Below are 57,452 nucleotides of genomic sequence, written 5' to 3'. Positions count from 1 at the left end.
GCGGACGCACATACCTGAAGCGATTAAATAGGTTTGGTCATCAAGCCGACCGATTTAACCCCTGCACTATGCAACAGGTTCAGCGCTTTAATAATTTCATCGTAAGGGACGTCTTTCGCACCGCCGATCAGGAATACCGTTTTCTCATTGGCTTCAAGACGACGCTTCGCTTCGGCAATCACCTGCTCCGGCGGCAGCTGGGACAGCGTCTCCTGCCCCACTTTCACGCTGTACTGCCCTACCCCGGAGACTTCCACAATCACCGGCGGATCGTCATTGCTTTTCACCGCTTGCGATTCCGTGGCGTCCGGCAGATCGACTTCCACGCTCTGCGTAATGATGGGCGCCGTTGCCATAAAGATCAGCAGCAGTACCAGCAGGACATCCAGCAGCGGAACGATGTTGATCTCGGACTTCAGTTCGCGACGTCCGCGTCCACGTGCTCTGGCCATGGCTTACCCCTTATTGCTTTCGCTGGTGGTAAAGGCCTGACGGTGCAGAATAGCGGTGAACTCTTCCATAAAGTTGTCGTAGTTCAGTTCAAGCTTGTTCACGCGCTGGTTCAGGCGGTTGTACGCCATGACCGCCGGGATCGCGGCGAACAGACCGATCGCGGTGGCGATCAGCGCTTCGGCGATACCTGGCGCCACCATCTGCAGGGTGGCCTGCTTCACCGCGCCAAGGGCGATAAAGGCATGCATAATCCCCCAGACAGTACCGAACAGACCGATATACGGGCTGATGGAGCCTACGGTGCCGAGGAACGGGATATGGGTTTCCAGCGTTTCCAGCTCGCGGTTCATCGAAATACGCATCGCGCGCGATGCCCCTTCGACAATCGCTTCCGGCGCATGGCTGTTGGCCCGATGCAGGCGCGCAAATTCTTTGAAACCGCTGTAGAAGATTTGTTCCGAACCGGTCAGGTTATCGCGACGCCCCTGGCTCTCCTGGTACAAACGGGACAGCTCGATCCCGGACCAGAATTTGTCCTCGAACGCTTCAGCTTCACGCGCGGCCGAGTTAAGGATACGCGTTCTCTGAATAATGATAGCCCAGGAAGCGATAGAAAAACCAATCAAAATCAACATGATAAGTTTAACCAGAAGGCTCGCCTTCAGGAACAAATCAAGGATATTCATGTCAGTCACTGCTTAAACTCCGCGACAATAGACTTGGGAAGCGCACGTGGCTTCATTAAGAGTGGATCAACGCACACAATGAGAACCTCAGCTTCGTTTAACACTGTATTCTCGGCGTTGACGATTCGCTGCGTGAAAACCAAAGAGGTGCCGCGCATCGAGGTAATTTCCGTCTGGACTTCGAGCATGTCGTCGAGTCTGGCGGGGGCAAAATACTCCAGCGTCATTTTGCGAACCACGAAGGCAACGCGTTCAGCCAACAGCACCTGTTGACTAAAGTGATGGTGGCGCAGCATCTCTGTGCGTGCTCTTTCATAAAAAGCGACGTAACTGGCGTGGTAAACCACACCACCGGCGTCGGTATCTTCGTAGTAGACCCGAACCGGCCATCGAAACAGCGTTGTATTCACTTTACATCCCGGTAATGCAAAAAAAGGTTAGAGCTTTCAAACTTCGCTACTATACGCGCGGGAAAGGTGGTTTGGAATGGGGGAAAGTAAACGGGGCGTAAATTTTTATGGGCTTATGCAAGCCCATACCATTAACAGAGATCTCTTATTCAAAAGAAGAAAAAGAAGAGACCCAAAGCGAGCACGATATCAGCGATAAGCGGACAAAAAATCCCCTGCCAGTGAACGGCACGCGGACGGAAGCCCACGCCGTGAATAACGCCGCTGCAAACCGCCCACATCAGCAAGAAACCATGCCAGATTTCCAGCTCGCTGGTCTTCGCCGCAAAGCGCGACGGATCCCAGAAGATGCAGCCGGCCAGCAGCAGCGCCATCAATAAGGAAAGCGCCCTTAACGGGCGCTTGTCCATTATCGCATACATATACTTTATCATTCACGTCGCCTCTTTGTTGGCTACGTCTGCTTACCCCAGTCACTTACTGGTGTAAGCTCCTGGGGATTCACAGACTTGCCGCCTCGATGCAATCCGAATGATTTCGTATATCGCATCACGATAATACTCATCAGTGTTCTTCTTTACCTGCTTTGGTGGCTTCCACGTGCTCAAGCGCCAGCGCGGTAATCACCCCAAAGGCACAGGCAAGAAGCGTTCCCAAAATCCATGCGAAGTACCACATATATAGCTCCTTACCTTAGTACAGCGAGTGGGTGTTCTTTTCGATGTCTTCGCGCGTAATGCGGCCGAACATCTTCCAGTAACACCAGCTGGTGTAGGCCAGAATGATCGGCACGAAGACAATCGCCACGTAGGTCATCAGGTTCAGCGTCCGCTGACTGGAGGTCGCGTCCCACATCGTCAGGCTGGCGTTCAGCATGGTGCTGGACGGCATGATGAACGGGAACATCGCAATACCGGCGGTCAGAATGATGCAGGCCAGGGTCAGCGAGGAGAACAGGAATGCCCACGCGCCTTTATCCGCTTTAGTCGAGACGACGGTCAGCAGCGGCAGCACCACGCCCAGGGCAGGAACGGCCCACAGCGCTGGCATGTTATTAAAGTTCACCATCCATGCACCGGCCTCACGCACGACTTCTTTAGTCAGCGGGTTAGACGGGCCGCTATGATCCATTACTGATTTCACCACATAGCCGTCGATGCCGTAGTAGACCCACACACCGGCCAGCGCGAAGCAGACCAGCGTCACCAGCGCCGCCACCGTGGAAACGGTGCGGGTACGCAGGTGCAGTTCGCCTACGGTACGCATCTGCAGGTAGGTGGCACCCTGAGTCAGGATCATCGCCACGCTGACGATACCGGCCAGCAGACCAAACGGGTTCAGCAGCTGGAAGAAGTTTCCGGTATAGAACAGACGCAGGTATTCATCGACGTGGAACGGCACGCCCTGCAACAGGTTGCCGAAGGCCACACCAATCACCAGCGGCGGCACGAAGCTACCGATGAAGATGCCCCAGTCCCACATGTTGCGCCAGCGGGTGTCCTCGATCTTGGAACGGTAGTCAAAACCGACCGGACGGAAGAACAGCGAAGCCAGCACCAGAATCATCGCCACATAGAAGCCAGAGAACGCTGCGGCGTAAACCATCGGCCAGGCCGCGAACAGCGCGCCGCCGGCGGTGATCAGCCACACCTGGTTACCGTCCCAGTGCGGAGCGATGGCGTTGATCATAATCCGACGCTCGGTGTCGTTACGGCCGAGGAAACGGGTGAGCATGCCCACCCCCATGTCGAACCCGTCGGCGACAGCGAAGCCAATCAGCAGAATGCCAATCAGCAGCCACCAGATAAAACGCAATACTTCATAATCGATCATTTGACGACTCCTGTCTTAGCGTGCCGACTGAATAGCCGCAGAGGACTGTTCAAAGTGATAGCGGCCGGTTTTCAGGCTGCTAGGTCCTTTGCGGGCAAACTTGAACATCAGGAACAGTTCAGCCACCAGGAACAGCGTGTACAGACCGCAGATCAGCAACATTGAGAAGATCAGATCGCCTGCGGTCAACGACGAGTTGGCCACCGCGGTCGGCAGGACCTCACCAATCGCCCACGGCTGACGGCCATACTCGGCAACAAACCAGCCTGACTCCACGGCAATCCACGGCAGCGGCAGGCCAAAGAACGCGGCGCGCAGCAGCCATTTTTTCTCGCCAATGCGGTTACGAATCACGCTCCAGAAGGAGGCGCCGATAATCAACAGCATCAGGATGCCGCACGCCACCATGATACGGAAGGCGAAGTACAGCGGGGCGACGCTTGGAATAGAGTCTTTGGTCGCTTTGGCGATCTGCTCTTCCGTGGCGTCAGCGACGTTCGGGGTATAGCGCTTCAGCAACAGGCCATAGCCGAGGTCTTTCTTCACGCTATTGAACTGGTCACGCACGGCCTGGTCGGTCGAACCGGCGCGCAGCTGCTCCAGTAGCGCGTACGCTTTCATCCCGTTACGGATACGCTCTTCGTGCTGAACCATCAGATCTTTCAGGCCGATAACCGGCTTATCCACCGAGCGGGTGGCGATGATGCCCAGCGCGTAAGGGATCTGGATCGCGAAGTGGTTGGTCTGCGCATTCTGATCGGGAATACCAAACAGAGTAAAGGCAGCCGGCGCCGGCTGGGTTTCCCACTCAGCTTCGATAGCCGCCAGTTTGGTTTTCTGCACGTCACCCATTTCGTAACCGGATTCGTCACCCAGCACAATAACGGAGAGGATCGCCGCCATACCGAAGCTGGCTGCGATGGCAAAGGAGCGCTTAGCAAAGGCAAAGTCGCGGCCTTTCAGCATATACCAGGAGCTGATAGCCAGGATGAACATCGCGCCGGTGACATAGCCCGACGCCACGGTGTGAACGAATTTCACCTGAGCAACCGGGTTGAGCACCAGTTCGGAGAAGCTGACCATCTCCATACGCATGGTTTCAAAGTTGAAGTCCGATGCGATAGGGTTCTGCATCCAGCCGTTAGCGACGAGGATCCACAGCGCGGAGAGGTTGGAGCCCAGTGCGACCAGCCAGGTGACGGCCATGTGCTGAACTTTACCCAGACGATCCCAACCGAAGAAGAACAGACCTACAAAGGTGGATTCGAGGAAGAAGGCCATCAGACCTTCAATGGCCAGCGGCGCACCGAAGATATCGCCCACATAGTGTGAGTAATACGACCAGTTAGTCCCGAACTGGAACTCCATGGTCAGACCGGTCGCCACACCCAGCGCGAAGTTGATACCAAACAACTTGCCCCAGAATTTGGTCATATCTTTATAAATCTGTTTGCCGGAAAGGACGTAAACCGTTTCCATGATGGCCAGCAGGAACGCCATACCGAGCGTTAGCGGCACAAAAAGGAAGTGGTACATCGCGGTCAAGGCAAACTGTAAGCGCGACAGTTCGACTATATCTAACATCATGACTCCTTGCTCATCGCATGAAGACTCCGAAAATGAACCGAGAAGCTCTGGCTCATACGCATGCCCCAATACAAAAGTTATTTGTTGGCCCGTCCGCAGCGCGTTTCACCTGAAAGTGAAGCCACGCCACGTCAAGGTTACAAATACGTTAACGAAAACCCAATTGATTCCCCAATATATTACGCCGCAATAACCTTACAATAAATATGTTTTTATTGTTCCAGTTTTACATTTTTCGACGGTGATCAATATATAGCGAAGATAGCCTGTTTAGGCCAATTTGACTTGCGACAATTTAACGTTTTTTGAAGAATTTTTCCAAGCATTAAGCATTGATATAAATCAATTTTTACTCTACGTGTTAATTATGTAGCTCAATAAAGAATATTGGTGAACTTAATGTTAATATTGTGTTTAAAGTATGGCTTGCTTGGTTACTGAAAAGAGAGATATGAGAATCATAGGTAATATTATTTAACGCCGCGGGGAAAATGAAAAAAAATGCGCCGATCCTAATAATGCTAGACTGCTCACAGTATTTTTCCTGTTTTCTTATGCCCTTCTCTTCTGTTTTTTCACAATCTAAAACCCTTGCCTGTCGCGAATTGCGGAAATATTTCCTTCAGCAACCACGCTGCCGGGATTATATTCATGAAATAATTCATAAAATCAATATGATAGATAAGGTTTTTCACGGAGCAGGCATTCCGCCGGTTCAGCGGATGTTCTGGCGAGATGGATAACGCCCATAAAAAAGGCCACCTGACGGTGGCCAACCATGTCGAAATCGGACAGATTTCTGCTTCGGAGAAGCAGAGAGGGTTTACTTGATGATAGCTTTCAGCGCTTCGCCGATATCGGCCAGGCTGCGAACGGTTTTCACACCAGCGGCTTCCAGGGCTGCGAATTTCTCATCAGCAGTACCTTTACCGCCAGCGATGATGGCGCCCGCGTGGCCCATACGCTTGCCTTTCGGCGCGGTCACGCCCGCGATGTAGCCGACAACCGGCTTGGTCACGTGCTCTTTGATGTAGGCTGCCGCTTCTTCTTCCGCGCTGCCGCCGATCTCACCGATCATCACGATCGCTTCGGTCTGCGGATCTTCCTGGAACAACTTCAGGATATCGATGAAGTTGGAGCCCGGGATCGGGTCGCCGCCGATACCGACGCAGGTAGACTGGCCGAAGCCGTAGTCGGTGGTCTGCTTAACCGCTTCATAGGTCAGGGTACCGGAACGGGAAACGATGCCCACTTTACCCGGCTTGTGAATGTGGCCAGGCATGATGCCGATTTTGCACTCGCCCGGGGTGATAACGCCTGGGCAGTTCGGGCCAATCATGCGCACGCCCGCTTCGTCCAGCTTCACTTTCACAGTCAGCATATCCAGCGTCGGGATACCTTCGGTGATGGTGATAATCAGCTTAATGCCCGCGTCGATTGCTTCCAGAATGGAGTCTTTGCAGAACGGTGCAGGAACGTAGATAACGGTCGCGGTCGCGCCGGTCGCTTCAACGGCTTCGCGCACGGTGTTGAACACCGGCAGACCCAGATGGGTGGTGCCGCCTTTGCCTGGCGTCACGCCGCCAACCATTTGCGTACCGTAAGCGATCGCTTGTTCAGAGTGGAAGGTCCCCTGGCTACCGGTGAAGCCCTGGCAGATAACCTTGGTATCTTTATTAATTAAAACTGACATTATTTCCCCTCCACTGCGGCAACAACCTGCTGTGCTGCGTCCGTCAGACTTTTCGCTGCAATAATATTCAGGCCGCTGTCAGCCAGTTTTTTTGCGCCCAGTTCGGCGTTGTTACCTTCCAGACGAACCACGACCGGAACGTTAACCCCAACTTCCGCTACCGCGCCGATGATGCCGTCAGCGATCAGGTCGCAACGTACGATACCGCCGAAGATGTTAACCAGAACCGCTTTAACGTTGTCGTCAGAGAGGATGATTTTGAACGCTTCGGTCACGCGCTCTTTGGTGGCGCCGCCGCCAACGTCGAGGAAGTTAGCCGGTTCGCCGCCGTGCAGCTTAACGATGTCCATGGTGCCCATCGCCAGGCCTGCGCCGTTAACCATGCAACCGATGTTGCCGTCGAGCGCAACGTAGTTCAGTTCCCACTGCGCCGCCTGCGCTTCGCGCGGATCTTCCTGAGACTGGTCGCGCATTTCGCGCAGATCCGGCTGGCGGAACAGCGCGTTGCCGTCAGCGCCCAGTTTGCCGTCGAGGCAGATCAGGTCGCCCTGCTTAGTGATAACCAACGGGTTGATTTCGATCAGCGCCAGGTCGCGCTCAAGGAAAATGGTCGCCAGACCCATGAAAATCTTGGTGAACTGCTGAACCTGCTTACCTTCCAGACCCAGTTTGAACGCCAGTTCACGCCCCTGATAAGGCATCGGGCCCGCCAGCGGATCGATGGCGATCTTGTGGATCAGGTGCGGGGTTTCTTCCGCGACTTTTTCGATTTCCACGCCGCCTTCAGTCGACGCCATGAACACCACGCGACGGGAGCTACGATCAACGACCGCGCCCAGATACAGCTCTTTATCGATATCGGTCGCTGCTTCCACCAGAATCTGGTTGACCGGCTGGCCGTTAGCATCGGTTTGGTAAGTCACCAGGCGTTTGCCCAGCCAATGCTCAGCAAAAGCGCGGATCTCTTCTTTGCTCTTAACTACTTTCACACCGCCCGCTTTACCGCGGCCACCAGCGTGAACCTGACATTTCACTACCCACGGACCCGCGCCGATTTTTGAAGCGGCTTCTTCTGCTTCACGCGGAGTAGTACAGGCATAACCCACCGGCGCCGGTAAGCCATAGCGGGCAAAAAGTTGTTTTGCCTGATATTCATGTAAGTTCATGTGTTCAGTCCATCCTTCAGGGTGTAATTATCTTTAAACCTGTAGGCCTGATAAGACGCGCTAGCGTCGCCATCAGGCATCTCATCAACGCCGGATGGCGGCAAAAATGCCTTATCCGACCTACGGTAAGTCATACTCTTACTGACTACACGTCCAGCAGCAGACGAGTCGGATCTTCCAGCAGCTCTTTAATCGCCACCAGGAAGCCAACCGATTCACGCCCATCGATCAGACGGTGGTCATAGGAGAGCGCCAGGTACATCATCGGCAGGATCTCTACCTTGCCATTCACCGCCATCGGACGGTCTTTAATGGCATGCATACCCAGGATGGCGCTCTGCGGTGGGTTGATGATCGGCGTGGACATCAGGGAACCGAAGACGCCGCCGTTGGTAATGGTGAAGTTACCGCCGGTCAGGTCATCTACGGTCAGCTTGCCGTCACGGCCTTTCACCGCCAGCTCTTTGATATTCTTTTCGATGTCCGCCATGCCCAGCAGGTCAACGTCACGCAGAACCGGGGTTACCAGGCCGCGCGGAGTGGACACTGCCATGCTGACATCGAAGTAGTTGTGGTAAACCACGTCGTCGCCATCGATGGAAGCATTCACTTCCGGGTAGCGTTTCAGCGCTTCAACCACCGCTTTCACGTAGAAGGACATGAAGCCCAGACGGATACCGTGACGTTTTTCGAAGGCATCGCCGTACTGCTTACGCAGATCCATAATCGGCTTCATGTTGACTTCGTTAAAGGTCGTCAGCATGGCGGTGGAATTTTTCGCTTCCAGCAGACGCTCGGCCACGCGTTTACGCAGACGGGTCATCGGGACGCGTTTTTCTGAACGGTGACCCAGCTGCGGCGCTGGTGTCGCTGCCGCGGTAGCCGCTGGCGCTTTGGCTTCAGCCGCCGCCGGGGCTTTCGCCAGATGTTTCTCGACGTCTTCACGAGTCAGACGGCCACCCACGCCGGTACCTTTGATGGCAGCGGCGTCGAGGTTGTGCTCCGCCAGCAGACGACGGATCGCCGGGCTGAGCGCATCGTTGTTCTGCTCTTCCAGAGAAGCCTGCTGGCGCTGCGCCGGGGTGGACGCTTTCGCATCCGCTTTTTCGCTGGTTTCTTTACCTGCGCTGTTGCCTTCACGCAGGCGGCCAAGGATCTGGCGAGACAGGACGGTAGCGCCCTCGTCTTCCAGCACTGCATCCAGAATGCCGTCCGCTGATGCCGGTACTTCCAGTACCACTTTGTCAGTTTCGATTTCGACCAGAACTTCGTCACGGACGACCGCGTCGCCCGGTTTTTTATGCCAGGTGGCGACGGTTGCGTCAGCTACGGACTCAGGCAGGTCGGGAACCAGAATATCTACGCTACTCATTGTGTATCCTTTAATTAATCGACGTTCAGCGCGTCATTGACCAGATCTTGTTGCTGTTTCTGGTGAACGGACATGTACCCTACCGCCGGAGAGGCGGAGGCCGGGCGGCCTGCATAACGCAGAGAGGCCCCAAATGGAACTACTTCACGAAGGTGGTGCTGGCTGCAGTACCATGCGCCCTGGTTGAGCGGCTCTTCCTGGCACCAGACAAAATCATGTACGTGCGAGTAAGCTTTCAGCGCTTCCTGCACCGCCTGATGCGGGAACGGGTAGAGCTGTTCGATACGCACGATGGCGACATCTTTTTGCTCGTTTTTGCGGCGCTGTTCCAGCAGGTCGTAGTAAACCTTACCAGAGCACAGTACGACGCGCTTCACGGCTTGCGGATCGAGTTCGTCGATTTCGCCGATGGCCGGCATAAAGGTGCCGTTCGCCAGTTCGTCCATGCTGGAGACCGCCAGCGGGTGGCGCAGCAGAGACTTCGGCGACATCACCACCAGCGGACGGCGCATACCGCGCAGCGCCTGACGACGCAGCATATGGTAAACCTGTGCCGGGGTGGACGGTACGCAAACCTGCATGTTCTGCTCAGCGCACAGCTGCAGATAGCGTTCCAGACGCGCGGAGGAGTGCTCCGGGCCCTGCCCTTCGTAGCCGTGCGGCAGCAACATCACCAGACCGCACATCCGGCCCCATTTCTGTTCGCCAGAGGAGATGAACTGATCAATCACCACCTGCGCGCCGTTGGCGAAGTCGCCGAACTGCGCTTCCCAGATGGTCAGCGTACGCGGCTCTGCGGTGGCGTAACCGTATTCGAACGCCAGCACGGCTTCTTCAGACAGCACCGAGTCCCAGACGCGGAACTGGCCCTGGCCGTTGTGCACATGCTGCAGCGGGGTATAGGTAGAACCGTTGCTCTGGTTATGGATAACCGCGTGACGGTGGAAGAAGGTGCCGCGACCGGAGTCTTCACCGGACAGGCGCACCGGAATGCCTTCGTCAACCAGGGTGGCATAAGCCAGGTTTTCAGCGCCGCCCCAATCGAACAGCTTCTCGCCGGCGGCCATCAGTTGGCGATCGCCGTAGATTTTCGCTACACGGGACTGCATTTCGATACCTTCCGGCACCGTACTGATGCGTTTAGCCAGCTCTTGCAGACGTTTCGGATCCACTTTATCCGGATAGCTCTCGTCCCACTCGTGGTTGAGGTAGGGAGACCAGGTAAAGGAGTGCATATTCATCGGACGCCACTCCTCTACCACGCATTCGCCGGCATCCAGCGCATCGCGGTAAAGGTTAACCTGCTCAGTCGCGTCTTCCAGCGTCGCAACTTTCTCCTGCTCCAGCTTGTCAGCATAGATTTTGCGCGGGGTCGGATGCTTTTTGATTTTCTGGTACATCAGCGGCTGGGTTGCGCTCGGCTCGTCGGCTTCGTTATGGCCGTGACGGCGGTAGCACACCAGGTCGATGAAGACATCGCGTTTGAAGGTATTACGGAAATCCAGCGCCAGACGGGTAACGAAAGCAACGGCTTCCGGGTCATCCGCGTTAACGTGGAAAATCGGCGCCTGAACCATCTTACCGATATCGGTACAGTATGGCGTAGAACGCGCATCCAGCGGGTTGGAGGTGGTAAAGCCAACCTGGTTGTTGATAACGATACGCACGGTACCGCCGACTTCGTAACCGCGGGCTTTCGACATGTTCAGGGTTTCCTGAACCACGCCCTGGCCGGTAACGGCGGCGTCGCCGTGGATGGTAATAGGCAGAACTTTGTTGCTGCTTGGCTCGTCCAGACGATCCAGACGGGCGCGTACGGAACCGATAACCACCGGGCTGACGATCTCCAGGTGCGACGGGTTAAACGCCAGCGCCAGGTGGACCAGACCGCCTTCGGTTTCCATATCGGAAGAGAAGCCCATGTGGTACTTCACGTCGCCGGTGCCGAGGTGTTCTTTATGTTTGCCCGCGAACTCGTCGAACAGGTCCTGCGGTTTTTTACCCAGCACGTTGACCAGCACGTTCAGACGGCCACGGTGCGCCATGCCCAGCACCACTTCGCGGGTGCCGCTTTTGCCTGCATGGCGGATCATCTCTTTGAGCATCGGGATCAGGGCATCACCCCCTTCCAGCGAGAAGCGTTTCGCCCCCGGGAATTTGGCGCCGAGGTAGCGTTCCAGCCCTTCTGCAGCGGTCAGTTCACTGAGGAAGCGCTTTTTCTCTGCCGCGGTGAAGCTCGCTTTACCGGCTACCGATTCAATACGCTGCTGGATCCAGCGTTTTTCCTCAGTAGAGGTGATATGCATGTATTCCGCGCCGATGGAGCCGCAGTAGGTTTGCTTGAGGGCGGCAATCAGGTCGCCCAGCTTCATCGTGTCTTTACCGATGGCGAATGAACCTACGTTATAGCTATCCTGGAAATCGGCCTCGGTCAGATCGTGGTAGGCCGGATCAAGATCCGCCACTCTCTCTTGCTTCCACAGTCCCAGCGGATCGAGATTCGCATGCTGGTGGCCACGGAAACGGTATGCGTTGATGAGCTGCAGGACTTTAACCTGCTTCACATTGGTGTCAGGGTCGGAAATCGAAGAAGTGTAACGTGAGGCATCCTTCGCCAGTCGACGGAAATAATCACGTGTTTTGGAATGGAATTGATCCGGTTTAACTCCGGTGCCAGGTAACTGCTGGAACATCGAACGCCAGTTGGCGTCAACAGAGTCAGGATCGGTTAAGAAGTCTTCATAGAGCTGTTCTATCCAGCTCTGGTTCGAACCAGAGAGGAAAGAAGAGTCCAGCCAGGCTTTCATTGCGCCGTTCTGCATCGTGATCCCTTAAGCACTTTTATGCTTATTTCGCCGTAGAAACTACCACGCACACCGAGTGCACGTGCCGGGGTTCACTTGTTGCGGACGAGTTGTGGTTTCTATCCGCTAAGGAACCTTTAAAAACTGCCATTAATCTTCAGCGTTCAGGCTGCGGTTGCGTTGGCTGCCTTCGCTTACCCCGGTCACATAGTTCACTATGCTCCCGGGGATGCGCTCAGTTGCCGCCTTACCTCGCACTGAACGCCTCGATTACTGGTACATCTTGTGGCGGTTTTTAAAGATTTCCTGCTATCTGTCCCCCGGCAGCGCTAACGCTTGCCGGGGCTACTGCTTTGGTAGCCCGGATAAGCGCAAGCGCCATCCGGGACAGACCGTGTTGCTTACGCGCTGCGCTGCAGCAGCATCGACTTAATATGGCCGATGGCGCGCGTCGGGTTAAGCCCTTTAGGACACACACTGACGCAGTTCATAATGCTGTGACAGCGGAATACGCTGAAAGCATCGCTCAGGCCTTCCAGGCGCTCGCTGGTTTCGGTATCGCGACTGTCGATCAGGAAGCGATACGCGGCCAGCAGGCCAGCCGGGCCGATGAACTTGTCCGGGTTCCACCAGAACGACGGGCACGAGGTTGAACAACATGCGCACAGAATACACTCGTACAGACCATCGAGTTTCTCACGCTGCTCAGGCATCTGCAGATGCTCGCGAGCCGGAGGATTTTGCCCATTATTCAACAAGTAAGGCTTAATCTTCTCATATTGTGCATAGAATTGCCCCATGTCCACCACCAAATCACGGATAACCGGTAATCCTGGCAGCGGACGGATAACAATCTTCTTGCCCGGCTGATTCAGCGCGGAGATTGGCGTGATGCACGCCAGACCGTTTTTCCCGTTCATGTTCAGACCATCGGAACCGCAAACCCCTTCACGGCAGGAGCGGCGGAACGACAGCGACGGATCTTTTTCTTTCAGCTGGATCAGCGCATCCAGCAGCATCATGTCACGACCTTCTTCCGCTTCGAGGGTGTAATCCTGCATATGCGGAGCGTCGTCAACATCCGGGTTATAGCGATAAATTGAAAACTCGAGTTTCATTTTCCTGTCTCCGCATTAGTAAGTACGAATCTTCGGCGGGAATGCCGGACGCAGTTTCGGTTCCATGTTGACGCTACGACGCGTCATGGATTCCGACTCTGGCAGATACAGGGAATGGCACAGCCAGTTTTCATCATCACGATCCGGGAAGTCGATGCGGCTATGGGCGCCACGGCTTTCAGTACGGAAGTTAGCGGACACGGCGGTCGCAAACGCGGTCTCCATCAGGTTGTCCAACTCCAGGCACTCGACGCGCTGGGTGTTGAACTCGCTGGAAGTATCGTCGAGACGCGCGTTTTTCAGGCGCTCGCGGATCACTTTCAGTTGCTCCAGACCTTTGTGCATCGCATCGCCTTCGCGGAACACCGAGAAGTTGTGCTGCATACATTCCTGCAGTGCTTTGCGGATTTCCACCGGGTCTTCGCCGGAGCGGGTATTGTTCCAGCGATTGAGGCGGTCCAGCGAGCCTTCGACATCCGATTCGCTGGCGTCGCGCAGCGTGCCCTGCTCGGCGATGGACTCCTGCAGATGCAGGCCCGCCGCGCGGCCGAAGACCACCAGGTCGAGCAGCGAGTTGCCGCCCAGACGGTTGGCGCCGTGGACCGATACGCAGGCAATTTCGCCTACCGCGAACAGGCCCGGGATCACCACGTCTTCGCCCTTCTCATTCACGGTCAGCGCCTGACCGGTGACTTTGGTCGGGATACCGCCCATCATGTAGTGGCAGGTTGGGATAACCGGGATTGGCTCTTTCACCGGATCGACGTGAGCAAAGGTACGGGACAGCTCAAGGATACCTGGCAGACGAGATTCCAGAACCTCTTTACCCAGGTGATCCAGTTTCAGTTTCGCATGCGGGCCCCACGGACCATCGCAGCCGCGGCCTTCGCGAATTTCGATCATGATGGAACGCGCCACCACGTCACGACCCGCCAGGTCTTTGGCGTTCGGGGCATAACGCTCCATAAAGCGCTCGCCGTGTTTGTTCAGCAGGTAACCGCCTTCGCCGCGGCAACCTTCGGTGACCAGCACCCCTGCCCCGGCGATGCCGGTCGGGTGGAACTGCCACATTTCCATATCCTGCACCGGAACGCCGGCGCGGATGGCCATCCCGACGCCGTCACCGGTGTTGATGTGGGCGTTGGTGGTGGACTGATAAATACGGCCTGCGCCGCCGGTCGCCAGCACGGTGGCGCGGGCTTTAAAGTAGACCACTTCGCCGGTCTCGATGCACAGGGCGGTACAACCGACCACCGCGCCGTCCTGGTTTTTCACCAGATCGAGGGCATACCATTCGGAGAAGATAGTGGTGTGGTTTTTCAGGTTCTGTTGATACAGGGTGTGCAACAGCGCGTGGCCGGTACGGTCAGCCGCCGCTGCGGTGCGTGCCGCTTGCTCGCCGCCGAAGTTTTTCGACTGGCCGCCGAACGGGCGCTGATAAATACGGCCGTCGTCAAGACGGGAGAACGGCAGGCCCATATGTTCCAGCTCAAGAATCGCTTCCGGGCCGGTCTTACACATATATTCGATGGCGTCCTGGTCGCCAATATAGTCCGACCCTTTTACGGTGTCGTACATATGCCATTCCCAGTTATCTTCATGGGAGTTACCGAGCGCGACGGTGATACCACCCTGCGCGGATACGGTATGGGAACGGGTAGGGAACACTTTGGAGAGCAGTGCACAGGTCTGTCCGCTCTGGGAAATTTGCAGCGCCGCGCGCATACCTGCGCCGCCGGCACCGATAACAACAGCATCAAACTCTCTGACTGGCAATTTCATTACACACCCCACACCACAACAAATCCATAAAGAACGTAAGCCACCAGCGCCACAACGATAGCCAGTTGCAGAACCAGGCGCAGAGCCAGTGGTTTAACGTAGTCCGTTAACACCTGCCACATCCCGATCCAGGCATGGATGAGAATGGAGACGAGAGCCAGCAGAGTGAAGACTTTAGTGAAGCCGGAGGCAAAGAATCCGGTCCACACTTCCCATGAGATTTCACCGGTGGTGGCGAAGAAGCCAACCATGTAGATGATGTAGAGGGTCAGAACGATGGCGGTAGCACGGACCAGAATAAAGTCATGTACGCCGTTGCGTCCCAGTGCTGAGGCGTTGCTTACCATACGAGGACTCCTGCGAGAAGTGAAAGCACGACAGTAATAACAAAAGAGATTTTGGCGGAACGTTTCCCTGCTTCGAGGGTTTCGTCCAGGTAGCCAAAGTCCATCATCAGATGGCGGATACCGACAACGACATGATAGGCCAGTGCGGTGAGAATGCCCCACATGATGAACTTCACAAAGAAGCTATCCATGATCGAGGCCGCCGTCAGAAAACCTTCAGGGGAGGAAAGGCTGGTGCCCAGCAACCAAAGCAGAATTCCGACCGCCACGAAGGTGATGACACCGGAAACGCGATGGAGAATGGACGCTATCGCCGTGATTGGGAACCGTATCGTTTGTAGATCCAGATTGACAGGTCTTTGTTTTTTCACATTTCTTACCATGAATAACGCCCACATGCTGTTCTTATTGTTTCCTTCCTCCGGTCTGCTTGCGGGTCAGACAGCGTCCTTTCTATAACCAGAAGTCATGTTAAAACGTCTTTTCAGGCATTAAAACATCACTAAACAACGCTGGGTGGCTCGGGATTGCAGGGTGTTCCGGAGACCTGGCCGCAGTATAGGCCGTTCACAAAATCATTACAATTAACCTACATATAGTTTGTTGGGTTTTCTCCGGAACAGTGATCAAGGTCACGATAACAACATTTTTTTAATTTTTAATCACCTGATTTGACAAATATTAAACATTCTTGTTACAACCATTACCAGTTAAATGCAATAATGCTCAAAAGTTATGGGGTCACTCTTTCACCTGAGAATAAGTTATGTAACAGTGTGTCAGTATTGACCGATGTAATCAGGACAGTTATTAGTGGTATACAGGTTTTAATATTCGGACTGCTAAAACGCTGATTTGCTGTTGTTTCACCGCAGCCCTGAAGGACGTACCATCAAGCGCCGTTGCTCTGTACCCTGCCCTTTTCGCTGACGCAGAGCTGTGTGCAACATAACAAACTGGTAACGTATGCAGGCGCGGGCCGAAAGCAAATCCACCACCCGGCAGTCTTAAGCAATAAAGGCGCTAAGGAGACCATAAATGTCTGATGCTAAAGCAAAAATCACCCTGGGTGGTGACACTGCTATTGAACTGGATGTGCTAAAAGGCACGCTCGGTCAGGATGTTATTGATATTCGTAGTCTTGGTTCAAAAGGCGTATTTACTTTTGACCCAGGTTTCACATCCACCGCTTCTTGTGAATCTAAAATTACGTTTATCGATGGTGACGAGGGGATCCTGCTGCACCGCGGCTTCCCGATCGACCAGTTAGCGACCGAATCTAACTATCTCGAAGTATGTTATATTCTGCTGTACGGTGAAAAACCGACTCAGGCCGAATATGACGAATTCAAAACCACCGTCACCCGCCACACCATGATTCATGAGCAGATCACGCGTCTGTTCCATGCATTCCGTCGCGATTCCCACCCGATGGCCGTGATGTGCGGGATCACCGGCGCCCTGGCGGCGTTCTATCATGACTCCCTCGACGTGAATAACCCACGTCACCGCGAGATTGCTGCCTACCGTCTGCTGTCCAAAATGCCAACCATGGCAGCCATGTGTTACAAGTATTCTATCGGCCAGCCGTTTGTTTATCCGCGCAACGACCTCTCCTACGCCGGCAACTTCCTGCGCATGATGTTCGCGACACCGTGCGAAGAGTATGAAGTCAATCCGGTGCTTGAACGCGCGATGGATCGTATTCTGATCCTGCACGCCGATCACGAGCAGAACGCGTCGACCTCGACGGTACGTACCGCCGGCTCCTCCGGCGCTAACCCGTTCGCCTGTATCGCTGCTGGCATCGCCTCCCTGTGGGGACCGGCGCACGGCGGCGCCAACGAAGCGGCGCTGAAGATGCTGGAAGAGATCAGCTCCGTTGAGCACATTCCGGAATTTGTCCGTCGTGCGAAAGACAAGAATGACTCTTTCCGCCTGATGGGCTTCGGCCATCGTGTTTACAAAAACTACGACCCGCGCGCCACCGTGATGCGTGAAACCTGCCATGAAGTGCTGAAAGAGCTGGGCACCAAAGACGATCTGCTGCAGGTAGCCATGGAGCTGGAGCATATCGCGCTGAACGACCCGTACTTCATCGAGAAGAAACTCTACCCGAACGTCGACTTCTACTCCGGTATCATCCTGAAAGCGATGGGTATTCCGTCCTCCATGTTTACCGTTATCTTCGCCATGGCGCGTACCGTGGGCTGGATTGCGCACTGGAACGAAATGCACAGCGATGGCATGAAGATCGCCCGTCCGCGTCAGCTGTACACTGGCTACACCAAACGCGATTACCAGTCCGACATTAAGCGCTAATCTTGCCGTCCGGATGAAAAAAAACGCGCCACCTGGCGCGTTTTTTTATCTGCCTGACTGCCGGGCTTAATGCTGGCATCCGGGACACCAGTAAAACGGCCGCGAGGAGAGTGTCGTCTTCTCAATCACGCCCCCACAGCGCTCGCACCTTTCCCCGTCGCGATGGAAGACCTTAAAGCGAAACAGCGCGCCGTGATGCTTGTTGTCATCGGCCTGGCCGCGGGTGTGATACGACAACCGCGGAATAGCCAGCAGCGCGTGCGCCAGCGCATCCAGCTGACTATCGCTCAGTTCAGCGGCTTTACGCTTTCCGCTTAATCCCACCTGCCAGAGGATCTCCACCCGCAGATAGTTACCGAGCCCGGCCAGAAAAGCCTGATCCAGCAGCAGGCCGGAAAACTGACGATGGCGGAATTTGGCCGACAGCAGCCGCGCTTTCACCTCCTCCACGGTTAACGTCATATCCAGCACATCTGGCCCCACGCGCAGTAAAAACGGGTGATGGGCAACCTGCTCCGCCGTGAGCATCTCGATGTCCGAGGCGCTATAGAGCAAAATCGCCTTGCGGGCGGTCTGCAGCCTGACGCGCAGCACCCGGTTAGAGGCGGGCTGTTCCCCGGCGTCAACCACGCGCCAGACACCGTACAGCTGATTATGGCTGTACAGGGTCAGCCCGCCGGAGAAGTATGTTAACAGGGCCTTGCCGCGGGTGGCGATATGGGTCACCCGCTGGCCAATCAACAGGCTTTGATAGGGTTGCAACTGCGGAAAGGCGAACCAGGCATCGGTTAAGGGTTCGCCTTTGATTGCCGCCTCCAGTTTATCCGCCGCGCGGCGGATCTCCGGACCTTCCGGCATACTGTCATCCTTCTGTTAATGGGTGGCGCCGCCGCCCAGTTTACTATCCACCGACTGGCGCAGCGCCACGGCAATGGCCGTTTCCAGCGCTTCCCGCACGGTGACGGTCGCCATACTCGGCTCGCCGGGATGGGCCGCCGCCTGCGCCGGTAGCCATGGAATATGGATAAAGCCGCCCCTGACGCCAGCCTGCTCCTGCAGCTTATGTAGCAAACCATACATCACGTGATTGCAGACGAAGGTGCCGGCGGTTTGGGAGACCGAAGCCGGGATCCCGCGATCGCGCAACGCGCTGACGATCGCTTTGATCGGTAAGGTACTGAACCACGCCGCCGGCCCCCCGTCGACGATCGGCGTGTCGACAGGCTGCTGGCCTTTGTTATCGGGAATGCGCGCATCATCGACGTTGATAGCCACACGTTCAACGCTGATATCGACGCGACCGCCGGCCTGCCCCACGGCAATGACCAGCCTCGGCTGCAGGTCTTCTATCGCTGCGTAAAGCACCGACAGCGCCTCGCCAAACACACAGGGGAGCTGGCGGGCGATCACCGGCTGCCCGGCAATCATCGTCCCGTCCAGCTGCTTCACCACTTCCCATGAAGGGTTAACCGTTTCGCCATCAAAGGGTTCAAAACCGGTGAGCAATACTCCGGCCATCATCCTCTCCTTCGCGGTCATTCAGGTTGTCACGCTTCAGCGTCCAGTTGCGCGCTGACCAGAATATGGCGCCCGGCAAAGGCCGCCCGCAGACGGCGGGCAAAATCCAGCGCGTGCGGGCCATCGCCGTGCAGACACACCGTCTGCGCCACCACGTTCGCCCACTCGCCGCTGATACTGCGCACCCGGTGGTGCTGCACCATCTCGAGGGTTTGCGCCAGGGCCTGCTCTTCGCTGTCGATCAGCGCGCCGGGCTGGCTGCGCGGCACCAGGCTACCGTCGGCCAGGTAGCCGCGGTCGGCAAACACCTCCTGGCGCGTCGTCAGACCATAGTGCTGCCCGGCGCGGATCAGTTCGCTACCCGCCAGCCCCACCAGCACCAGCTTCGGGTTAACATCACGGATCGCGCGGGCGATCGCGTCCGCCAGCGGCGGCGACTTGGCCGCCTGGTTATAAAGCATGCCGTGCGGCTTCACATGCTGTAGCTCGCCGCCCTGCGCCTGAACGATCGCCGCCAGGGCGCCAATCTGATACAGCGTCTGGGCATAGACCGTTTCCGGCGGCAGATCCATCGCCGTACGGCCAAAATTTTCCCGGTCGGGGTATCCCGGATGGGCGCCCACCGCCACGCCGTACTTCAGCGCCTCGCGTACGCTCTGCACCATCAGTCCGGCGTCGCCGGCATGAAAGCCGCAGGCGATATTCGCCGACGAGACCAGCTGGAGCAGCGCGCTATCGTTCGCGCCCCCTTCCCCGAGATCGGCATTGAGATCAATCATCATCGTGGAGTCTCCAGGCCAGTTGTTCAAGATAACGCTGACGATCGGCCCGTGCTTTTAAGGCCTCCTCCAGCGAGCAGGCGACAAAGTGGATCGGCTGCCCCAGCGGGATCTGCGCCAGCTGGTACATATCAGCCTCAATAATGCAGGCGATGCGCGGATAGCCGCCGGTGGTTTGCGCATCGTTCATCAGGACGATGGGCTGGCCGTTATGCGGCACCTGCACTACGCCCGGCAGCAGACCGTGCGACAGCATCTCGCGATCGGTGGTCCGTTTCAACGGCTGCCCCTGCAGGCGGTAGCCCATGCGATTGCTCTGCGGACTGAGCTGCCAGGGGGAGCGCCAGAACGACGCCTGCGAGGCCGCATCAAACTCATGATACTCCGGGCCCGGCAGCGCGCGAATGCGGTTGCCCAGCGGCAGCTGCTTGACGCCGCGCGAGGTGGTAAAGCGCCGAGCGGCTTTCCCGAGCTTCAGCTGATCGCCATCCTGCAGGCGGCGTCCTTCCAGACCGCCAATCCCCGCCTTAAGATCCGTGCTGCGCGAGCCAAGCACCACCGGGACCGCGACCCCGCCCGCCACCGCCAGATAGCTGCGGATGCCATGCTGCGGCGTTTTCAGCACCAACCGTTGTCCGGCCCGGTAGGCGGTGCGCCAGCCCACCCAGACCGCTTTGCCGTCCAGCGTCGCTTCGCAGGCGGCGCCGGTCAGCGCGAACCAGCCGCTGCGGGCAAATTCGATCTCCACCTGACCGAGGGTAATCTCCAGCCCGGCGGCGTTCGCCTCGTTGCCAACCAGCAGATTGGCAATCACCAGCGAGGGATAATCCAGAGCGCCGCAGCGGCTGATGCCAGACTGGCGCAGGCCTTCTCGTCCACCGTCCTGTACCGAGGTGTACAGACCGGCGCGGATCAGGGTTAACATACCCCCTCCTTTTGCGGCACAAAGCGAATTTTATCGCCCACGCGCAACAGCGCAGGCTCCTTACGCGCCGGGTCAAACAGCGTCAACGCGGTCCGCCCCAGCAGCTGCCAGCCGCCGGGCGTCGCCAGCGGATAGATGCCGGTTTGCGCGCCGCCAATGCCCACCGATCCGGCCGGGACCCGCACGCGCGGTTCGGCGCGACGCGGGGTCACCAGCGCCGGCGGCAGCCCGCCCAGGTAGGGGAATCCCGGCTGAAAACCAATAAACCAGACCAGGTATTCCACCGAGGCATGCAGCTCCACAACCTGTTTTTCACTCAGGCCGCTGTGTTGCGCCACCACCCCGAGATCCGGCCCGGCCTCGCCGCCGTAAACGACCGGAATGGTTAATGACCTCGACTCCGGCTCCAGCGCAAGACTCTCCTCCCACCAGCGCTGCAGACGGTCTATCGCCTCCCACGCCATCTCCTGCGGGCGGCGGAGCACCACGGTGATATTGTTCATGCCGGGAATGGCGTCAACCACCTCTTCATGGTGAGACAGACGCTGGGCCAATCCCCAGATCCGTTGCTGGCTCTCGAGCGTGACCGGCGGCTCCAGCTCCAGCACGACGGCCGTTTCTCCTAACAGATAACAACGCGCTCGCTGCACTTTTCTCTCTCCCGTCAGGCAGGGTTAGGAATATCAATAAAGGTGACATCCAGGTCGGTCGTTTCCGTCAGCCATTCACTGAGGGCGCGAATGCCGCCCCGCTCGGTGGCGTGGTGGCCGGCGGCATAAAAATGCAGCCCCTGTTCGCGGGCAGAGTGAATAGTTTGTTCCGACACCTCGCCGGTAATAAACGCATCCACCCCAAAGCGCGCCGCGGCGTCGATAAAGCTCTGGCCGCCGCCGGTACACCAGGCGACGCGGCTGACGGTGTCCGGCCCGGTATCGCCGCACCATAACGGCTTGCGCCCCAGCCGCGCTTCGATCCACGAGGCCAGTTCGAGGCCGGAAACCGGCATCGACAGTTCGCCCCAAGGCACCAGCGGTTCGATTTCACCCAGCACGTTAATCCCCAGCAGATGCGCCAGTTGCGCGTTGTTGCCCAGCTCCGGGTGGGCATCCAGCGGCAGGTGCCAGCCGTAGAGATTGATATCGTTGGCCAGCAGAGTCTTCAGGCGGCGGCGCTTCATGCCGCGGATCACTGGCGACTCGTTTTTCCAGAAATAGCCATGATGGACGATCACCGCATCCGCCTGCAGCCGAACGGCTTCATCCAGCAGCGCCTGGCTGGCCGTCACCCCGGTGACGATCGTTTGCACCGTATCACGTCCTTCCACCTGCAGACCGTTAGGGGCGAAATCACTGATGGCCGCACTATTGAGCTTGTCGTTTATCAGTTGTTCCAGTTCGCTATTTTTCATCGCCACTCCAGCAGATAATCAGGGTATACAAAGGCATAACATAACCAGATCCATTCGGGCCGTCGATAGTCCACAACCGGCACCGACCATGACTTTTTTGTTAATCCCGCATTTTGTCTACCCACCCCATCGCGCATTCGTGTATATTTATGCATTAATAAAGCATATTAAATAAACAGAAAGCCCCTCAAGCCATGAATATGACTAATAAAGCGCTATTCATGCAGAACGATCGACTTTCGCTTTACGCCAGGAAACCACACTTCTCATGAAGACAACATCATCGCAACCGCGGGCGATTTACTACGTCGTGGCGCTGCAAATCTGGGAATATTTTAGCTTCTACGGCATGCGCGCCCTGCTGATCCTCTATCTCACCAATCAGCTCAAATATGACGATAACCACGCCTATGCCCTGTTCAGCGCCTACTGTTCGCTGGTCTATGTCACGCCGATCCTCGGCGGCTATCTGGCCGATAAGCTGTTAGGCAACCGGATGGCGGTCATGCTCGGCGCGCTGCTGATGGCCATTGGCCATCTGGTGCTCGGAGCCAGCGAAACCGCCCCAGTCTTCCTCTACCTGTCGCTGGCGATCATCGTCTGCGGCTACGGGTTGTTTAAATCCAACGTCAGCTGTCTGCTGGGCGAACTCTACGAACCTGCCGATCCGCGTCGCGACGGCGGCTTCTCGCTGATGTATGCCGCGGGCAATATCGGCTCGATTATCGCGCCGATCGCCTGCGGCTACGTACAGGAGGAGTATAGCTGGGCGATGGGCTTTGCCCTGGCGGCCATCGGCATGGTGGCGGGACTGGTGATTTTTCTCTGCGGCAACCGTCACTTCCAGCATACTGCCGGCGTCAACCGCCAGGCGCTGTGCGCGCGCCGCTTCCTGCTGCCGAACTGGGGCTGGCTGCTGGTGCTGCTGGTTACCGCCCCGCTGCTGATCGCCGTGCTGTTCTGGCAGGAGTGGTCGGTGTATGCCCTGATCGTGGCCACCGTTATCGGCCTGGCGGTGCTGGCGCGGATCTACCTGCGCGCTGAAACCGATAAACAGCGTAAGGATCTGCGCCTGATCGTCGTCCTCACCGCGTTTAGCCTGCTGTTCTGGGCCTTCGCCCAGCAGGGCGGGAGCTCCATCAGCCTGTATATTGACCGCTTCGTTAATCGCCATATCATGAGCTACGAAGTCCCTACCGCCATGTTCCAGTCGGTCAACGCCTTCGCGGTGATGCTCTGCGGGATGGTGCTGGCGTGGCTGGTGAAAGAGAGCGTCGGTGGCAATCGCACCGTGCGCATCTGGGGGAAATTTGCCCTCGGTCTGGGCCTGATGAGCGCCGGGTTCTGCATCCTGACCCTCAGCGCCCGCTGGTCCGCGGCCTATGGCCAGTCGTCCATGCCGCTGATGGTGCTGGGGCTGGCGGTGATGGGTTTTGCCGAACTGTTTATCGACCCGGTCGCCATGTCGCAAATCACCCGCATTGAGATCCCGGGGGTCACCGGGGTGCTGACCGGTATCTATATGCTGCTCTCCGGGGCCATCGCCAACTATCTGGCCGGCGTCATCGCCGACCAGACCTCGCAGGCGTCCTTCGACGCCGCCGGGGCAGTGAACTACTCCATTGACGCCTACATCAAGGTCTTCAGCCAGATCACCTGGGGCGCGCTGGCCTGTGTCGGCGTGGTGCTGGTCATCTGGCTGTATCACTCGCTGAAGGTCAGGACCGGCCGTCTGGCGGTGGAGTAATTCCTTTTCTGGCGGCCTCCCAGGCCGCCAGCGTCTCCTGCCGCGCCTGTTTGTGATCGACTATCGGGCGCGGATAATCCAGTTTGATCCCCTGTTTATCCGCCCACGCCCACGGCTGATGCAGCGCCTTCTCCGGCACCTTTGCCAGCTCAGGCAGCCAGCGACGCATAAACACCCCCTGCTTATCAAACTTCTCGCCCTGGGTGGTGGGGTTAAATATGCGGAAATAGGGCGCGGCGTCGGTGCCTGTCGAGGCCGCCCACTGCCAGCCGCCGTTGTTCGCCGCCAGGTCGCCATCAATCAGTTGACTCATGAAGTAGCGCTCCCCTGCCCGCCAGTCGAGGCGCAGATCTTTCGTCAGGAAGCTGGCGACAATCATGCGCAACCGGTTATGCATCCAGCCGGTGGCGTTAAGCTGGCGCATCGCGGCATCGACTATCGGAAAGCCGGTCTCCCCGCGCTGCCAGGCCTGCAGGGCGGCGTCATCTTCACGCCAGGCGACCTTATCAGTCCATGCGATAAACGGGCGTCCTTTACAGAGTTTCGGATAGTAGACCATCAGATGGCGGTAAAACTCGCGCCAGATCAGCTCATTAAGCCAGGTTGCGCCTGCCCCGCCGTCCAGCGCGGCGGGGTGTTCCGTCAGCAGACGATGCAGGCACTGGCGCGGTGACAACACCCCGGTGGCCAGGCAGGGCGACAGGCGACTGGTCCCTTCCACGGCGGGGAAGTCACGCTGCCCCTCATACTCCGCCGCCGGTTGCTGACAAAACGCGCGCAGCCGCGCCAGCGCCGTTTTTTCATCCGCGGCAAACAGCAGCCCATCGAACGGCGTTTGCGGGTAGTTGAGCTCAGGCAGCGGCGGCGCCTGGCGGGCAGGCGCCTGGCGCGGCTTCGGCGCCGCCACGCACGCCGGGAGCCCGTCCCGCAGACGGCGAATAAACGCATTCTTAAACGGCGTGAAAACTTTATACATTTCGCCGCTGCCGGTCATGACGCTGCCGGGCGGTAACAGGACGCTGTCGTCAAAGCCCTGGCAAATGACATCGCGCAAGGTGTTCTCAACGGCGGCATCGCGCTGACGTTCATTGAATTCGTACTGATAGTTATAGAACAGGTGACTGACCTGGTGCTGCTGGCAGAAATGGGCCAGCCGTTCGACGCTGGCGGTAAAATCATCCGCCTCTTCGACCCACAGCGGTATGCCCCGTTCCGCCAGGGCGGTGTGCAGACTGTGCAAATGGCTGACGATAAACGCGGCCTGCCGCGGCGCCAGGTGATGCTCACGCCACTGCCCCGGGGTGGCGATATAGAGCGCCAGCACCTGCGCCTGCGGATCCCGGCAGGCGGCGGCCAGCGCCAGGTTATCGTGAATGCGTAAATCCGTGCGTAACCAGACCAGATGGGTGGCCATATAACTCCTCGATATCCGTCAGCAAAACTCATCTCATGATATAAGCCGGAAAAAATAGCGCGCTCCGGCAAAATAAGCACCTGCCAATTCCACTGCGGTGCATGAAAACGAGTGTAGACAAGCGACGAAAAAAAACCGCCGGGGGCAACCGGCGGTTTTCTTGTCTTCGTCGCAGCAGGACGGATTAATAGAAATCGTGAGCGGCTTTTTCCGCCTGCGCCATCCACACCGGCTGCTCGCTGGTTTTCGACCACACCCGGTGCAGCCAGCTGTAATAGCGGGCGCGATCTTTCCAGAACAGCATCACCGGCAGCGCCGCGACGCCAGCCACGACGGCGAAAGCACGACGCAGTAAAATAATATGAGCAGGATAAGCTTTGTACAACGCCATCATTTCTCTCCCCTTTGTCAGGCCGGCAAGCAGCGCCGGTAAAATTAATCATGTTTGTCTGAGCAAAATAATACCGCTCTGGTTGTAATTTTACTACTCATCCGACCACTAAAAAGCACGTATTTATACTTAATTTACATTCACCACGTAAATTAGTTACAAAAAAGTTAAATTAATACTAACCATCAGTTAAATTGTGCCTTTGTCATTTTTATACTTTTTTTACACCGCGCCCGCCGATTTTTGCGAAATCTTTGCGCCGTAATTTCTATTCTCCCGGTAAATCAAAAAAGACACCCGGAGGTGGATTGTGACTGCAGGCGTACTCACTGGCGTTGGGCTGGTGTTCCTGTTACTGGCTTATCTGGTTTATGCCTTGATACACGCGGAGGCATTCTGATGGCTGCCCAGGGATTTTTATTATTAGCCAGCTACCTGCTGGTGCTGCTGGTGCTGGCGCGCCCGCTGGGGACGTGTCTGGCGAGGATGGTGAACGATATCCCGCTTCCCGGCCTGGCCGGCGTCGAGCGCGTCCTGTGGCGCGTGGCCGGGATCCGCGCCGAGGAGATGGGCTGGCTGCAGTATTTGCTGGCGATCCTGCTGTTTAACGCCCTCGGCGGCCTGGCCCTGTTTGCCCTGCTGATGCTCCAGGGCGTGTTGCCGTTTAACCCGCAGCATCTGCCGGGATTGTCATGGGATCTGGCGCTCAACACGGCGGTCAGCTTTGTCAGCAATACCAACTGGCAGGCTTACGCCGGCGAAAGCACCATGAGCTATCTCAGCCAGATGGTCGGCCTGACGGTGCAGAATTTCCTCTCTGCCGCCACCGGGATCGCCGTGGTATTCGCCCTGACCCGCGCCTTCGCCCGGCAGAAAATGTCCGCCCTTGGCAATGCCTGGGTCGACCTGACGCGCATTACCCTGTGGCTGCTGCTGCCGCTCTCCCTGCTGGTGGCCCTGTTCTTTATTCAGCAGGGTGTGCCGCAGAATCTGCTGGCCTACCAGCCCTTTACCACCCTCGAAGGGGCGCACCAGCTGTTGCCGATGGGGCCTGTCGCCTCGCAGGAAGCGATTAAGCTGCTGGGCACCAACGGCGGCGGTTTCTTTAACGCCAACTCCGCTCACCCGTTTGAAAACCCGACCGCGCTGACCAATCTCGGGCAGATGCTGGCAATCTTCCTGATCCCGGCAGCACTGTGCTTCGCCTTCGGCGAGGTAGTGAGCGATCGCCGCCAGGGGCGCGCCATCCTGTGGGCAATGACGTTGATCTTTATCCTCTGCGTCGCCGTGGTGATGTGGGCGGAAACTCGCGGCAACCCCCACCTGCTGACGCTGGGCGCTGACAGTAGCCTGAATATGGAAGGTAAAGAGAGTCGCTTCGGTATTCTCGCCAGCAGTCTGTTCGCAGTGATCACCACTGCCGCCTCCTGCGGCGCGGTCAATGCCATGCATGACTCCTTCACCGCGCTGGGCGGCATGGTGCCGATGTGGCTGATGCAGATTGGCGAAGTGGTGTTCGGCGGCGTCGGTTCGGGCCTGTACGGCATGCTGCTGTTCGTTATGCTGGCGGTATTTATCGCCGGGCTGATGGTCGGCCGCACTCCGGAGTATCTCGGGAAGAAAATCGATGTCCGGGAAATGAAAATGATCGCCCTCGCCATTCTGGTCACCCCGACGCTGGTGCTGCTTGGCACGGCGCTGGCGATGATGACCGACGCCGGCCGCGCCGGGATGTTCAACCCTGGACCGCACGGCTTTAGCGAAGTGCTGTACGCCGTCACCTCGGCGGCCAATAACAACGGCAGCGCCTTCGCTGGCCTGGGTGCGGCGACGCCGTTCTGGAACCTGCTGCTGGCGTTCTGCATGCTGGTCGGCCGCTTCGCCGTCATCATTCCGGTGATGGCCATCGCCGGCTCGCTGGTGGCGAAGAAAATTCAACCGGCCAGCCCCGGCACCCTGGCCACCCACGACGCCCTGTTTATCGGTTTACTGATCGGCACCGTGCTGCTGGTGGGCGCCCTGACCTTTATTCCTGCGCTGGCGCTTGGCCCGCTGGCTGAACACTTTTCCTTACTTTGAGCGATGCGGAGCACCCTGTTATGAGTCGCAAACAATTAGCCCTGCTGGAGCCGACGCTGGTGCGCCAGGCGCTGCTGGATGCCGTGAAAAAACTCAGCCCGATGGTGCAATGGCGCAATCCGGTGATGTTTATCGTCTGGGTGGGCAGTCTGTTAACCACCCTGCTGGCGATCGCCATGGCTGGCGGCGCCCTGACCGGTAGCGCCACATTTACCGCCGCCGTCAGCATCTGGCTGTGGTTTACCGTGCTGTTCGCTAACTTTGCCGAAGCGATGGCGGAAGGCCGCAGCAAAGCCCAGGCCAACAGCCTGAAAGGGGTGAAAAAAACGGCCTTCGCCCGCAAACTGCGCGCCCCGCAGCATGACGCGACGGTCGACCACGTGCCGGCGGAAGACCTGCGCAAAGGCGACGTGGTGCTGGTGGAAGCCGGGGATATTATCCCCTGCGATGGCGAAGTCATCGAAGGCGGCGCCTCGGTCGACGAAAGCGCCATTACCGGCGAGTCTGCCCCGGTGATCCGTGAATCCGGTGGCGATTTTGCCTCGGTGACCGGCGGGACACGCATTCTCTCCGACTGGCTGGTGATCCGCTGCAGCGTGAACCCGGGAGAAACCTTCCTCGACCGGATGATCGCCATGGTGGAAGGCGCCCAGCGCCGTAAAACGCCGAACGAGATCGCCCTGACGATCCTGCTGATCGCCCTGACGCTGGTGTTCCTGCTGGCCACCGCCACCATCTGGCCCTTCTCGGCGTGGAGCGGCAATGCGGTCAGCGTTACCGTGCTGGTCGCCCTGCTGGTGTGCCTGATCCCGACCACCATCGGCGGGCTGCTGTCGGCCATCGGCGTCGCCGGGATGAGTCGTATGCTCGGCGCCAACGTCATCGCCACCAGTGGCCGCGCGGTGGAGGCCGCTGGCGACGTCGATGTCCTGCTGCTGGATAAAACCGGGACCATTACCCTTGGCAACCGTCAGGCTTCCGCCTTCCTGCCGGCGCGCGGCGTGGAAGAGCGAACCCTCGCCGACGCCGCCCAGCTCTCCTCGCTGGCGGATGAAACCCCTGAGGGGCGCAGCATCGTGGTGCTGGCGAAACAGCGCTTTAACCTGCGCGAACGCGATCTGCAGTCGCTGCACGCCACCTTTGTCCCTTTTACCGCGCAAACGCGGATGAGCGGCATCAATATCGATCAACGCATGATCCGCAAAGGGTCGGTGGACGCCATTCGCCGCCACGTGGAGGCCAATGGAGGCCACTTCCCTGCCGATGTCGATAAGCAGGTGGAAGAGGTCGCCCGCCAGGGGGCCACGCCGCTGGTGGTCGCCGAAGGGGAAAAGGTGCTGGGGATTATTTCGCTCAAAGATATCGTTAAAGGCGGTATCAAAGAACGTTTCGCCCAGCTGCGCAAAATGGGCATTAAAACGGTGATGATCACCGGCGATAACCGCCTGACCGCCGCGGCGATCGCCGCCGAGGCCGGGGTCGATGATTTCCTCGCCGAAGCTACGCCGGAAGCCAAGCTGGCGTTGATCCGCCAGTATCAGTCGGAAGGTCGGCTGGTGGCGATGACCGGCGACGGCACCAACGATGCGCCCGCGCTGGCTCAGGCCGACGTGGCGGTGGCCATGAACTCCGGCACCCAGGCGGCGAAGGAAGCAGGCAACATGGTCGACCTGGATTCCAACCCCACCAAGCTGATTGAGGTGGTCCATATCGGCAAACAGATGTTAATGACGCGCGGCTCGCTGACTACCTTCAGTATTGCCAACGACGTGGCGAAATATTTCGCCATTATTCCGGCGGCATTTGCCGCGGTCTATCCCCAGCTGGCCATGCTGAACGTGATGGGCCTGCATTCGCCGTCGTCAGCGATCCTTAGCGCCGTTATCTTTAACGCGCTGATCATCGTCTTCCTGATCCCGCTGGCCCTGAAAGGCGTGAGCTATCGCCCACTCTCCGCCTCGGCGATGCTGCGCCGCAACCTGTGGATCTACGGCCTCGGCGGTCTGCTGGTGCCCTTTATCGGTATTAAAGCCATCGACCTGCTGCTGACCCTGAGCGGTCTGGTGTGAGGAAAAAACTATGTCATTGATTCGTCCAGCACTTGTGCTATTTATTCTGTTAACGCTGCTCACCGGCGGCGTCTATCCTCTGCTGACCACCAGCCTGGGACAATGGTGGTTTAACTCACAGGCCAACGGCTCGCTGATCCGCCTGAACGGTGAGGTGCGCGGCTCCGGACTGATTGGCCAGAACTATACTGCCGCAGGCTATTTCCAGGGCCGCCCGTCGGCCACCGCGGAGACGGCGGATAATCCCATGGCGTCAGGCGGCAGCAACCTTGCCGCCAGCAACCCGGCGCTGGATAAAGCGGTGAGCGAGCGCGTACAGTCCCTGCGCGCCGCGAACCCGGACGCCGACCCGCGGGTGCCGGTCGAGCTGGTCACCACCTCGGCGAGCGGTCTCGATAACAACCTGACCCCGGCCGCCGCGCTGTGGCAGGTCCCCCGGGTGGCTAAAGCGCGCCAGCTGAGCGTTGAGCAGGTAAGCCAGCTGGTGAACCAGGCCACACAAACCCCGCTGCTGAGCTTCCTTGGTCAGCCGGTGGTCAATATACTGCAACTCAATATGGCGCTGGATGCCCTGAAGGATAAGTAAATGAGTGACGAGCCGCTGCGCCCGGACCCTGACCGCCTGCTGCAGCACACCGCCGCCCCGCATCGCGGCAAACTGAAAGTGTTCTTCGGCGCCTGCGCCGGGGTGGGGAAAACCTGGGCGATGCTGGCGGAAGCGCAGCGGCTGCGCGCCCAGGGGCTGGATATTCTGATTGGCGTGGCGGAGACCCACGGCCGAAAAGAGACCGCTGCGATGCTAGAGGGCCTGAGCACCCTGCCGCCGCGGCGGCTCGCTCATCGCGGGCGGTACGTGTATGAGTTCGATCTCGACGCCGCCCTCGCCCGCCGTCCGGCGCTGATTCTGGTGGATGAGCTGGCGCACAGCAACGCGCCCGGCTCCCGCCATCCGAAGCGCTGGCAGGATGTGGATGAACTGCTGGAGGCCGGGATTGATGTCTTTACCACCGTCAACGTCCAGCATCTGGAAAGCCTGAACGACGTCGTCAGCGGGATCACCGGCGTGCAGGTGCGGGAGACCGTTCCCGACCCCTTCTTTGACGCCGCAGACGACGTGGTGCTGGTGGACCTCCCCCCTGACGATCTGCGCCAGCGGCTCAATGAGGGCAAAGTCTATATCGGCGGCCAGGCCGAGCGCGCCATCGAAAACTTTTTCCGCAAGGGAAACCTGATTGCGCTGCGCGAGCTGGCTCTGCGCCGCACCGCCGACCGCGTCGATGAACAGATGCGTGCCTGGCGCGACCGCCAGGGCCAGGAGAAAGTCTGGCACACCCGCGATGCGATCCTGCTCTGTATCGGGCACAACACCGGCAGCGAAAAGCTGGTGCGCGCCGCCGCCCGGCTCGCCGCCCGCCTGGGCAGCGTCTGGCATGCAGTGTATGTCGAGACCCCTTCCCTGCACCGCCTGCCGGAAGCCCGGCGGCGGGCTATTCTCGCCGCGCTGCGTCTGGCCCAGGAGCTGGGCGCCGAAACCGCGACCCTCTCCGACCCGTCGGAAGAGAAAGCGGTCCTCCATTACGCCCGCGAACATAACCTCGGCAAAATCGTCATCGGCCGCCAGCGCAAACGCCGCTGGTGGGATCTCAGCGGCTTCGCCGACCGTCTGGCTCGCCATGCGCCGGACCTCGATCTGGTGGTGATCGCCCTCGATGAAAAACCGTCCCCTCTCCCTGCGCGGGCCAACGACAGCCGTACGGCGCTGGAAAAGTGGCGTCTGCAGCTGCAGGGCTGCGCGGTGGCGGTAGCGCTATGCGCCATCATCACCCTGGTGGCCATGCAGTGGTTGATGGCCTTCGAAGCCGCCAACCTGGTGATGCTCTATCTGCTGGGGGTGGTGATCATCGCCCTGGTCTATGGCCGCTGGCCGTCGGTGCTGGCGACGGTGATCAACGTTATCAGCTTCGATCTGTTTTTTGTCGCCCCGCGCGGAACGCTGGCGGTGTCAGATGTCCAGTATCTGCTCACTTTCGGCGTGATGCTCACCGTGGGCCTGCTTATCGGTAACCTCACCGCCGGCGTGCGCTACCAGGCACGGGTGGCGCGCTACCGTGAACGCCGTACCCGTCACCTGTATGAGATGTCTAAAGCGCTGGCGGTAGGTCGTAGCCAGCAGGATATCGCCACCACCAGCGAGCGCTTCATCGCCTCCACCTTTCAGGCCCGCAGCCAGTTGCTGCTGCCGGACGCCCAGGGAAAACTGCTGCCCTTAACCCACCAGCCAGGGCTGACCCCATGGGATGACGCCATCGCCCGCTGGAGCTTTGATAAGGGGCAGCCTGCCGGCGCCGGCACCGATACCCTGCCCGGCGTGCCGTACCAAATTTTACCGCTGAAGAGCGCCGCCCGCACCTGGGGGCTATTGGTGGTGGAGCCGGAGAATCTGCGCCAGCTGATGATCCCGGAGCAGCAGCGGTTGCTGGAGACCTTTACCCTGCTGGTGGCCAGCGCCCTGGAGCGCCTCACCCTGACCGCCAGCGAAGAGCAGGCCCGGCTGACCAGCGAGCGGGAAAGCCTGCGTAACTCGCTGCTCGCCGCCCTGTCGCACGATCTGCGTACTCCGCTGACCGTGCTGTTTGGCCAGGCGGAAATTCTGACCCTCGATCTGGCCAGCGAAGGTTCAAAGCATGCTCCGCAGGCCAATGAAATTCGCCAGCATGTGCTCAACACCACCCGTCTGGTGAACAATCTGCTGGATATGGCGCGGATCCAGTCCGGCGGCTTTAATCTGCATAAGGAGTGGCTGACGCTGGAGGAAGTGGTCGGCAGCGCGCTGCGCATGCTCGAACCGAGCCTCGGCGGCCAGCACATTCAGTTGGATCTCCCCGATCCCCTCCAGCTGGTGCATGTCGACGGGCCGCTGTTCGAGCGGGTGCTGATCAACCTGCTGGAAAATGCCCATAAGTATGCCGGCGCCCGGGCGAACATCGGCATCCGCGCCGAGGCGGACGCCCGGCAGCTGTCGCTGGAGGTATGGGATAACGGTCCGGGGATCCCGGCAGGCCAGGAACAGGCTATCTTTGATAAATTCGCCCGCGGCAACAAAGAGTCGGCGATCCCTGGCGTCGGGCTGGGCCTTGCCATCTGTCAGGCCATCGTCGACGTTCACGGCGGGACCATCTCCGCCAGCAACCGGCCCGAGGGCGGTGCCTCATTCCGTGTTACACTGCCGGGAGAAACGCCCCCTGAACTGGAAGAGCTACCTGAGGAATTGTGATTAACGTTCTGATTATCGAAGACGAACACGCTATCCGACGCTTTCTGCGCACCGCGCTGGAAGCCGACGGCATGCGCGTATTTGAAGCGGAAACCCTGCAGCGTGGGCTGATTGAAGCCGCTACCCGTAAGCCCGACCTCGCGATCCTCGATCTGGGCCTGCCGGATGGTGACGGCATTGATTTTATTCGCGACCTGCGTCAGTGGAGCCAGATGCCGATTATCGTCCTGTCAGCGCGTAGCGAAGAGCATGACAAAATTGCCGCCCTGGATGCCGGCGCCGATGACTACTTAAGTAAACCCTTTGGCATCGGCGAGCTGCAGGCCCGCCTGCGCGTCGCGCTGCGTCGCCACGGCGCGGCGCAGGCCGATGAGCCAGTGGTGCGCTTCGCTGACCTGGAGGTCAATATCCCCGCCCGCCGCATCCTGCGCGGCAGCGAAGAGATCCACCTGACGCCCATCGAGTTTCGTCTGCTGGCGGCGCTGTTGAATAATCCCGGCAAAGTGCTTACCCAGCGCCAGTTGCTGAATCAGGTGTGGGGGCCTAACGCCGTGGAGCACAGCCACTATCTGCGGATCTATATGGGTCATTTGCGACAAAAGCTGGAGGCCGATCCGGCACGGCCGCAGCATTTGCTGACCGAAACCGGCATTGGCTATCGCTTTATGCCCTGAGCCCCGCCTCTGCAGTACCAGAGGCTGGCGATTTTCAGCCCTTCAGAGAGCAGCAGAAAACCGGCCAGGATCGCTACATGCCTGATGCCGGCAGCCTGAATCAGCCACAGACCCAGCGACAGCGAAGGCTGCATAAACACCAGTCTGAGCGGCGCCTGCCCCCAGGCCAGCCACAGCGCATAGCGGCTCTGACGGAAAAAGAGGATCATCGATAGCGGGATGCTGATAATCAGCAGAACATTCAGCGGATACAGCCAGACCGCCCCAGAGCCGTAAGTATGCAGCAGCTGGAGATAAGCCAGCAGGTCGTCGTAAAAAGGGAGGCGGCGGTGGGCAATATTCCACCATAAGAATTGCAGGACGAAAAAGAGATCCATCCACGCCCAGAATAAAAACAGGGACTTCCGTTGTATTTTCATCGCTATCCTTGCGAAAAAAATCAGGCCCACAAGGGGCCTGATGTTTGGCTGCGGTTACGCGTTCTTCAGCACTTCGCTGACAATCTCTACCGCTTCTTTTTCAATCAGCTTGCGATGCTCTTCGCCGAGGAAGCTTTCGCAGTAGATCTTGTAGGCGTCTTCGGTGCCTGACGGACGCGCCGCGAACCAGCCGTTGTCGGTCATCACCTTCAGGCCGCCAATCGCCGCCCCGTTGCCCGGCGCCGCGGTCAGACGAGCAGTGATCGGATCGCCCGCCAGGGTGTCAGCGCTGACCATTTCCGGAGAGAGCTTGGACAGCGCCGCTTTCTGCGCGGAAGTTGCGGAAGCCTGCAGGCGGTTGTAGCTCGGCGCACCGAAGCGTTCAGCCAGTTCGTTATAATGCTCCTGCGGGTTTTTCCCGGTCACTGCGGTGATTTCCGCCGCCAGCAGGCACATGATGATGCCGTCTTTATCGGTGGACCATGGCGTGCCGTCAAAGCGCAGGAAGGAGGCCCCAGCGCTCTCTTCGCCGCCGAAGCCGAAGCTGCCGTCGAACAGGCCGTCGACAAACCATTTAAAGCCCACCGGCACTTCCACCAGCTTGCGGCCCAGATCGTTCACCACCCGGTCAATCATCGCGGAGGAGACTAGCGTTTTCCCCACCGCCACCTCTTTGCCCCACTGCGGACGATGCTGGAACAGGTAGTTGATCGCTACCGCCAGGTAGTGGTTCGGGTTCATCAACCCGGCTGGGGTGACAATCCCGTGGCGGTCGTAATCCGGATCGTTAGCAAACGCCAGATCGAACTTATCGCGCAGCGCCAGCAGGCCTGCCATCGCACACTCTGAGGAGCAGTCCATACGGATGGCGCCGTCTTTATCGAGGTGCATAAAGCGGAAGGTCTGGTCAACCTGATCGTTCACAATGGTCAGATTGAGCTTGTAGTGTTCGCCAATGCGTTTCCAGTATTCGATACCGGACCCGCCCAGCGGATCGACGCCCAGCGTCAGGCCCGCTTTCTGGATCGCCGCCATGTCGACGATGTCCGCCAGCCCTTCAATGAACGGCTGCACCAGATCCTGTTCTTTAACGTGACCAGAAGCCAGCGCCGCGTCCAGAGAAATGCGTTTCACGCCCTGCAGGCCGGCGGCCAGCAGTTCGTTGGCGCGGTTTTCCACCACTTTGGTGACGTTGGTATCAGCCGGGCCGCCGTTTGGCGGGTTGTACTTGATACCACCATCTTCCGGCGGGTTGTGTGACGGGGTGATCACAATGCCGTCTGCCAGCGGACCGCCTTTTTTGTTATGCACCAGAATCGCATTGGAGACCGCCGGCGTCGGAGTGAAGCCGTTGTTTTCCTGCACGATCACGTCAACGCCGTTGGCGGTTAACACTTCCAGCACCGAAATAAACGCCGGCTCGGAAAGGGCGTGGGTATCTTTGCCGACATAGCACGGACCGGTGATCCCGTTCTTCGCACGATCTTCCGCAATGGCCTGGGCGATGGCCAGGATATGCGGTTCGTTGAAGTTGTGGCGCGCCGCGCTACCGCGATGGCCAGAGGTGCCGAATTTTACCGCATGCTCCGCATTACCGACTTCAGGCTTCAGCACGTAGTACTGAGCAGTCAGTTGGGCGACGTTAATCAAATCACTCTGTTGCGCAGGCTGCCCCGCACGTTTATCGATTGCCATTGCCTGATCCTTCTGGTGCAAATGTTAAAAAGCTAGATCGTGCCGCAAACCTTTTCAATCAGCTCCGCAGGGAACTGCATCGACTGCATGATGTGCTCAATCATGCTGCATTTACGGCCGGTATTGGTATTAGTGATAACCCACCACGGTGTACCAGGAACCTGTTTTGGTTTGGTCTGATTACCGCTTTTCAGCAGCGTACGCGCATCTTCTGCGAAGTAGACGCGCGTGCGGCCATGCAGAGACTCAGTCGCCTCGGCAAATGCTTTATTGTCCAGAGAATAGAGGGTCGTCAACACCAGCATGAAACGGTTCACCGCGCGCTTCTGCTCGGCGTATTCATCAGATAACAGCAGCTCGCGCATGGCGCGGACTTTATCTTTCGCCGGGTTAGCGGGTTTCACCTCCACGGCAGGCGCTGGCGCCAGTGCCGGCGCGTCTTTGCTGACCGGTGTAGCCGGTTGGGAAACGGCGGAAAATTTCAGCATGCGCCGTAAAATGTCGGATGCGCTCTCGCCGATATGCAGAGTGTGGCTGGCAATATAGCGATAGAGTTCATCATCAACTTCAATTGTTTTCATCTTAATCCAGTGCGATATCTTTTCTGAATACAAATCGTTGGGATTATAAGTACAAATCCCAACCGCGGATAGCGTCAAACCAGGATGGCGGTAAAACTCAGAAAACTTCTGGGTCTTGCAGCCGGATGGCAGAATGTCCAACATAATACCCTAACCCGACGGAGCGAAAAAAAGAACTTTGCCATGAAATTAAATAGCCGAGCGCAATCTGCACAGAATCCGCACAACCACTCCCCGATCGTGCTGGTCCACGGTCTGTTTGGCAGCCTGGACAACCTGGGCATCCTCGCCCGCGACCTGATCGCCGACCACGATATTGTGCAGGTCGATATGCGCAACCACGGTTTGTCGCCGCGATCGCCAGAGATGACCTACCCCGCCATGGCGCAGGATCTGCTTGATACGCTCGACGCGCACCAGATCGAGCGCGCCACCTTTATCGGCCATTCGATGGGCGGGAAAGCGGTGATGGCGTTGACCGCCCTGGCGCCGGAACGCATCAGCGGACTGGTGGCGATCGATATCGCGCCGGTGGATTATCATGTGCGCCGCCATGATGAGATCTTCGCCGCTATCCGCGCCGTCAGCGAATCCTCCGCCAGCAGCCGCCAGCAGGCGGCGCAGGTGATGCGTGAGCATCTGCGGGAAGAGGGCGTGATTCAGTTCCTGCTGAAATCTTTTGTCGACGGCGAATGGCGCTTTAACGTGCCGGTGCTGTGGGACCAGTACCCGCATATCGTCGGCTGGGAAACCATTCCGGCCTGGCCGCACCCGACGCAGTTTATTCCCGGCGGCAACTCGCCCTATGTGACCGACGCCTACCGCGACGCGCTGCTGGCGCAGTTCCCGCAGGCCCGGGCGCACGTCATCGCTGGCGCCGGACACTGGGTGCATGCCGAGAAACCCGAGGCGGTGTTACGCGCCATCCGCCGCTATCTGACGAGCATCGCCGCCTGATTGGCTAAAATATGCCCGACCGCGCCGCAGAATGCCCGCGGTCGTTGGCGCAGCCGTTCGCCTGATGTATGATGGCGCGCTATCTGCGCCGGCTAGAGCCCGGCAGCTTGTTTCCCCGAAGTCACTCAGAATCATGGCAAAAGAACAAACGGACCGTACGACATTAGATTTGTTCGCAAACGAGCGTCGCCCGGGAAGACCGAAAACCAATCCGCTGTCGCGCGATGAACAACTGCGCATCAACAAACGTAACCAGCTGAAACGCGATAAGGTTCGCGGGCTGAAGCGCGTCGAGTTAAAACTCAACGCCGACGCGGTCGATGCGCTCAATGAACTGGCGGAAGCGCGTAATATGAGCCGCAGCGATCTCATTGAAGAGATGCTGATGACCCAATTGCGCGCCCTGCACAGCCAGGGAAAAGTCTAACTTTCCGCGAAAAATCCGCATTCGTGTAGCAGAGTGTGCAGTCGGGCGTGATTGCTGTTTCCGCGCCCTTGCCTGTTCTGCTATGATTGCCGTTATCTATGGGCATCGCGTCCCTACCACATCATTTAAGTTTCAAGAGGTTATTTTACTCATGGCAATCATCGGCATCTTTTTTGGCAGCGACACCGGCAACACCGAAAATATTGCAAAAATGATTCAAAAGCAGCTTGGTAAAGATGTTGCTGATGTTCACGACATTGCCAAAAGCAGCAAAGAAGACCTGGAAGCCCACGACATTCTGCTGCTCGGTATCCCGACCTGGTACTACGGCGAAGCGCAGTGTGACTGGGACGACTTCTTCCCGACGCTGGAAGAGATCGACTTCAATGGTAAACTGGTGGCGCTGTTCGGCTGTGGCGACCAGGAAGACTACGCAGAATACTTCTGCGACGCGCTGGGCACCATCCGCGACATCATTGAGCCGCGCGGCGCGACCATCGTCGGTCACTGGCCGACAGCCGGGTATCATTTTGAGGCCTCCAAAGGCCTGGCGGATGACGACCACTTCGTCGGCCTCGCCATTGATGAAGACCGCCAGCCGGAGCTGACCAACGAGCGCGTTGAGAAATGGGTGAAGCAGGTTGCCGAAGAGCTGCACCTCGAAGAAATCAAAAACGCCTGATGATTAAGCGGCGCAATCATTGAGTTGCGTCGCATTAATAGACAAAAGCAATCAAACTAATAGCTACAAGTTTTTAACTTTTAATCACATATCTGTACAATGTCCTCTGATTCTACGAGGCACGTGACGCAGTTTGTAGCTGGTGCCTCGTTTTTGACAGCAAACCAGGCCTGATACTTGCAGTTTTCATTTACCAGTGGCAGTTCTATAATGAGACGCATTACGTCGGGTTAATTTCTGTATGACTTCCGTTGAAGGAAGTAGATCGTTTAGCAACAGGACAGATTCCGCATGACTGACAACAATACCGCATTAAAGAAGGCTGGCCTGAAAGTCACACTTCCTCGACTGAAAATCCTTGAAGTGCTGCAGGAACCGGATAACCATCATGTCAGTGCGGAAGACTTATATAAACGCCTGATCGACATGGGCGAAGAGATCGGTCTGGCGACCGTTTACCGCGTACTCAACCAGTTTGATGATGCCGGTATCGTGACTCGTCATAATTTTGAAGGCGGTAAATCCGTTTTCGAACTGACCCAGCAGCATCACCACGATCACCTGATTTGCCTCGACTGCGGCAAAGTGATCGAATTCAGCGATGACTCGATCGAATTACGCCAGCGTGAAATTGCCTCCCGCCACGGCATCCGCCTGACCAACCACAGTCTGTATCTGTACGGCCACTGTGCGGAAGGTGATTGCCGCGAGGACGAACACGCCCACGACGCGGTGGAAAAATAATTCCCCGCTTCGCTGAGACTGAAAAGCCAACCTGCCGGTTGGCTTTTTTATGGGCGCCTCTGCTGCCCTTACCGCTCTCGTCCCACAGGTGACCTTCCCGCGTCCCCGTTTTGTCCGGAGAGTTGATATGGAACTTCGCCAGCTACGCTATTTTGTGCGCATTGTTGAAACCGGCAGCATGGGGCGCGCCGCGCTTGATCTTAATATCGGCGTCTCGGCGCTCAGCCAGCAGATCGCACGCCTGGAAAACGAACTGGCCATTCGCCTGCTGCAGCGGACCTCCCGCGGGGTCACGCCCACCAGCGCGGGTCTCGCTTTCTACTCGCAGGCACAGCTGGCGCTGCGCCATGCCGATGATGCCATCCTCGCCGCCCGCGAGGCGCGCCTGTCAGGCCACGTTAGCGTCGGCATGGCCCCCAGCACCGCCTCCGTTCTCGGCGTCCCGTTCATCAATGCGATGCGCGAAAGCTATCCCGACGTGCGCCTGCATTTGGTGGAAAGCCTCTCCGGTAATCTGGAGCGGATGATCAACACCCGCCAGCTCGATTTAGCTATCGTTTTCCAGCAGGAAAAGATCCTGCGCTGGAGCGCCAGACCGGTGCTGGAAGAACGCCTGTTCCTGATTGGCACCCATGCGCTGTTGGCCCCCCTGCAGGAGGACCACATCTCCCCTGACCAGCTCACCTCCCTGCCGTTGATTATGCCAAGCCAGGGCCATGGCCTGCGCGGCAGGCTGGAGGCAGTTTGCCAGCAGCATCATCTCAGCGTTGAGGTGGTGGCGGACATTGACGGTCTGGCCCTGCTGATGCAGGCCGTGCGCAGCGGACTGGGGGCCACCCTGCAGCCCGGGGCCGCCATCTCCCACCTCGACCATCAGGCGCTGAGGGTGATCGACGTCGTCAACCCGATACTCAGTCGCCCCAACTTTCTGGTCAGTCTGTCTGATGATGAACTCACTCCGGCAGGCCTTGCGGCTCGAGTGATACTCAGCAAAGTCATGCGCCAGCTGGTGGAGTCTGACCGCTGGCCGGGTGCTACCCTTTACGCTCACTAAACCCCTCTTTAGCATTACACCATAGCGCCTCACCGCTGTTACCACCTACATTCCCATTACAAATTTAACAATTAATTAAATTGTAAGGGAGCCGATAATGGTGGATGTACTGGTGATTGGCGGCGGCAATGCCGCGCTATGCGCCGCCTTAACCGCCCGGGAAGCTGGCGCCTCGGTGCTGCTGCTGGAGGCGGCGCCGCGGGAGTGGCGCGGCGGCAACTCGCAGCACACGCGTAACCTGCGCTGTATGCACGATGCGCCGCAGGACGTGCTGGTCGACAGCTACCCGGAAGAAGAGTACTGGCAGGATCTGCTGCGCGTCACCGAGGGGAATACCAACGAAGCGCTGGCCCGAATGGTGATCCGCACCTCGTCACAATGCCGGGACTGGATGCGCCAGCACGGAGTTAACTTTCAGCCGCCGCTCTCCGGCGCCCTGCACGTGGCCCGCACCAACGCCTTTTTTATGGGCGGCGGCAAAGCGCTGGTCAATGCCTATTACCGCAGCGCGGAGCAAATGGGGGTGCAGATCCGCTACAACACACCGGTGCAGGCTCTCGAGCTGCGCAACGGCGAATTTGTCGCCGCGCTGGCAGGCGAGGAACGGATTGTTGCAAAAAGCTGCGTCCTCGCCGCCGGCGGATTTGAATCCAACCGCGAATGGCTGCGCGAGGCCTGGGGGCAAAATGACCGCGGTGAATGGCCCGCCGATAACTTTCTCATCCGCGGCACCCGCTTCAACCAGGGAGTGCTGCTCAAGTTTATGATCGACGCCGGGGCCGATATTATCGGCGATCCCTCGCAGTCCCACTGCGTCGCCATTGACGCCCGGGCGCCGCTCTACGATGGCGGGATCTGTACCCGCGTCGACTGCGTGTCGCTGGGGGTAGTGGTCAACCGCGATGCCGACCGTTTTTACGATGAAGGAGAAGATTTCTGGCCCAAACGCTATGCCATCTGGGGCCGGCTGGTCGCCCACCAGCCCGGGCAAATCGGCTACTCGATCATCGACAGCAAAGCCATCGGCCACTTTATGCCGCCCGTCTTTCCCGGCGCTCAGGCCAACACCCTTCCCGAGCTGGCCCGCCAGCTCGGCCTGGACAGCGAACGCTTTACGCAAACCATCGCCGACTATAATGCCGCCTGCGCGCCAGGCCAGTTCGATCATACCCGCCTGGATAACTGCGCCACCGCCGGCCTGACGCCGCCAAAGACCCACTGGGCGCGGCCTATCGATACGCCGCCTTACTACGGCTATGCCTTACGTCCGGGGATCACCTTCACCTACCTCGGGCTCTACGTCGACGACACCGCCGCCGTCCACTTCGCCGGTAAACCCAGCCGCAACCTGTTTGTCGCCGGGGAAATGATGGCTGGCAACGTGCTGGGCAAAGGCTATACCGCCGGCGTCGGGATGTCGATCGGCACCACCTTCGGCCGCATTGCCGGCCAGCAAGCCGCCCGGGCGGCACAGCAGGAGAAACACCATGAAGTCGCTTGAGAAGCTGATCATTGAGGCGCAGATCATCACCGAGCCGGAGGCGGAAGTGGAAAGGGTGATGCAGGTATGTAACGCCTGCCGCTACTGCGAAGGGTTTTGCGCCGTATTCCCGGCGATGACCCAGCGCCTGGCCTTTGGCAAAGCAGATATTAACTATCTGGCTAACCTGTGTCATAACTGCGGCGCCTGCCTGCACGCCTGTCAGTACGCGCCGCCGCACGAATTCGCGATTAACGTGCCGAAGGCGATGGCCGAAGTTCGGCTGGAAACTTACCAGCATTACGCCCAGCCCGCCGCCTTTGGCAGCCTGTACCGCCGGGCTGGTGTGACCACCGTACTGGCGCTGGTCGGCGGACTGATTTTCTTTCTGCTGCTGGCGATGGAGCTTAAAGGCTCGCTGCTTCACTCTCCTCTGGCCGGCGATTTCTATCAGATATTCCCGCATAACCTGCTGGCGTGGATGTTTGGCTCGGTCTTCGTGCTGGCCTTTGGCTTGCTGATGACCGGGGTGATCCGCTTCTGGCGCGAGATCTCCCCGGGCCAGCCGCACGCGGTTGATATCGCCAAGGCCTCACAGGATGCGTTGACGCTGAAATATCTCGATGGCGGGCATGGCAAAGGCTGCAACGAAGCCGATGACGCCTTCACGCTGATGCGCCGCCGTTTCCACCACTTCACCTTCTACGGCTTTATGCTCTGCTTCGCCTCCACCGTGGTGGCCACGGGCTATCACTATTTCGCCGGCCAGGAAGCCCCCTACCCGTTCTTCAGCGTCCCGGTGCTGCTGGGGACCCTTGGCGGCATCGGCCTGCTGGTGGGGCCGGCTGGCCTGCTGTGGCTAAACCTGCGCCGGTCGCCGTTGCACGGCGATGCACGACAAAAACCGATGGACCGCGGCTTTATCCTGCTACTGCTGCTGACCAGCTTCACCGGCCTGGCGCTGCTGGCGGGACGGGATACCTCATGGATGGGTATTTTGCTCGCTGTTCACCTCGGGGTGGTAATGGCCCTGTTCTTAACCCTTCCCTACGGAAAATTTGCCCACGGATTTTATCGCTGTGCGGCGCTACTCAAGTGGGCAATTGAGAAGCGGCGCGGAAAACAGGCGGCAGTCGCAGGCGACTAACCCGCTCCCTCTTACCTCTATAAAAACAAGATAAAGACAATGGAGAGCACACCCTATGACGCAACAATCCACGCGCGCCGGCACCGTCGGCGCTATCCTCCGCGTGACCAGCGGTAATTTTCTCGAACAGTTCGACTTTTTCCTGTTTGGCTTTTATGCCACCTATATCGCCCGCACCTTCTTTCCGGCGGAGAGCGAGTTCGCAGCGCTGATGCTGACCTTTGCGGTGTTTGGTTCGGGCTTCCTGATGCGCCCCATCGGCGCGGTGGTCCTCGGCGCCTATATCGACAGAATCGGGCGCCGCAAAGGGCTGATGGTCACCCTGGCGATCATGGGCTGCGGGACGCTACTCATCGCCCTGGTACCTGGCTATCAGACCATCGGCGTGCTGGCGCCGATCCTCGTGTTAGTGGGCCGCTTGCTGCAGGGGTTTTCCGCGGGCGTCGAGCTTGGCGGGGTGTCGGTCTATCTGTCGGAAATCGCCACGCCGGGCAATAAAGGCTTCTATACCAGCTGGCAATCCGCCAGCCAGCAGGTGGCTATCGTCATGGCGGCGCTGATTGGCTACGCGCTGAACGCCACGCTGGAGCATGAGGAGATCGCCGACTGGGGCTGGCGCATTCCCTTCTTCATTGGCTGTCTGATTATTCCGCTGATTTTCGTGCTGCGCCGCTCGCTGCAGGAGACTGAGGAGTTCCTGCAGCGTAAACATCGCCCGGATACTAAAGAGATCCTGACCACTATCGCCAGGAACTGGCGCATTATTACCGCCGGGACGTTGCTGGTGGCGATGACCACCACCACCTTTTATTTTATCACCGTCTATACGCCGACCTACGGCAGAGCGGTGCTGCACCTCAGCGCTCGCGACAGCCTGCTGGTGACCATGCTGGTGGGCATCTCTAACTTTATCTGGTTACCGATTGGCGGGGCGATCTCTGACCGGATCGGTCGTCGCCCGGTGCTGATGGGCATTACCCTGCTGGCGCTGCTCACCACCTGGCCGGTGATGCACTGGCTCACCGCCGCGCCCGATTTTACGCGTATGACGCTGGTCCTGCTGTGGTTCTCGTTCTTTTTTGGCATGTATAACGGCGCGATGGTGGCGGCGCTCACCGAAGTGATGCCGGTGTACGTCCGCACTGTGGGATTCTCTCTGGCCTTTAGTCTCGCTACTGCCATTTTCGGCGGCCTGACGCCGGCTATCTCTACCGCCCTGGTCGAGCTCACCGGCGATAAAAGCGCGCCGGGCTGGTGGCTAATGTGCGCCGCGCTGTGCGGGTTCATTGCCACCGCGCTGCTGTTCGTGCGGCTGAGCCGAGGCTATCAGCCGGCGGAGAGTCAGCGCTAAAAAAACAAACGGGCGGAGGTATGCTCCGCCCGTTTGCCGCTAACGTCTGATTTAATGGGTCGTATTATTGCTGCGGATCTCCTTCCAGATCTGGTCGCAGCGCGCTTTCACCGCCTGATCGTTGCCGGTGCGGGTGGCCTGAATACACTGTTGGTAATCCAGGACGCGAACGCTCTCCTGATTGGCAAATTGCTGGTGCCGTTTATCCTCTTTCAGTACATTCAGTACGCTCTGACAGGCTTCAATCTTGTCCGGATTCCCCTCCGCCGTATTAATACAGGCGCTATAGGCATCTTTCAGTTTGGTGTCTTCTTTCGGTGCCGGCGACGTGGCGCAGGCCACCAGACCCGAGGCCATCATGGCAATAAGCAGCATTTTTTTCATTGTCGTTCTCCCAGAGGTGCGGCAGGCTCACGCCCGCCGCGCAGGCATCAGAAAATAGTGAACGGGGCGATAACCATGAACTTCACGTCGCGCTCATCCTGGAAGATGTTGCCGTAGCCGCCGCTCCAGCTCGGAATATCGGAATGGTTGTCGTACTGGGTAAAGTGCAGTTTGAACAGGGTGCCCTTCGCCCGACCTTCCTGCACGGTATACAACGCATCCAGGCTGTAAGCCGATTCTTTCAGGCGATAGTCAGGGTCATAGTACGCATCCGGAGAGGACATTCTTCCCGGCTTCGCATCCCAGGCGTAGACATAAGACGCGCCAAACGCCCAGCCAGGCATATCCCAGTTTTTCATGTCATACATCGCGCCGAAGAAGACCGCTTTTTCGCCGTTGGCGTTAAAGTCGGAGCGGTTATCCCACCAGATATCGAGACGACCGTTGGAAGAGGCATAGGTCGGCGTCATACGCTGCAGGAAGTAGCCCTGCTGGCCATCGGCCTTCACCCAGGTGCCTTCCAGACGCAGGTCCAGCACATCCGCCACTTTATAGCCGAAGGTTAACGCCTGCAGCCATGCGGTGCCGTCATAGATGTCATTGACCCCGCCGTTGCTAACCTTATCGCGGGTGCCGTAGAACTGGTAGCTGGTGCTCAGCGGCGCGCCGGCGACGTCAAACTTGTAGCTGGCTTTAGCAAAGTACTGATCGATATAGCCCTGAGCCTGACCAAATGCCGCCTCCAGCACCAGGTCGTTTTTGAAATCATATTTGGCGCCGACGGAGTGGAGATAATCAACTTTGGTTTTCTTGTCGTTCTGATAGAAATCGTCCATCTCGATATGCCATGGCGCTTTATACTCGTTCGTCCACATATAGGAAAAACTTAACGCGCCCGCCGTGCCATAGTCGAAGTTAGCCCCGGCCTCCGCCCCCTGATAGGTACCTGGCATAAAGCTCCAGTGCGGGGCCAGCAGAGTCTGGCCGGTTGGCTGGATATAGCCCGCACGTGCCCACGCCGGACCATATTTGAATTTCGCGGCGGCTTTATACAGGCTGATACCGCTCTTATCGCCGGAGTAGTCTTCGTCATAAGCTTTGTTGCGCGATGAGAAGGCAATTTCGTTCGGGTGGCCGCTATCGCCGTTCTCGGCCATTTCAATCGCGGTAAATGCAGCAATATCAAGGCCAAACATATCGGCGGCATAGCCGGACTGGAAGTCCAGGTTGGCGTTCCAGGTGGAGTGGGAAAGGTTGGTTTTATATTTGTCGCCGTCGGTGACATCTTTACGGTCACGCTCACGCTGCCAGTAATAGATACCGCCGGTTAAGGTTGAATCATCGATAAAGCCTGCTGCGCTGGCCTGCGGAACCACAACCCAGCCCGACATCGCGGTGACGGCGGCAATAGCCAGCGCCAGCGTACTACGTTTGCCACTAAACGTACGCATGTGCATATCCTCTTTGACGTTTTAAAAGGCGAAGACCAACGGTCATTCGCTAAAAAAATAAATAAAACTGCAAAATGTGGGGCGGTGAAAAAGGCCGCGAAACCACTGTAGATAGACTATTTTTCGTGACGCGAATTATCAATGTTTTTCGTGAGGCAAAGCTTAAGATTATGACAAAGCGCACATAATTTATGTCTTTTTGTTACAGTCTTATCCCTGATAATTTTGTCATGGAAGTCATTGCAAAATCAGGGAAAAATAGAAGAACTGAAAGCGATTACATTGGTTTTTTGTATATGACAGGAAACATCAGAAGCGCTATTTATTACCGCGCAGTAACAGGATTAATTCGCATCGCGAAAATGAAAAGTTTAATTGGCTGATTCTGAAACAAAAAAAAAGCGCCGCAAGGTGCGACGCTTTTACGAGAGGGAAATTTATTCGCCGACTTTCGCCCAGGTATCACGCAGCCCGACAGTGCGGTTGAACACCAGACTGGAGGCGTTTGCATAGCGACTGTCGAGGCAGAAGTAACCTTCACGCTCAAACTGGTAAGCTTTGCCTGCTTCGGCCTGCGCCAGGCTCGGCTCCGCATATCCCTGCTTAATCACCAGCGAATCCGGGTTGATTACCGCGAGGAAATCTTCCTCCGCCCCCGGGTTTGGTACGCTGAACAGGCGATCGTAGAGACGGATCTCCACCGGCAGCGCATGCGCCGCACTCACCCAGTGGATCACGCCTTTGACCTTGCGACCGTCGGCCGGATCTTTACTCAGGGTATCGGCATCGTAGGTGCAGAAAATAGTGGTGATATTGCCTTCGGCATCTTTCTCCACGCGTTCCGCTTTGATCACGTAGGCATTGCGCAGACGCACTTCTTTACCCAGCACCAGACGCTTGTACTGTTTGTTGGCTTCTTCACGGAAGTCAGCGCGATCGATCCAGATTTCGGCGCTGAACGGCACTTCACGACTGCCCATTTCCGGCTTGTTCGGATGGTTCGGCATCGCCACCATTTCGCTTTCGCCCTGCGGATAGTTCTCGATAACCAGTTTCACCGGATCGATCACCGCCATCGCGCGCGGGGCGTTTTCATTCAGATCTTCACGAATGCAGGACTCCAGCGATGCCATCTCGATGGTGTTGTCCTGCTTGGTCACGCCGATGCGCTTGCAGAACTCGCGGATGGATTCAGCGGTGTAGCCACGGCGACGCAGACCGGAGATGGTCGGCATACGCGGATCGTCCCAGCCTTCCACGTGCTTCTCGGTCACCAGCTGGTTCAGCTTACGCTTGGACATCACGGTGTATTCGAGATTCAGGCGCGAGAATTCGTACTGACGTGGATGCACCGGAATGCTGATGTTGTCCAGCACCCAGTCGTACAGGCGGCGGTTGTCCTGGAACTCCAGGGTACACAGCGAGTGGGTGATGCCTTCCAGCGCATCGCTGATGCAGTGGGTGAAGTCATACATCGGGTAGATGCACCACTTGTTGCCGGTCTGATGATGCTCAGCGAACTTAATGCGGTACAGCACCGGATCGCGCATCACGATGAACGGCGATGCCATATCGATCTTCGCGCGCAGGCAGGCTTTACCCTCTTCGAAGCCGCCGCTGCGCATTTTTTCAAACAGCGCCAGGTTTTCTTCCACGCTGCGGTCGCGATACGGGCTGTTTTTACCCGGCGCTTTCAGGGTGCCGCGGTATTCGCGAATTTCATCAGGAGAGAGTTCATCAACATAGGCCAGACCTTTGTTGATCAGCTCAACCGCATACTGATGCAGCTGATCAAAGTAATCAGACGAGTAGCAAACGTCCCCGGACCAGTGGAAACCTAACCACTGCACGTCGTTTTTAATCGACTCCACGTATTCGATATCTTCTTTCACCGGGTTGGTGTCATCGAAACGCAGGTTGCATTGACCCTGATAATCCTGCGCGATGCCGAAGTTCAGGCAGATGGATTTCGCATGGCCAATGTGCAGATAACCGTTCGGCTCCGGCGGGAAGCGTGTGTGAACGGTGGTATGTTTACCGGTAGCCAGATCTTCATCAATGATCTGACGGATAAAGTTAGTCGGGCGGGCTTCTGCCTCACTCATCACGGGTTCCTCAAAGCGTAAACAACGTATAACGGCACATGATCTTACAAGCAGGACGTAGTGACAACTATTAGTTACGTAAAATAGGTATCAGAAGAGGATTATGGGGCCGATTGCTGGAAAAAAAAGCGGCGAAGGTTTCCCTTCGCCGCTGAGGCATAAACTCGACTCAGGAGCCTTACTTGCCTTTAATCTCATACAGCGGCGTCTGGCCGGCAACGACCTTACCGCTCGCCAGTATCACCAGCGCGCTGTAGTCATCGCTATTGCTGCAGACGACCGGGCTAATCATTGAGCGCGCGTTGGCGTTGAGGAAGTCCAGATCCATTTCCAGGATCGGCTCACCGGCCTTCACGTCCGTGCCCTCTTCAACCAAACGTTTGAAGCCCTTGCCTTCCAGCGCCACGGTGTCGATCCCCATGTGGACGACGATTTCCGCGCCGTTGTTGGTTTCGAGGCAGAACGCGTGGTTAGTGTTGAAAATTTTCACCACAGTACCCGCCGCTGGCGCGACAACGATGTTGCTGGTCGGTTTCACCGCGATACCGTCGCCGACGGCTTTGCTGGCGAAGGCTTCGTCCGGCACCTGTTCGAGCGCCACCACGTCACCGGTAATCGGCGAAACCAGCGACTCAACGGTCTTCGCATTCGCTACCGCCTGCGGTTTAGCCGCTGGCGCTGCGGTGGCGACATTGCCAGCCGGTGCAGCTGCTGCTGCCGCTACCGGGCCGCGGGTAACCACTTTTTTCATCTCATCGCCGATAGATTCTGCTTTCGCACCGACGATAACCTGGATGGTTTGCTTATTCAGTTTCACCACCCCGGACGCGCCGAGACGTTTACAGGCCGCGTCATTCACTTTCGCCGAATCGCCCACGGTCAGACGCAGACGGGTGATACAGGCGTCAATGGCTTTCAGGTTGTCGGTTCCGCCCACCGCGGCGATATAGCTGGTCGCCAGCTGGGTCAGGCCCTCTTCAGTGTTGCTGTTGGCTTCTTCCGTTACCACGTCAGCGGCTTTGTCTTCACGACCCGGCGTTTTCAGGTTGAACATGCGGATCACCGCGCTGAACAGCAGGAAGTAGACGAAGAAGAACACCACGCCCATCACCAGCAGCATCCAGACGTTTTTGCTGGCCGCAGGCAGGCTGTACATCAGCACATAGTCAATTGCACCTGCGGAGAAGGAGAAGCCCGCATGGATACCCAGCGCCGTTGCGATGAACAGGCTGATACCGGTCAGCACTGCATGCAGGAGGTACAGCAGCGGAGCCAGGAACATGAACAGGAATTCCAGCGGCTCGGTTACCCCGGTCAGGAACGCGGTGATGGCTACGGACAGCAGCATACCGCCGACCATCGGACGACGCGCTTTCGGCGCCGCCAGATACATCGCCAGCGCCGCACCCGGCAGACCAAACATCATGATCGGGAAGAAGCCGGACATGAACATCCCCGCGGTGCCGTCGCCGGCGTAGAAGCGGTTGATGTCGCCGTGGAACACAGCGCCAGCGGCGTTAGTGAACTCACCAATCTGGAACCAGGCGATGGTGTTCAGCACCTGATGCAGACCGGTTGGGATCAGCAGACGGTTGATGAAACCAAAGATACCGGAACCGAGCGCCCCTGCGGAGACGATCCATTCGCCACCAGAGTGGATAGCGTGCTGCACCGGCGGCCAGACGTAGCCGAAGATCGCGGCGAGGATCAGACAGAAGAAGCCGGTGGCGATCGGCACGAAGCGTTTGCCGCCGAAGAAGCTCAGGAAGTCCGGCAGCTTGATGCCGGCCCAGCGGTTGTACACCGCCCCTGCCACCAGACCGGTAATGATACCGGCCAGCACGCCCATGTTAATTTCCGGGTTGATGGTGACCATCGCTTTGGTCATCACGAAATACCCTACTGCGCCGGCCAGCGCCGCAGAACCCGCGTTATCCTTGGACCAGCTTGATGCCACACCAATTGCGAAGATCAGCGCCAGATTATCGAAGATCGCCCCACCCGCTTGCGCGATGAAGGGTACATTCAACAGGTCTGGTTGCCCGAAACGCAGCAGCAATGCCGCGACCGGCAGCACTGCGATAGGGAGCTGCAACGCCCTACCCAGTCGCTGAAAGAAACCTAAAATATTCATCTTATTCCCCCTATGAGACCCCGATGAGGCTCATTTTCAAAGCCACTTTTTTATTGTGTAACAAGGTCGGTTTTATCACTTACCGGCAAAGTGTGTGAAAAATTAATTCGTATCGCAAATTAAACGGGTATTTTTTGTGATAATTATCACCAAATATCGTATTCCCCCCTCCCTTTCACTGGCTAACATCGAAAACTTATTTTATCATTCAAAAAATCAACACGGATTGACCCCGGTCGGCGCAGTTGCTGCAATACTCTCCTCAGAGTGCTGGCGCCAATCCGCCAGAATCTACTTTAACTATAGAGGTGAAGAATGAGACTGATCCCCCTGGTAACCGCTGAGCAGGTCGGTAAATGGGCTGCCCGCCACATCGTTAACCGTATTAATGCATTCAAACCGACCGCGGACCGCCCGTTCGTGCTGGGTCTGCCTACCGGTGGCACTCCGCTGACCGCCTACAAAGCGCTGGTTGAAATGCATAAAGCAGGCCAGGTTAGCTTCAAACACGTCGTCACCTTTAATATGGATGAATATGTCGGCCTGCCAAAAGAGCATCCGGAAAGCTATCATAGCTTCATGCACCGTAATTTCTTTGACCACGTTGATATTCCGGCAGAAAATATCAACCTGCTGAATGGTAACGCGCCGGACATCGATGCGGAATGCCGTCGCTATGAAGAAAAAATTCGTTCCTACGGTAAAATCCACCTGTTCATGGGCGGCGTAGGCAACGATGGTCACATCGCGTTCAACGAACCGGCCTCTTCTCTGGCGTCCCGCACCCGTATTAAGACCCTGACCCATGACACCCGTGTGGCGAACTCCCGCTTCTTCGATGGTGATGTGGATCTGGTGCCGAAATACGCGTTGACCGTGGGCGTAGGCACCCTGCTGGATGCAGAAGAAGTGATGATTCTGGTGCTGGGTCATCAGAAAGCGCTGGCGCTGCAGGCGGCGGTAGAAGGTAACGTCAACCATATGTGGACCATTACCTGCCTGCAGCTGCATCCGAAGGCGGTGATTGTCTGCGACGAGCCGTCCACCATGGAGCTGAAAGTGAAAACCCTGAAATATTTCAACGAATTAGAAGCTGAAAATATTAAAGGTCTGTAATGTAGTCGTGTCCCGCCACTTGCGCGGGACCCTCTTTTTCTTTGTATGCATCATCATGCCGGCGGCAAACGAACGATCGCTGACCTGATGGGGCGTATATACCGGGGGTCGTAATGTATGCATTAACCCAGGGCCGGGTTTATACCGGTCATGAAATTCTCGATGACCATGCGGTTGTTATCGCCGATGGCCTAATCGAACGTCTCTGTCCGCTGGCGGATTTGCCGTCTGACATGGAGCAGCGCTCGGTCAACGGCGCAATAATTGCCCCCGGTTTTATCGACGTTCAGCTCAATGGCTGCGGCGGCGTGCAGTTTAACGACAGCCCAGAGGCGGTCACCGTTGAAACGCTGGAGATCATGCAGAAGGCGAACGAACGTTCAGGCTGCACCAGCTTCCTGCCGACGCTGATTACCTCCAGTGACGATCTGATGAAGCAAGGTATCCGCGTCATGCGCGAATACCTGCAAAAACACCCGAATCAGGCGCTGGGTCTGCATCTTGAAGGGCCGTGGCTGAATATCGTCAAGAAAGGCACCCACAACCCGGACTACGTGCGTAAACCGGACGCCGCGCTGGTCGATTTCCTCTGCGATAACGCCGATGTGATCACCAAGGTGACCCTCGCCCCTGAGCGCGTTGAGCCGGAAGTGATCCGCAAGCTGGTTGCCGCCGGGATCGTCGTCTCCGCCGGCCACTCCAACGCCACGCTGAAAGAGGCGAAAGTCGGCTTCCGCGCCGGCATTACCTTCGCCACTCACCTGTATAACGCGATGCCGTATATTACCGGACGCGAACCGGGTCTGGCCGGGGCGATTTTTGACGAGCCGGATGTCTACTGCGGTATTATTGTCGACGGGATGCATGTCGATTATGCCAACGTACGTAACGCCAAGCGCCTGAAAGGCGACAAACTGTGCCTGGTCACCGACGCCACCGCGCCGGCGGGGGCGAATATTGACCAGTTCATTTTTGCCGGGAAAACAATATACTACCGCAATGGACTGTGCGTAGATGAAAACGGCACGCTCAGCGGCTCCTCCCTGACCATGATTGAAGGGGTGCGTAATCTGGTGGAGCATTGCGGCGTGGCACTGGACGAAGTATTGCGGATGGCGACGCTCTATCCCGCGCGCGCTATCGGTGTGGACAAGCAGCTCGGCAGCATTGCGCCGGGCATGGTCGCTAACCTGACCGCCTTTACACGCGATTATAAAATCACCAAGACCATCGTTAATGGTAACGAGGTCGTCACTGAGTAAGTAAAAGTATGACAGCAGGCGGACAAGCTCAAATTGGTAACGTTGACCTCGTAAAACAACTGAACAGCGCGGCCGTGTACCGCCTGATTGACCAGCATGGGCCTATCTCGCGCATTCAGATAGCCGAACAAAGCCAGCTTGCCCCTGCCAGCGTGACCAAAATCACGCGTCAGCTTATTGAGCGCGGCCTGATCAAAGAAGTCGATCAGCAGGCCTCCACCGGAGGCCGCCGCGCTATCTCTATCATCGCTGAAACCCGCAACTTCAACGCCATCGGCGTGCGGCTTGGCCGCTATGACGCCACTCTGACCCTGTATGATTTAAGCAGCAAGACCCTGGAAGAGGAACATTTTCCCCTGCCCGAGCGCACCCAGGAAACGCTGGAACACGCCCTGCTGAATATCATCGCCACCTTTATCGAAAACTGTCAGCGCAAAATTCGCGAGCTGATCGCCATCTCGGTGATCCTGCCAGGCCTCGTCGACCCGGAAAGCGGCGTGATCCGCTATATGCCGCATATTGCGGTGGAAAACTGGGGCCTGGTCGGGGCGCTGGAAAAACGCTTCAACGTTACCTGCTATGTCGGGCACGACATCCGCAGCCTGGCGCTGGCCGAGCACTATTTCGGTGCAAGTCAGGACTGCGAAGACTCCATCCTGGTGCGCGTGCACCGCGGTACCGGCGCGGGCATCATCTCTAACGGGCGCATTTTTATTGGCCGGAACGGCAACGTCGGCGAAATTGGCCACATTCAGGTCGATCCGCTGGGCGAGCGCTGCCACTGCGGCAACTTCGGCTGTCTGGAGACCGTCGCGGCCAATGCCGCCATCGAACAGCGAGTTCGCCACCTGCTTGAGCAGGGCTACCAGAGCCGTCTGACGCCGGATGACTGCACGATCAAAACTATCTGCAAAGCGGCCAACAAGGGCGATGCCCTGGCCTGCGAGGTGATTGAGTACGTGGGGCGTCACCTCGGGAAAACGATCGCCATCGCGATTAACCTGTTCAACCCACAAAAAATCGTTGTCGCCGGCGAAATAGTGGAAGCTGAAAAGGTCCTTCTTCCGGCCATCGAAGGCTGCATTAACGCCCAGGCGCTGAAAGCGTTTCGCAAGAACCTGCCGGTGGTGCGTTCTACCCTCGACCATCGCTCAGCGATTGGCGCCTTCGCGCTGGTCAAACGCGCTATGCTCAATGGCACGCTGCTGCAGCGCTTGCTTGAGAGCTAATCGCCTCTTTATTGATAGCGCGAAACGATCCGCATCACCCTGTCGCTGGTGGGTATGGTCCACCAGCGATGTGAAACCTCATCGATGACGAGTATAGTTTCGTCTTTGTTAATGATTCTGGACCCACCATGACCATTCAAAACATAATTTGTGATATTGACGGCGTGCTGATGCACGATAACGTCGCCGTTCCCGGCGCTGCCGAGTTTATCAAACGCATCCTCGATAAAGGCATGCCGCTGGTAATGCTGACCAACTACCCGTCGCAAACCGGCCAGGATTTGGCTAACCGTTTCGCCACCGCCGGCATCGACGTGCCGGATACCGCGTTTTACACCTCGGCGATGGCCACCGCCGATTTCCTGCGCCGCCAGGAAGGCAAGAAAGCCTATGTGGTGGGTGAAGGGGCGCTGATCCACGAACTGTACAAAGCCGGCTTTACCATCACCGATGTGAACCCGGATTTTGTCATCGTCGGGGAAACCCGTTCATTCAACTGGGAGATGATGCATAAGGCCGCCTTCTTCGTTGCCAACGGCGCCCGCTTCATTGCCACCAACCCGGATACGCACGGTCGCGGCTACTATCCGGCCTGTGGCGCGCTGTGCGCCGGGATCGAGAAGATCTCCGGCCGTAAGCCGTTTTACGTCGGTAAACCTAGCCCGTGGATCATCCGTTCAGCGCTGAACAAAATGCAGGCTCACTCCGAGCAGACAGTGATCGTAGGTGATAACCTGCGCACTGACATTCTGGCCGGCTTCCAGGCGGGGCTGGAGACTATTCTGGTGCTCTCCGGCGTCTCCACCCTCGATGACATCGACAGCATGCCGTTTCGCCCGTCGTGGATTTACCCTTCCGTCGCGGAAATCGATATTTTCTGATGCCAACCACGTCGCAGGACGTGGTTTTTCATTTATAGCGCCTGCCAAAAGTCATCCATCTAATAAAAACGGCCTATAAATGCGTATTCCTCAATAAAGTCGCTCAAAAGATACTCTTTTTTTACTGTTCAATAATCACAGTTGCGTTTTTTCTTTTTCAGGCCGCAAAACCCTTGCGCCAGCGCCCCCTTTACGGCATTTTCTTAAGCACGCACTCAGGCTTCGCCACGAGACGAAGCCAGCACAACATCAAACACGACAGGGTAATGGAGAAGGCTATGTGTTCTATTTTTGGCGTACTGGATATTAAAACTGACGCAGGCGAGCTGCGTAAAAAGGCGCTGGAGCTTTCCCGCCTGATGCGCCATCGCGGTCCGGACTGGTCTGGCGTGTATGCCAGCGACAAAGCGATTCTGGCGCACGAGCGCCTGTCTATTGTCGACGTCAACGCCGGTGCCCAGCCGCTGTACAACGCCGAAAAAACCCATGCGCTGGCCGTTAACGGCGAGATCTACAACCATCAGGCGCTGCGCGCGGAGTATGGCGATCGCTATCAGTTCCAGACCGGCTCTGACTGCGAAGTGATCCTCGCGCTGTATCAGGAAAAAGGCCCTGAGTTCCTCGACGACCTGCAGGGGATGTTCGCCTTCGCCCTGTACGACAGCGAGAAAGACGCGTACTTAATTGGTCGCGACCATATCGGTATTATTCCGCTGTATATGGGCCATGACGAACACGGCAACTTCTATGTCGCCTCCGAAATGAAAGCGCTGGTGCCGGTATGCCGCACCATTAAAGAGTTCCCGGCGGGCAGCTACCTGTGGAGCAAAGACGGCGAAATTCGCCAGTACTATCAGCGTGACTGGTTCGATTACGACGCGGTGAAAGACAACGTTACCGATAAGAACGAGCTGCGCCAGGCGCTGGAAGAGTCGGTGAAAAGCCACCTAATGTCCGACGTGCCTTACGGCGTGCTGCTCTCCGGCGGTCTTGATTCATCGGTCATCTCGGCTATCACCAAGAAATTCGCCGCCCGTCGCGTCGAAGATCAGGAGCGTAGCGAAGCCTGGTGGCCGCAGTTGCACTCTTTCGCGGTCGGTCTGGAAGGCTCTCCTGACCTGAAAGCGGCGCAGGAAGTGGCCAACCACCTCGGCACCGTACACCACGAAATTCACTTTACGGTCCAGGAAGGGCTGGATGCGATCCGCGACGTTATCTATCACATCGAAACGTATGACGTGACCACCATTCGCGCCTCGACGCCGATGTACCTGATGTCGCGTAAAATTAAAGCCATGGGCATCAAAATGGTGCTTTCCGGCGAAGGTTCGGACGAAGTGTTCGGCGGCTACCTCTATTTCCATAAGGCGCCGAACGCCAAAGAACTGCACGAAGAGACGGTGCGCAAGCTGCAGGCGCTGCATATGTTTGACTGCGCCCGCGCCAACAAAGCGATGTCCGCCTGGGGCGTGGAAGCCCGCGTGCCGTTCCTCGACAAGAAGTTCCTCGACGTGGCGATGCGCATCAACCCGCAGGATAAGATGTGCGGCAACGGAAAAATGGAAAAACACGTGCTGCGTGAATGCTTTGAATCCTACCTGCCGGCCAGCGTTGCCTGGCGGCAGAAAGAGCAGTTCTCTGACGGCGTCGGCTACAGCTGGATCGATACGCTGAAAGAAGTGGCCGCGAAGCAGATCAGCGATCAGCAGCTGGAAACGGCGAGCTTCCGTTTCCCGTACAACACGCCGACCTCCAAAGAAGGCTATCTGTACCGCGAGATCTTCGAAGAGCTGTTCCCGCTGCCGAGCGCGGCGGAGTGTGTCCCTGGCGGTCCGTCGGTGGCCTGCTCTTCAGCGAAAGCCATTGAGTGGGATGAAGCGTTCAAGACCATGAACGATCCATCAGGCCGTGCGGTGGGCGTCCACCAGTCAGCCTACAAATAAGCCCTGACGGGCGGTGAAACGCGAAACGGACCCTCCGGGGTCCGTTTTCTTTTTGCAGGATTTATGCCGCTGAAAAACGATAAATAACCAATAATTGCCGAATATTGCAGCGAGCTGTTCGCAACCTAACCAAACAGTCACATTACAACGATTTTCCTTGAAAAAGAGGTTGACGCTCGCAGGCCCAATACGCATAATGCGCCCCGCAACGCCGATAAGGTTACGCGAAAAAAAGATGGCTACGTAGCTCAGCTGGTTAGAGCACATCACTCATAATGATGGGGTCACAGGTTCGAATCCCGTCGTAGCCACCATCTTTTTTGCGGGAGTGGCGAAATTGGTAGACGCACCAGATTTAGGTTCTGGCGCCGCAAGGTGTGCGAGTTCAAGTCTCGCCTCCCGCACCATTCACCAGTTAGCGTTGTACGGATGGGGTATCGCCAAGCGGTAAGGCACCGGTTTTTGATACCGGCATTCCCTGGTTCGAATCCAGGTACCCCAGCCATCGAAGAAACAGTAAGACAATTTGGCTACGTAGCTCAGCTGGTTAGAGCACATC

51 protein-coding genes and 4 tRNA genes (1 of these 55 only partly in view) are annotated in these 57,452 nt (G+C 57.7%); 25 read left to right on the top strand and 30 right to left on the bottom strand.

The window, feature by feature from the left end; translation table 11 throughout:
* Positions 1–23: 23 nt before the first annotated feature.
* The 15 genes from tolR to sdhC form a co-directional block, all read right to left on the bottom strand.
* Positions 24–452, bottom strand: a complete 429-nt coding sequence (tolR, locus tag HMPREF3096_RS15405) for a colicin uptake protein TolR (protein ID WP_002895061.1) — start codon at positions 450–452, stop codon at positions 24–26.
* A 3-nt stretch (positions 453–455) separates the two neighbouring features.
* On the bottom strand, positions 456–1,148 hold the full coding sequence (tolQ, locus tag HMPREF3096_RS15400) for a Tol-Pal system protein TolQ (protein ID WP_004152221.1): 693 nt from the start codon (positions 1,146–1,148) through the stop codon (positions 456–458).
* On the bottom strand, positions 1,145–1,549 hold the full coding sequence (ybgC, locus tag HMPREF3096_RS15395) for a tol-pal system-associated acyl-CoA thioesterase (protein ID WP_002895056.1): 405 nt from the start codon (positions 1,547–1,549) through the stop codon (positions 1,145–1,147). Before ybgC ends, tolQ begins: the two co-directional genes overlap by 4 nt.
* Before the next feature lie 149 nt (positions 1,550–1,698).
* Positions 1,699–1,983, bottom strand: a complete 285-nt coding sequence (ybgE, locus tag HMPREF3096_RS15390; protein WP_008805691.1) for a cyd operon protein YbgE — start codon at positions 1,981–1,983, stop codon at positions 1,699–1,701.
* A gap of 130 nt (positions 1,984–2,113) precedes the next feature.
* Entirely contained in the window at positions 2,114–2,227 is a 114-nt protein-coding gene (cydX, locus tag HMPREF3096_RS15385; RefSeq protein WP_004100325.1) for a cytochrome bd-I oxidase subunit CydX, read from the bottom strand.
* A 15-nt stretch (positions 2,228–2,242) separates the two neighbouring features.
* The gene (gene cydB / locus HMPREF3096_RS15380) at positions 2,243–3,382 is read right to left on the bottom strand and encodes a cytochrome d ubiquinol oxidase subunit II (RefSeq protein ID WP_008805690.1); all 1,140 of its coding nucleotides are present in this window, start codon (positions 3,380–3,382) and stop codon (positions 2,243–2,245) included.
* 15 nt (positions 3,383–3,397) lie between these two features.
* Positions 3,398–4,966, bottom strand: coding sequence for a cytochrome ubiquinol oxidase subunit I (gene cydA, locus HMPREF3096_RS15375; protein ID WP_012542427.1), 1,569 nt, complete (start codon positions 4,964–4,966; stop codon positions 3,398–3,400).
* Between the two features lie 826 nt (positions 4,967–5,792).
* Complete coding sequence (sucD, locus tag HMPREF3096_RS15370; protein ID WP_004885990.1) at positions 5,793–6,662, bottom strand: succinate--CoA ligase subunit alpha; 870 nt, start codon at positions 6,660–6,662, stop codon at positions 5,793–5,795.
* Positions 6,662–7,828: an ADP-forming succinate--CoA ligase subunit beta gene (gene sucC, locus HMPREF3096_RS15365; RefSeq protein ID WP_002895039.1), complete on the bottom strand. Its 1,167-nt coding sequence runs from the start codon at positions 7,826–7,828 to the stop codon at positions 6,662–6,664. Before sucC ends, sucD begins: the two co-directional genes overlap by 1 nt.
* Positions 7,829–7,973: 145 nt before the next feature.
* A complete protein-coding gene (gene odhB / locus HMPREF3096_RS15360) occupies positions 7,974–9,200 on the bottom strand; it encodes a 2-oxoglutarate dehydrogenase complex dihydrolipoyllysine-residue succinyltransferase (protein ID WP_012542428.1) in 1,227 nt (408 codons plus the stop codon).
* Between the two features lie 14 nt (positions 9,201–9,214).
* The gene (gene sucA, locus HMPREF3096_RS15355) at positions 9,215–12,022 is read right to left on the bottom strand and encodes a 2-oxoglutarate dehydrogenase E1 component (protein WP_008805687.1); all 2,808 of its coding nucleotides are present in this window, start codon (positions 12,020–12,022) and stop codon (positions 9,215–9,217) included.
* 383 nt (positions 12,023–12,405) lie between these two features.
* Positions 12,406–13,122: a succinate dehydrogenase iron-sulfur subunit SdhB gene (gene sdhB, locus HMPREF3096_RS15350; protein WP_008805686.1), complete on the bottom strand. Its 717-nt coding sequence runs from the start codon at positions 13,120–13,122 to the stop codon at positions 12,406–12,408.
* A 15-nt stretch (positions 13,123–13,137) separates the two neighbouring features.
* Positions 13,138–14,904, bottom strand: coding sequence for a succinate dehydrogenase flavoprotein subunit (gene sdhA, locus HMPREF3096_RS15345; RefSeq protein ID WP_070544520.1), 1,767 nt, complete (start codon positions 14,902–14,904; stop codon positions 13,138–13,140).
* Positions 14,904–15,251 carry a succinate dehydrogenase membrane anchor subunit gene (gene sdhD, locus HMPREF3096_RS15340; RefSeq protein WP_002894949.1) on the bottom strand — a complete coding sequence of 116 codons (348 nt, stop codon included), beginning with the start codon at positions 15,249–15,251 and terminating at the stop codon, positions 14,904–14,906. Before sdhD ends, sdhA begins: the two co-directional genes overlap by 1 nt.
* Positions 15,245–15,649, bottom strand: coding sequence for a succinate dehydrogenase cytochrome b556 subunit (sdhC, locus tag HMPREF3096_RS15335; protein WP_004142216.1), 405 nt, complete (start codon positions 15,647–15,649; stop codon positions 15,245–15,247). Before sdhC ends, sdhD begins: the two co-directional genes overlap by 7 nt.
* Before the next feature lie 640 nt (positions 15,650–16,289).
* On the opposite strand from sdhC, the gene gltA reads away from it, so the two are divergent.
* A complete protein-coding gene (gene gltA / locus HMPREF3096_RS15330; RefSeq protein ID WP_008805683.1) occupies positions 16,290–17,573 on the top strand; it encodes a citrate synthase in 1,284 nt (427 codons plus the stop codon).
* 66 nt (positions 17,574–17,639) lie between these two features.
* Here the strand turns inward: gltA and nei are convergent, their stop codons facing one another.
* Genes nei through HMPREF3096_RS15300 form a run of 6 tightly spaced genes read right to left on the bottom strand, consistent with a single transcriptional unit; the run spans position 17,640 to position 22,203 of the window.
* Complete coding sequence (nei, locus tag HMPREF3096_RS15325; protein WP_032729683.1) at positions 17,640–18,431, bottom strand: endonuclease VIII; 792 nt, start codon at positions 18,429–18,431, stop codon at positions 17,640–17,642.
* Between the two features lie 15 nt (positions 18,432–18,446).
* Complete coding sequence (pcp, locus tag HMPREF3096_RS15320) at positions 18,447–19,091, bottom strand: pyroglutamyl-peptidase I (RefSeq protein WP_008805681.1); 645 nt, start codon at positions 19,089–19,091, stop codon at positions 18,447–18,449.
* 29 nt (positions 19,092–19,120) lie between these two features.
* On the bottom strand, positions 19,121–19,873 hold the full coding sequence (gene pxpA / locus HMPREF3096_RS15315) for a 5-oxoprolinase subunit PxpA (RefSeq protein ID WP_016160506.1): 753 nt from the start codon (positions 19,871–19,873) through the stop codon (positions 19,121–19,123).
* Positions 19,863–20,795, bottom strand: a complete 933-nt coding sequence (pxpC, locus tag HMPREF3096_RS15310) for a 5-oxoprolinase subunit PxpC (protein WP_008805679.1) — start codon at positions 20,793–20,795, stop codon at positions 19,863–19,865. Before pxpC ends, pxpA begins: the two co-directional genes overlap by 11 nt.
* Entirely contained in the window at positions 20,789–21,445 is a 657-nt protein-coding gene (gene pxpB, locus HMPREF3096_RS15305) for a 5-oxoprolinase subunit PxpB (protein ID WP_032729681.1), read from the bottom strand. Before pxpB ends, pxpC begins: the two co-directional genes overlap by 7 nt.
* A 14-nt stretch (positions 21,446–21,459) precedes the next feature.
* Positions 21,460–22,203, bottom strand: a complete 744-nt coding sequence (locus HMPREF3096_RS15300; protein ID WP_008805677.1) for a type 2 GTP cyclohydrolase I — start codon at positions 22,201–22,203, stop codon at positions 21,460–21,462.
* A gap of 268 nt (positions 22,204–22,471) precedes the next feature.
* Here HMPREF3096_RS15300 and HMPREF3096_RS15295 point away from each other — a divergent pair, with 268 nt between their 5' ends.
* Complete coding sequence (locus tag HMPREF3096_RS15295; RefSeq protein WP_032729679.1) at positions 22,472–23,950, top strand: MFS transporter; 1,479 nt, start codon at positions 22,472–22,474, stop codon at positions 23,948–23,950.
* On the opposite strand, the gene phrB is transcribed toward HMPREF3096_RS15295, so the two are convergent.
* Both phrB and HMPREF3096_RS15285 read right to left on the bottom strand, forming a co-directional pair.
* Positions 23,922–25,364 (bottom strand): deoxyribodipyrimidine photo-lyase, encoded by a 1,443-nt coding sequence (phrB, locus tag HMPREF3096_RS15290; RefSeq protein ID WP_032729677.1) that lies wholly within the window; start codon positions 25,362–25,364, stop codon positions 23,922–23,924. The genes HMPREF3096_RS15295 and phrB overlap by 29 nt on opposite strands.
* 184 nt (positions 25,365–25,548) lie before the next feature.
* Positions 25,549–25,758, bottom strand: a complete 210-nt coding sequence (locus tag HMPREF3096_RS15285) for a DUF2517 family protein (RefSeq protein WP_004142243.1) — start codon at positions 25,756–25,758, stop codon at positions 25,549–25,551.
* Between the two features lie 307 nt (positions 25,759–26,065).
* Between HMPREF3096_RS15285 and kdpF the strand changes: the two genes are divergently transcribed.
* From kdpF to kdpE, 6 genes are read left to right on the top strand one after another with little or no spacing between them, the layout of a single operon-like run.
* A complete protein-coding gene (kdpF, locus tag HMPREF3096_RS30185; RefSeq protein ID WP_020323459.1) occupies positions 26,066–26,155 on the top strand; it encodes a K(+)-transporting ATPase subunit F in 90 nt (29 codons plus the stop codon).
* Positions 26,155–27,834: a potassium-transporting ATPase subunit KdpA gene (gene kdpA, locus HMPREF3096_RS15280; protein ID WP_032729674.1), complete on the top strand. Its 1,680-nt coding sequence runs from the start codon at positions 26,155–26,157 to the stop codon at positions 27,832–27,834. Before kdpF ends, kdpA begins: the two co-directional genes overlap by 1 nt.
* Before the next feature lie 20 nt (positions 27,835–27,854).
* A complete protein-coding gene (gene kdpB, locus HMPREF3096_RS15275; RefSeq protein WP_008805672.1) occupies positions 27,855–29,903 on the top strand; it encodes a potassium-transporting ATPase subunit KdpB in 2,049 nt (682 codons plus the stop codon).
* A 10-nt stretch (positions 29,904–29,913) separates the two neighbouring features.
* Complete coding sequence (kdpC, locus tag HMPREF3096_RS15270; RefSeq protein WP_032729672.1) at positions 29,914–30,489, top strand: potassium-transporting ATPase subunit KdpC; 576 nt, start codon at positions 29,914–29,916, stop codon at positions 30,487–30,489.
* A complete protein-coding gene (gene kdpD / locus HMPREF3096_RS15265) occupies positions 30,490–33,177 on the top strand; it encodes a two-component system sensor histidine kinase KdpD (RefSeq protein WP_070544519.1) in 2,688 nt (895 codons plus the stop codon). It begins immediately after the preceding gene.
* The gene (kdpE, locus tag HMPREF3096_RS15260; protein WP_002894776.1) at positions 33,174–33,851 is read left to right on the top strand and encodes a two-component system response regulator KdpE; all 678 of its coding nucleotides are present in this window, start codon (positions 33,174–33,176) and stop codon (positions 33,849–33,851) included. The genes kdpD and kdpE overlap by 4 nt, the downstream gene beginning before the upstream one ends.
* Here the strand turns inward: kdpE and HMPREF3096_RS15255 are convergent.
* From HMPREF3096_RS15255 to seqA, 3 genes are read right to left on the bottom strand one after another with little or no spacing between them, the layout of a single operon-like run.
* The gene (locus HMPREF3096_RS15255) at positions 33,833–34,270 is read right to left on the bottom strand and encodes a hypothetical protein (protein WP_022065689.1); all 438 of its coding nucleotides are present in this window, start codon (positions 34,268–34,270) and stop codon (positions 33,833–33,835) included. The two genes, kdpE and HMPREF3096_RS15255, sit on opposite strands and share 19 nt — an antisense overlap.
* Before the next feature lie 54 nt (positions 34,271–34,324).
* A complete protein-coding gene (gene pgm / locus HMPREF3096_RS15250) occupies positions 34,325–35,965 on the bottom strand; it encodes a phosphoglucomutase (alpha-D-glucose-1,6-bisphosphate-dependent) (RefSeq protein WP_002894773.1) in 1,641 nt (546 codons plus the stop codon).
* A gap of 32 nt (positions 35,966–35,997) precedes the next feature.
* On the bottom strand, positions 35,998–36,546 hold the full coding sequence (seqA, locus tag HMPREF3096_RS15245) for a replication initiation negative regulator SeqA (RefSeq protein ID WP_032729665.1): 549 nt from the start codon (positions 36,544–36,546) through the stop codon (positions 35,998–36,000).
* A 183-nt stretch (positions 36,547–36,729) separates the two neighbouring features.
* On the opposite strand from seqA, the gene ybfF reads away from it, so the two are divergent.
* From ybfF to HMPREF3096_RS15205, 8 genes are all read left to right on the top strand, one after another.
* Entirely contained in the window at positions 36,730–37,503 is a 774-nt protein-coding gene (ybfF, locus tag HMPREF3096_RS15240; protein WP_012542440.1) for an esterase, read from the top strand.
* A gap of 133 nt (positions 37,504–37,636) precedes the next feature.
* Positions 37,637–37,930, top strand: a complete 294-nt coding sequence (gene ybfE, locus HMPREF3096_RS15235) for a LexA regulated protein (RefSeq protein WP_012542441.1) — start codon at positions 37,637–37,639, stop codon at positions 37,928–37,930.
* A 151-nt stretch (positions 37,931–38,081) separates the two neighbouring features.
* Positions 38,082–38,612 carry a flavodoxin FldA gene (gene fldA, locus HMPREF3096_RS15230; protein WP_002894765.1) on the top strand — a complete coding sequence of 177 codons (531 nt, stop codon included), beginning with the start codon at positions 38,082–38,084 and terminating at the stop codon, positions 38,610–38,612.
* A gap of 291 nt (positions 38,613–38,903) precedes the next feature.
* Complete coding sequence (gene fur, locus HMPREF3096_RS15225) at positions 38,904–39,356, top strand: ferric iron uptake transcriptional regulator (RefSeq protein WP_002894761.1); 453 nt, start codon at positions 38,904–38,906, stop codon at positions 39,354–39,356.
* A gap of 127 nt (positions 39,357–39,483) precedes the next feature.
* Positions 39,484–40,410 carry a tricarballylate utilization LysR family transcriptional regulator TcuR gene (gene tcuR / locus HMPREF3096_RS15220; protein ID WP_008805663.1) on the top strand — a complete coding sequence of 309 codons (927 nt, stop codon included), beginning with the start codon at positions 39,484–39,486 and terminating at the stop codon, positions 40,408–40,410.
* A 97-nt stretch (positions 40,411–40,507) separates the two neighbouring features.
* Positions 40,508–41,911 (top strand): FAD-dependent tricarballylate dehydrogenase TcuA, encoded by a 1,404-nt coding sequence (gene tcuA / locus HMPREF3096_RS15215; protein ID WP_022065690.1) that lies wholly within the window; start codon positions 40,508–40,510, stop codon positions 41,909–41,911.
* Complete coding sequence (gene tcuB, locus HMPREF3096_RS15210; protein ID WP_032729664.1) at positions 41,898–43,037, top strand: tricarballylate utilization 4Fe-4S protein TcuB; 1,140 nt, start codon at positions 41,898–41,900, stop codon at positions 43,035–43,037. The genes tcuA and tcuB overlap by 14 nt, the downstream gene beginning before the upstream one ends.
* A 55-nt stretch (positions 43,038–43,092) precedes the next feature.
* Positions 43,093–44,388 (top strand): MFS transporter, encoded by a 1,296-nt coding sequence (locus tag HMPREF3096_RS15205; protein WP_012968692.1) that lies wholly within the window; start codon positions 43,093–43,095, stop codon positions 44,386–44,388.
* 51 nt (positions 44,389–44,439) lie between these two features.
* On the opposite strand, the gene chiQ is transcribed toward HMPREF3096_RS15205, so the two are convergent.
* The 4 genes from chiQ to nagE all read right to left on the bottom strand — a co-directional run bounded on the left by chiQ (position 44,440) and on the right by nagE (position 50,462).
* Positions 44,440–44,772: a ChiQ/YbfN family lipoprotein gene (chiQ, locus tag HMPREF3096_RS15200; protein ID WP_022065692.1), complete on the bottom strand. Its 333-nt coding sequence runs from the start codon at positions 44,770–44,772 to the stop codon at positions 44,440–44,442.
* 47 nt (positions 44,773–44,819) lie between these two features.
* Entirely contained in the window at positions 44,820–46,223 is a 1,404-nt protein-coding gene (gene chiP, locus HMPREF3096_RS15195; protein WP_008805658.1) for a chitoporin ChiP, read from the bottom strand.
* Between the two features lie 437 nt (positions 46,224–46,660).
* Positions 46,661–48,328, bottom strand: a complete 1,668-nt coding sequence (glnS, locus tag HMPREF3096_RS15190; protein WP_012542445.1) for a glutamine--tRNA ligase — start codon at positions 48,326–48,328, stop codon at positions 46,661–46,663.
* Positions 48,329–48,506: 178 nt separating this feature from the next.
* The gene (gene nagE, locus HMPREF3096_RS15185; RefSeq protein WP_004147599.1) at positions 48,507–50,462 is read right to left on the bottom strand and encodes a PTS N-acetyl glucosamine transporter subunit IIABC; all 1,956 of its coding nucleotides are present in this window, start codon (positions 50,460–50,462) and stop codon (positions 48,507–48,509) included.
* Between the two features lie 315 nt (positions 50,463–50,777).
* Here nagE and nagB point away from each other — a divergent pair, with 315 nt between their 5' ends.
* The 9 genes from nagB to HMPREF3096_RS15140 form a co-directional block, all read left to right on the top strand.
* Positions 50,778–51,578 carry a glucosamine-6-phosphate deaminase gene (gene nagB / locus HMPREF3096_RS15180; RefSeq protein ID WP_012542446.1) on the top strand — a complete coding sequence of 267 codons (801 nt, stop codon included), beginning with the start codon at positions 50,778–50,780 and terminating at the stop codon, positions 51,576–51,578.
* 113 nt (positions 51,579–51,691) lie between these two features.
* Positions 51,692–52,840: an N-acetylglucosamine-6-phosphate deacetylase gene (nagA, locus tag HMPREF3096_RS15175; protein ID WP_012542447.1), complete on the top strand. Its 1,149-nt coding sequence runs from the start codon at positions 51,692–51,694 to the stop codon at positions 52,838–52,840.
* A gap of 8 nt (positions 52,841–52,848) precedes the next feature.
* Positions 52,849–54,069, top strand: a complete 1,221-nt coding sequence (gene nagC / locus HMPREF3096_RS15170) for a DNA-binding transcriptional regulator NagC (protein ID WP_008805654.1) — start codon at positions 52,849–52,851, stop codon at positions 54,067–54,069.
* Between the two features lie 128 nt (positions 54,070–54,197).
* Complete coding sequence (locus HMPREF3096_RS15165) at positions 54,198–54,950, top strand: HAD-IIA family hydrolase (protein ID WP_008805653.1); 753 nt, start codon at positions 54,198–54,200, stop codon at positions 54,948–54,950.
* A 278-nt stretch (positions 54,951–55,228) separates the two neighbouring features.
* Positions 55,229–56,893 (top strand): asparagine synthase B, encoded by a 1,665-nt coding sequence (asnB, locus tag HMPREF3096_RS15160; RefSeq protein WP_008805652.1) that lies wholly within the window; start codon positions 55,229–55,231, stop codon positions 56,891–56,893.
* A 237-nt stretch (positions 56,894–57,130) separates the two neighbouring features.
* Positions 57,131–57,207: transfer RNA gene (locus tag HMPREF3096_RS15155), tRNA-Met, on the top strand.
* Between the two features lie 8 nt (positions 57,208–57,215).
* Positions 57,216–57,300, top strand: a tRNA-Leu gene (locus tag HMPREF3096_RS15150).
* Between the two features lie 23 nt (positions 57,301–57,323).
* Positions 57,324–57,398: transfer RNA gene (locus HMPREF3096_RS15145), tRNA-Gln, on the top strand.
* Between the two features lie 23 nt (positions 57,399–57,421).
* A tRNA-OTHER gene (locus HMPREF3096_RS15140) sits at positions 57,422–57,452 on the top strand; it runs 51 nt beyond the window's last position.

It is taken from the genome of Klebsiella sp. HMSC25G12, assembly GCF_001807705.1.
GTDB lineage: Bacteria > Pseudomonadota > Gammaproteobacteria > Enterobacterales > Enterobacteriaceae > Klebsiella > Klebsiella variicola.
The sequence above is the reverse complement of the archived record's forward strand: the minus strand, read 5'-3'. Positions and strand labels throughout refer to the sequence as shown.

What these genes read in the sequence shown, in the direction of transcription:
- tolR (WP_002895061.1), bottom strand. Translation starts at nt 452, where the DNA reads ATGGCCAGAGCACGTGGACGCGGACGTCGCGAACTGAAGTCCGAGATC.
- ybgE (WP_008805691.1), bottom strand. Translation starts at nt 1,983, where the DNA reads ATGATAAAGTATATGTATGCGATAATGGACAAGCGCCCGTTAAGGGCG.
- cydX (WP_004100325.1), bottom strand. Translation starts at nt 2,227, where the DNA reads ATGTGGTACTTCGCATGGATTTTGGGAACGCTTCTTGCCTGTGCCTTT.
- cydB (WP_008805690.1), bottom strand. Translation starts at nt 3,382, where the DNA reads ATGATCGATTATGAAGTATTGCGTTTTATCTGGTGGCTGCTGATTGGC.
- cydA (WP_012542427.1), bottom strand. Translation starts at nt 4,966, where the DNA reads ATGTTAGATATAGTCGAACTGTCGCGCTTACAGTTTGCCTTGACCGCG.
- sucD (WP_004885990.1), bottom strand. Translation starts at nt 6,662, where the DNA reads ATGTCAGTTTTAATTAATAAAGATACCAAGGTTATCTGCCAGGGCTTC.
- sucC (WP_002895039.1), bottom strand. Translation starts at nt 7,828, where the DNA reads ATGAACTTACATGAATATCAGGCAAAACAACTTTTTGCCCGCTATGGC.
- odhB (WP_012542428.1), bottom strand. Translation starts at nt 9,200, where the DNA reads ATGAGTAGCGTAGATATTCTGGTTCCCGACCTGCCTGAGTCCGTAGCT.
- sucA (WP_008805687.1), bottom strand. Translation starts at nt 12,022, where the DNA reads ATGCAGAACGGCGCAATGAAAGCCTGGCTGGACTCTTCTTTCCTCTCT.
- sdhB (WP_008805686.1), bottom strand. Translation starts at nt 13,122, where the DNA reads ATGAAACTCGAGTTTTCAATTTATCGCTATAACCCGGATGTTGACGAC.
- sdhA (WP_070544520.1), bottom strand. Translation starts at nt 14,904, where the DNA reads ATGAAATTGCCAGTCAGAGAGTTTGATGCTGTTGTTATCGGTGCCGGC.
- sdhD (WP_002894949.1), bottom strand. Translation starts at nt 15,251, where the DNA reads ATGGTAAGCAACGCCTCAGCACTGGGACGCAACGGCGTACATGACTTT.
- sdhC (WP_004142216.1), bottom strand. Translation starts at nt 15,649, where the DNA reads ATGTGGGCGTTATTCATGGTAAGAAATGTGAAAAAACAAAGACCTGTC.
- gltA (WP_008805683.1), top strand. Translation starts at nt 16,290, where the DNA reads ATGTCTGATGCTAAAGCAAAAATCACCCTGGGTGGTGACACTGCTATT.
- nei (WP_032729683.1), bottom strand. Translation starts at nt 18,431, where the DNA reads ATGCCGGAAGGTCCGGAGATCCGCCGCGCGGCGGATAAACTGGAGGCG.
- pcp (WP_008805681.1), bottom strand. Translation starts at nt 19,091, where the DNA reads ATGGCCGGAGTATTGCTCACCGGTTTTGAACCCTTTGATGGCGAAACG.
- pxpA (WP_016160506.1), bottom strand. Translation starts at nt 19,873, where the DNA reads ATGATGATTGATCTCAATGCCGATCTCGGGGAAGGGGGCGCGAACGAT.
- pxpC (WP_008805679.1), bottom strand. Translation starts at nt 20,795, where the DNA reads ATGTTAACCCTGATCCGCGCCGGTCTGTACACCTCGGTACAGGACGGT.
- HMPREF3096_RS15300 (WP_008805677.1), bottom strand. Translation starts at nt 22,203, where the DNA reads ATGAAAAATAGCGAACTGGAACAACTGATAAACGACAAGCTCAATAGT.
- HMPREF3096_RS15295 (WP_032729679.1), top strand. Translation starts at nt 22,472, where the DNA reads ATGAAGACAACATCATCGCAACCGCGGGCGATTTACTACGTCGTGGCG.
- phrB (WP_032729677.1), bottom strand. Translation starts at nt 25,364, where the DNA reads ATGGCCACCCATCTGGTCTGGTTACGCACGGATTTACGCATTCACGAT.
- HMPREF3096_RS15285 (WP_004142243.1), bottom strand. Translation starts at nt 25,758, where the DNA reads ATGATGGCGTTGTACAAAGCTTATCCTGCTCATATTATTTTACTGCGT.
- kdpA (WP_032729674.1), top strand. Translation starts at nt 26,155, where the DNA reads ATGGCTGCCCAGGGATTTTTATTATTAGCCAGCTACCTGCTGGTGCTG.
- kdpB (WP_008805672.1), top strand. Translation starts at nt 27,855, where the DNA reads ATGAGTCGCAAACAATTAGCCCTGCTGGAGCCGACGCTGGTGCGCCAG.
- kdpC (WP_032729672.1), top strand. Translation starts at nt 29,914, where the DNA reads ATGTCATTGATTCGTCCAGCACTTGTGCTATTTATTCTGTTAACGCTG.
- kdpD (WP_070544519.1), top strand. Translation starts at nt 30,490, where the DNA reads ATGAGTGACGAGCCGCTGCGCCCGGACCCTGACCGCCTGCTGCAGCAC.
- HMPREF3096_RS15255 (WP_022065689.1), bottom strand. Translation starts at nt 34,270, where the DNA reads ATGAAAATACAACGGAAGTCCCTGTTTTTATTCTGGGCGTGGATGGAT.
- pgm (WP_002894773.1), bottom strand. Translation starts at nt 35,965, where the DNA reads ATGGCAATCGATAAACGTGCGGGGCAGCCTGCGCAACAGAGTGATTTG.
- seqA (WP_032729665.1), bottom strand. Translation starts at nt 36,546, where the DNA reads ATGAAAACAATTGAAGTTGATGATGAACTCTATCGCTATATTGCCAGC.
- ybfF (WP_012542440.1), top strand. Translation starts at nt 36,730, where the DNA reads ATGAAATTAAATAGCCGAGCGCAATCTGCACAGAATCCGCACAACCAC.
- ybfE (WP_012542441.1), top strand. Translation starts at nt 37,637, where the DNA reads ATGGCAAAAGAACAAACGGACCGTACGACATTAGATTTGTTCGCAAAC.
- fldA (WP_002894765.1), top strand. Translation starts at nt 38,082, where the DNA reads ATGGCAATCATCGGCATCTTTTTTGGCAGCGACACCGGCAACACCGAA.
- fur (WP_002894761.1), top strand. Translation starts at nt 38,904, where the DNA reads ATGACTGACAACAATACCGCATTAAAGAAGGCTGGCCTGAAAGTCACA.
- tcuR (WP_008805663.1), top strand. Translation starts at nt 39,484, where the DNA reads ATGGAACTTCGCCAGCTACGCTATTTTGTGCGCATTGTTGAAACCGGC.
- tcuA (WP_022065690.1), top strand. Translation starts at nt 40,508, where the DNA reads ATGGTGGATGTACTGGTGATTGGCGGCGGCAATGCCGCGCTATGCGCC.
- tcuB (WP_032729664.1), top strand. Translation starts at nt 41,898, where the DNA reads ATGAAGTCGCTTGAGAAGCTGATCATTGAGGCGCAGATCATCACCGAG.
- HMPREF3096_RS15205 (WP_012968692.1), top strand. Translation starts at nt 43,093, where the DNA reads ATGACGCAACAATCCACGCGCGCCGGCACCGTCGGCGCTATCCTCCGC.
- chiQ (WP_022065692.1), bottom strand. Translation starts at nt 44,772, where the DNA reads ATGAAAAAAATGCTGCTTATTGCCATGATGGCCTCGGGTCTGGTGGCC.
- chiP (WP_008805658.1), bottom strand. Translation starts at nt 46,223, where the DNA reads ATGCGTACGTTTAGTGGCAAACGTAGTACGCTGGCGCTGGCTATTGCC.
- glnS (WP_012542445.1), bottom strand. Translation starts at nt 48,328, where the DNA reads ATGAGTGAGGCAGAAGCCCGCCCGACTAACTTTATCCGTCAGATCATT.
- nagE (WP_004147599.1), bottom strand. Translation starts at nt 50,462, where the DNA reads ATGAATATTTTAGGTTTCTTTCAGCGACTGGGTAGGGCGTTGCAGCTC.
- nagB (WP_012542446.1), top strand. Translation starts at nt 50,778, where the DNA reads ATGAGACTGATCCCCCTGGTAACCGCTGAGCAGGTCGGTAAATGGGCT.
- nagA (WP_012542447.1), top strand. Translation starts at nt 51,692, where the DNA reads ATGTATGCATTAACCCAGGGCCGGGTTTATACCGGTCATGAAATTCTC.
- nagC (WP_008805654.1), top strand. Translation starts at nt 52,849, where the DNA reads ATGACAGCAGGCGGACAAGCTCAAATTGGTAACGTTGACCTCGTAAAA.
- HMPREF3096_RS15165 (WP_008805653.1), top strand. Translation starts at nt 54,198, where the DNA reads ATGACCATTCAAAACATAATTTGTGATATTGACGGCGTGCTGATGCAC.
- asnB (WP_008805652.1), top strand. Translation starts at nt 55,229, where the DNA reads ATGTGTTCTATTTTTGGCGTACTGGATATTAAAACTGACGCAGGCGAG.